General features: G+C 36.5%; 50 protein-coding genes and 1 riboswitch (1 of these 51 running past the window's edge). Of the genes, 13 read left to right on the forward strand and 37 right to left on the reverse strand.

Translation table 11 applies throughout. The features are described 5' to 3' along the window. Positions 1-742: 742 nt before the first annotated feature. The 3 genes from cysS to folE all read right to left on the reverse strand — a co-directional run bounded on the left by cysS (position 743) and on the right by folE (position 3,438). The gene (cysS, locus tag DBR39_RS07970; RefSeq protein ID WP_124532089.1) at positions 743-2,209 is read right to left on the reverse strand and encodes a cysteine--tRNA ligase; all 1,467 of its coding nucleotides are present in this window, start codon (positions 2,207-2,209) and stop codon (positions 743-745) included. A 125-nt stretch (positions 2,210-2,334) separates the two neighbouring features. After that, positions 2,335-2,766 (reverse strand): DinB family protein, encoded by a 432-nt coding sequence (locus tag DBR39_RS07975; RefSeq protein ID WP_124532091.1) that lies wholly within the window; start codon positions 2,764-2,766, stop codon positions 2,335-2,337. A 3-nt stretch (positions 2,767-2,769) separates the two neighbouring features. Further along, positions 2,770-3,438 (reverse strand): GTP cyclohydrolase I FolE, encoded by a 669-nt coding sequence (gene folE / locus DBR39_RS07980; RefSeq protein WP_034725871.1) that lies wholly within the window; start codon positions 3,436-3,438, stop codon positions 2,770-2,772. Between the two features lie 101 nt (positions 3,439-3,539). Here folE and DBR39_RS07985 point away from each other — a divergent pair, with 101 nt between their 5' ends. Then, positions 3,540-4,691 (forward strand): hypothetical protein, encoded by a 1,152-nt coding sequence (locus DBR39_RS07985; RefSeq protein ID WP_124532093.1) that lies wholly within the window; start codon positions 3,540-3,542, stop codon positions 4,689-4,691. Positions 4,692-4,782: 91 nt separating this feature from the next. After that, positions 4,783-5,466, forward strand: a complete 684-nt coding sequence (locus tag DBR39_RS07990) for a hypothetical protein (protein WP_124532095.1) — start codon at positions 4,783-4,785, stop codon at positions 5,464-5,466. Positions 5,467-5,520: 54 nt separating this feature from the next. Here the strand turns inward: DBR39_RS07990 and metF are convergent, their stop codons facing one another. From metF to DBR39_RS08020, 6 genes are all read right to left on the reverse strand, one after another. Continuing rightward, positions 5,521-6,480, reverse strand: a complete 960-nt coding sequence (gene metF, locus DBR39_RS07995; RefSeq protein WP_124532097.1) for a methylenetetrahydrofolate reductase [NAD(P)H] — start codon at positions 6,478-6,480, stop codon at positions 5,521-5,523. 7 nt (positions 6,481-6,487) lie between these two features. Continuing rightward, the gene (gene metH / locus DBR39_RS08000; RefSeq protein ID WP_124532099.1) at positions 6,488-9,148 is read right to left on the reverse strand and encodes a methionine synthase; all 2,661 of its coding nucleotides are present in this window, start codon (positions 9,146-9,148) and stop codon (positions 6,488-6,490) included. Between the two features lie 96 nt (positions 9,149-9,244). Then, positions 9,245-10,267: a homocysteine S-methyltransferase family protein gene (locus DBR39_RS08005; RefSeq protein WP_124532101.1), complete on the reverse strand. Its 1,023-nt coding sequence runs from the start codon at positions 10,265-10,267 to the stop codon at positions 9,245-9,247. Positions 10,268-10,302: 35 nt separating this feature from the next. After that, positions 10,303-11,463, reverse strand: coding sequence for an O-succinylhomoserine sulfhydrylase (locus DBR39_RS08010; RefSeq protein WP_109737741.1), 1,161 nt, complete (start codon positions 11,461-11,463; stop codon positions 10,303-10,305). Between the two features lie 112 nt (positions 11,464-11,575). Further along, positions 11,576-13,114, reverse strand: coding sequence for an ACT domain-containing protein (locus DBR39_RS08015; RefSeq protein ID WP_124532103.1), 1,539 nt, complete (start codon positions 13,112-13,114; stop codon positions 11,576-11,578). A 5-nt stretch (positions 13,115-13,119) separates the two neighbouring features. Continuing rightward, the gene (locus DBR39_RS08020; protein ID WP_124532105.1) at positions 13,120-14,058 is read right to left on the reverse strand and encodes an alpha/beta fold hydrolase; all 939 of its coding nucleotides are present in this window, start codon (positions 14,056-14,058) and stop codon (positions 13,120-13,122) included. Between the two features lie 66 nt (positions 14,059-14,124). Further along, positions 14,125-14,231, reverse strand: a riboswitch (SAM riboswitch). A 188-nt stretch (positions 14,232-14,419) separates the two neighbouring features. Between DBR39_RS08020 and DBR39_RS08025 the strand changes: the two genes are divergently transcribed. After that, entirely contained in the window at positions 14,420-17,035 is a 2,616-nt protein-coding gene (locus DBR39_RS08025) for an MGH1-like glycoside hydrolase domain-containing protein (RefSeq protein WP_124532107.1), read from the forward strand. A 70-nt stretch (positions 17,036-17,105) separates the two neighbouring features. Here DBR39_RS08025 and DBR39_RS08030 read toward each other — a convergent pair whose 3' ends face one another. The 8 genes from DBR39_RS08030 to DBR39_RS08065 all read right to left on the reverse strand — a co-directional run bounded on the left by DBR39_RS08030 (position 17,106) and on the right by DBR39_RS08065 (position 24,430). Next, entirely contained in the window at positions 17,106-17,525 is a 420-nt protein-coding gene (locus tag DBR39_RS08030; RefSeq protein ID WP_124532109.1) for an OsmC family protein, read from the reverse strand. A 24-nt stretch (positions 17,526-17,549) separates the two neighbouring features. Continuing rightward, entirely contained in the window at positions 17,550-18,872 is a 1,323-nt protein-coding gene (locus DBR39_RS08035; RefSeq protein WP_124532111.1) for a DUF58 domain-containing protein, read from the reverse strand. An 85-nt stretch (positions 18,873-18,957) separates the two neighbouring features. Beyond that, entirely contained in the window at positions 18,958-19,308 is a 351-nt protein-coding gene (locus DBR39_RS08040) for a four helix bundle protein (protein ID WP_124532112.1), read from the reverse strand. A gap of 84 nt (positions 19,309-19,392) precedes the next feature. After that, positions 19,393-20,424: an AAA family ATPase gene (locus DBR39_RS08045; protein ID WP_103232865.1), complete on the reverse strand. Its 1,032-nt coding sequence runs from the start codon at positions 20,422-20,424 to the stop codon at positions 19,393-19,395. 117 nt (positions 20,425-20,541) lie between these two features. Beyond that, a complete protein-coding gene (locus DBR39_RS08050; protein WP_124532114.1) occupies positions 20,542-21,699 on the reverse strand; it encodes a DUF4350 domain-containing protein in 1,158 nt (385 codons plus the stop codon). Positions 21,700-21,710: 11 nt separating this feature from the next. Continuing rightward, a complete protein-coding gene (locus DBR39_RS08055) occupies positions 21,711-22,502 on the reverse strand; it encodes a DUF4129 domain-containing protein (protein ID WP_124532116.1) in 792 nt (263 codons plus the stop codon). Then, positions 22,495-23,457: a DUF4013 domain-containing protein gene (locus tag DBR39_RS08060; RefSeq protein ID WP_124532118.1), complete on the reverse strand. Its 963-nt coding sequence runs from the start codon at positions 23,455-23,457 to the stop codon at positions 22,495-22,497. The genes DBR39_RS08055 and DBR39_RS08060 overlap by 8 nt, the downstream gene beginning before the upstream one ends. Then, positions 23,441-24,430, reverse strand: a complete 990-nt coding sequence (locus tag DBR39_RS08065) for a stage II sporulation protein M (protein WP_124532120.1) — start codon at positions 24,428-24,430, stop codon at positions 23,441-23,443. The genes DBR39_RS08060 and DBR39_RS08065 overlap by 17 nt, the downstream gene beginning before the upstream one ends. A gap of 28 nt (positions 24,431-24,458) precedes the next feature. Between DBR39_RS08065 and DBR39_RS08070 the strand changes: the two genes are divergently transcribed. After that, positions 24,459-25,208 carry an RDD family protein gene (locus DBR39_RS08070; RefSeq protein ID WP_124532122.1) on the forward strand — a complete coding sequence of 250 codons (750 nt, stop codon included), beginning with the start codon at positions 24,459-24,461 and terminating at the stop codon, positions 25,206-25,208. Positions 25,209-25,356: 148 nt separating this feature from the next. Then, the gene (locus tag DBR39_RS08075) at positions 25,357-25,647 is read left to right on the forward strand and encodes a GNAT family N-acetyltransferase (RefSeq protein ID WP_124532124.1); all 291 of its coding nucleotides are present in this window, start codon (positions 25,357-25,359) and stop codon (positions 25,645-25,647) included. Here the strand turns inward: DBR39_RS08075 and DBR39_RS08080 are convergent. From DBR39_RS08080 to smpB, 5 genes are all read right to left on the reverse strand, one after another. Then, positions 25,636-26,607 carry a glycosyltransferase family protein gene (locus tag DBR39_RS08080; RefSeq protein WP_124532126.1) on the reverse strand — a complete coding sequence of 324 codons (972 nt, stop codon included), beginning with the start codon at positions 26,605-26,607 and terminating at the stop codon, positions 25,636-25,638. The genes DBR39_RS08075 and DBR39_RS08080 overlap by 12 nt on opposite strands. Next, the gene (locus DBR39_RS08085) at positions 26,608-27,432 is read right to left on the reverse strand and encodes a UDP-2,3-diacylglucosamine diphosphatase (protein WP_124532128.1); all 825 of its coding nucleotides are present in this window, start codon (positions 27,430-27,432) and stop codon (positions 26,608-26,610) included. Between the two features lie 57 nt (positions 27,433-27,489). After that, the gene (locus DBR39_RS08090) at positions 27,490-28,230 is read right to left on the reverse strand and encodes a YebC/PmpR family DNA-binding transcriptional regulator (protein ID WP_124532130.1); all 741 of its coding nucleotides are present in this window, start codon (positions 28,228-28,230) and stop codon (positions 27,490-27,492) included. A gap of 95 nt (positions 28,231-28,325) precedes the next feature. After that, positions 28,326-29,840 (reverse strand): OmpA family protein, encoded by a 1,515-nt coding sequence (locus DBR39_RS08095; protein WP_124532132.1) that lies wholly within the window; start codon positions 29,838-29,840, stop codon positions 28,326-28,328. Positions 29,841-29,917: 77 nt separating this feature from the next. Further along, a complete protein-coding gene (smpB, locus tag DBR39_RS08100; RefSeq protein WP_034694839.1) occupies positions 29,918-30,376 on the reverse strand; it encodes an SsrA-binding protein SmpB in 459 nt (152 codons plus the stop codon). Between the two features lie 121 nt (positions 30,377-30,497). Here smpB and DBR39_RS08105 point away from each other — a divergent pair, with 121 nt between their 5' ends. Further along, complete coding sequence (locus DBR39_RS08105) at positions 30,498-32,120, forward strand: ABC-F family ATP-binding cassette domain-containing protein (protein ID WP_124532134.1); 1,623 nt, start codon at positions 30,498-30,500, stop codon at positions 32,118-32,120. Positions 32,121-32,200: 80 nt separating this feature from the next. Here DBR39_RS08105 and DBR39_RS08110 read toward each other — a convergent pair whose 3' ends face one another. Further along, positions 32,201-33,013 (reverse strand): M48 family metalloprotease, encoded by an 813-nt coding sequence (locus DBR39_RS08110; RefSeq protein ID WP_124532136.1) that lies wholly within the window; start codon positions 33,011-33,013, stop codon positions 32,201-32,203. Positions 33,014-33,122: 109 nt separating this feature from the next. Between DBR39_RS08110 and recJ the strand changes: the two genes are divergently transcribed. The 3 genes from recJ (at position 33,123) to DBR39_RS08125 (ending at position 35,880) form a co-directional block, all read left to right on the forward strand. Continuing rightward, positions 33,123-34,835 (forward strand): single-stranded-DNA-specific exonuclease RecJ, encoded by a 1,713-nt coding sequence (gene recJ, locus DBR39_RS08115; protein ID WP_124532137.1) that lies wholly within the window; start codon positions 33,123-33,125, stop codon positions 34,833-34,835. 38 nt (positions 34,836-34,873) lie between these two features. Continuing rightward, positions 34,874-35,458: a nicotinate (nicotinamide) nucleotide adenylyltransferase gene (nadD, locus tag DBR39_RS08120; protein WP_124532138.1), complete on the forward strand. Its 585-nt coding sequence runs from the start codon at positions 34,874-34,876 to the stop codon at positions 35,456-35,458. Between the two features lie 83 nt (positions 35,459-35,541). Further along, a complete protein-coding gene (locus DBR39_RS08125; RefSeq protein WP_103233569.1) occupies positions 35,542-35,880 on the forward strand; it encodes a DUF3817 domain-containing protein in 339 nt (112 codons plus the stop codon). Positions 35,881-35,937: 57 nt separating this feature from the next. On the opposite strand, the gene DBR39_RS08130 is transcribed toward DBR39_RS08125, so the two are convergent. Beyond that, positions 35,938-37,719, reverse strand: coding sequence for a hypothetical protein (locus DBR39_RS08130; RefSeq protein ID WP_124532140.1), 1,782 nt, complete (start codon positions 37,717-37,719; stop codon positions 35,938-35,940). Between the two features lie 325 nt (positions 37,720-38,044). Between DBR39_RS08130 and DBR39_RS08135 the strand changes: the two genes are divergently transcribed. The 3 genes from DBR39_RS08135 (at position 38,045) to DBR39_RS08145 (ending at position 43,543) form a co-directional block, all read left to right on the forward strand. After that, positions 38,045-40,306, forward strand: a complete 2,262-nt coding sequence (locus tag DBR39_RS08135) for an outer membrane beta-barrel family protein (RefSeq protein WP_124532142.1) — start codon at positions 38,045-38,047, stop codon at positions 40,304-40,306. Between the two features lie 46 nt (positions 40,307-40,352). Continuing rightward, positions 40,353-42,602 (forward strand): TonB-dependent receptor domain-containing protein, encoded by a 2,250-nt coding sequence (locus DBR39_RS08140; protein ID WP_124532144.1) that lies wholly within the window; start codon positions 40,353-40,355, stop codon positions 42,600-42,602. Positions 42,603-42,682: 80 nt separating this feature from the next. Further along, a complete protein-coding gene (locus tag DBR39_RS08145; protein WP_124532146.1) occupies positions 42,683-43,543 on the forward strand; it encodes an alpha/beta hydrolase in 861 nt (286 codons plus the stop codon). A 47-nt stretch (positions 43,544-43,590) separates the two neighbouring features. On the opposite strand, the gene DBR39_RS08150 is transcribed toward DBR39_RS08145, so the two are convergent. The 10 genes from DBR39_RS08150 to DBR39_RS08195 all read right to left on the reverse strand — a co-directional run bounded on the left by DBR39_RS08150 (position 43,591) and on the right by DBR39_RS08195 (position 53,658). Beyond that, a complete protein-coding gene (locus tag DBR39_RS08150) occupies positions 43,591-45,345 on the reverse strand; it encodes a discoidin domain-containing protein (protein WP_124532148.1) in 1,755 nt (584 codons plus the stop codon). Positions 45,346-45,373: 28 nt separating this feature from the next. Beyond that, positions 45,374-46,399, reverse strand: coding sequence for a hypothetical protein (locus tag DBR39_RS08155; RefSeq protein WP_124532150.1), 1,026 nt, complete (start codon positions 46,397-46,399; stop codon positions 45,374-45,376). Between the two features lie 8 nt (positions 46,400-46,407). Then, positions 46,408-47,892, reverse strand: a complete 1,485-nt coding sequence (locus DBR39_RS08160) for an NAD(P)-binding protein (RefSeq protein ID WP_228447794.1) — start codon at positions 47,890-47,892, stop codon at positions 46,408-46,410. Between the two features lie 79 nt (positions 47,893-47,971). Continuing rightward, on the reverse strand, positions 47,972-49,486 hold the full coding sequence (locus tag DBR39_RS08165; protein ID WP_109737751.1) for a polyamine aminopropyltransferase: 1,515 nt from the start codon (positions 49,484-49,486) through the stop codon (positions 47,972-47,974). Beyond that, positions 49,479-49,694 carry a DUF350 domain-containing protein gene (locus DBR39_RS08170; protein WP_124532154.1) on the reverse strand — a complete coding sequence of 72 codons (216 nt, stop codon included), beginning with the start codon at positions 49,692-49,694 and terminating at the stop codon, positions 49,479-49,481. The genes DBR39_RS08165 and DBR39_RS08170 overlap by 8 nt, the downstream gene beginning before the upstream one ends. Before the next feature lie 13 nt (positions 49,695-49,707). Then, positions 49,708-49,899 (reverse strand): hypothetical protein, encoded by a 192-nt coding sequence (locus tag DBR39_RS08175; protein ID WP_228447795.1) that lies wholly within the window; start codon positions 49,897-49,899, stop codon positions 49,708-49,710. Further along, the gene (locus tag DBR39_RS08180) at positions 49,892-51,355 is read right to left on the reverse strand and encodes a DUF4178 domain-containing protein (protein WP_124532156.1); all 1,464 of its coding nucleotides are present in this window, start codon (positions 51,353-51,355) and stop codon (positions 49,892-49,894) included. Before DBR39_RS08180 ends, DBR39_RS08175 begins: the two co-directional genes overlap by 8 nt. Before the next feature lie 2 nt (positions 51,356-51,357). Continuing rightward, positions 51,358-51,717: an S-adenosylmethionine decarboxylase family protein gene (locus DBR39_RS08185; protein ID WP_103233310.1), complete on the reverse strand. Its 360-nt coding sequence runs from the start codon at positions 51,715-51,717 to the stop codon at positions 51,358-51,360. Between the two features lie 20 nt (positions 51,718-51,737). Next, a complete protein-coding gene (gene ctlX, locus DBR39_RS08190; RefSeq protein WP_124532158.1) occupies positions 51,738-52,661 on the reverse strand; it encodes a citrulline utilization hydrolase CtlX in 924 nt (307 codons plus the stop codon). A gap of 82 nt (positions 52,662-52,743) precedes the next feature. Beyond that, complete coding sequence (locus DBR39_RS08195; RefSeq protein ID WP_103233312.1) at positions 52,744-53,658, reverse strand: dimethylarginine dimethylaminohydrolase family protein; 915 nt, start codon at positions 53,656-53,658, stop codon at positions 52,744-52,746. A gap of 281 nt (positions 53,659-53,939) precedes the next feature. Between DBR39_RS08195 and DBR39_RS24205 the strand changes: the two genes are divergently transcribed. Next, positions 53,940-54,104, forward strand: coding sequence for a hypothetical protein (locus DBR39_RS24205; protein WP_165790500.1), 165 nt, complete (start codon positions 53,940-53,942; stop codon positions 54,102-54,104). A gap of 35 nt (positions 54,105-54,139) precedes the next feature. On the opposite strand, the gene DBR39_RS08200 is transcribed toward DBR39_RS24205, so the two are convergent. The 3 genes from DBR39_RS08200 to DBR39_RS08210 form a co-directional block, all read right to left on the reverse strand. Then, positions 54,140-56,302 (reverse strand): TonB-dependent receptor domain-containing protein, encoded by a 2,163-nt coding sequence (locus DBR39_RS08200; RefSeq protein ID WP_124532160.1) that lies wholly within the window; start codon positions 56,300-56,302, stop codon positions 54,140-54,142. 80 nt (positions 56,303-56,382) lie between these two features. After that, positions 56,383-57,444: a helix-turn-helix domain-containing protein gene (locus DBR39_RS08205; protein ID WP_124532162.1), complete on the reverse strand. Its 1,062-nt coding sequence runs from the start codon at positions 57,442-57,444 to the stop codon at positions 56,383-56,385. 87 nt (positions 57,445-57,531) lie between these two features. After that, positions 57,532-57,671 carry the end of a winged helix-turn-helix transcriptional regulator gene (locus tag DBR39_RS08210; RefSeq protein ID WP_124532164.1) on the reverse strand. 247 nt of this gene lie beyond the right edge of the window, so the window shows 140 of its 387 coding nt (coding positions 248-387); its start codon lies beyond the right edge, outside the window; the stop codon is at positions 57,532-57,534.

Here is a 57,671-nt window from a genome sequence, read left to right on the forward strand (position 1 = left end):
GGAGAGGACAAGTGGGAGCGTTGGAGCGTCGGAGAGTGTTTTGGGAGGGGTTGAGGATGGGATTAATGTATAATGAGTAATGAGTAATGAGTAATGAGTAATGGGTAATGGGTAATGGAAGGTATACCTATATATAATAGCAGAGGCTTTTCTAAAAACAAATATTCTTTATTTAAGTTTGGGCTAAAGCCAACAAGGACGTTTTCTTTTTATTAAACGGGTTAAAACCCGTTTCTATGGAATTTTTACAGCCTGGATGAAGATCGTGAGTATTTGTTGATAGGATCATCATCACAGATCGCACGGATTTACACAGAGGATGATGGTATAATATAGATAAGAGAGAAAGTTGATCATACAGAATACACCTATTCATAAACTAAAACCTGGAATTGTAACCTCAAAACCGAAAACCCGGAACGCGAACCCCGAAACTATAATTCATAACTCATCATTCATCATTCATAATTAGACCTCCCCTAGCCCTGATAGCAATGGTTACCCCGCAGCTTGCGTTGGAGAGTGGGTGGGTTGGAGGGGCGGAGAGCATTGGAGCGAGGAGTATGAATGGATAGCAGGAATAGCTCCTAAGAATGTTTGAGGGTTTGAGAGTTTGAGGAATTGAGGAATTGAAGAGTTAAGGGACGGTTTGGTCTAGTAGGGGAGGAAAAAAAACATTCCGTAAGAATCCTGAGTATGTGGGAGCCTTACGGAATGGTGATTGTAAAACGAAGTTGTATTTTTAGTTCAGAACGTAGGATGTTCCATCTCTTCCGTCTTTTAATTCTATTCCTTCTGCAAGAAGTTTGTCTCTGATCTGATCTGAAAGATCAAAGTTTTTAGATTTCCTTGCCTGATTTCTAAGCTCGATAAGGACTTTCAAAGTCTGATCTAGCTTTTCATTATTATTTTCTTCTATAGCCTGTAGACCTAAGACATCAAATATAAGGGCATTCAATGTCGTTTTTAAATCTTCCAGGTCTTCTGTAGAGATTGTCTCTTTGTCATCATTCAAGGCAAAGATATATTTCACAGCCTCAAATAGGTGAGCGATCAGTATTGGAGAGTTGAAATCATCTGTTAAAGCTTCATATGCTTTGTTCTTCCACTCTTTCAAGTTGAAGCCAGACTGTTTTGTATCGTCTGGAGTGATAGCATTCAATACTTTCACCGCTTCCATCAACCTAATAAATCCTTTTTCACTGGCAATCATGGCATCGTTTGAAATATCCAAAACACTTCTGTAATGTGCCTGCAAGAAACAGAAACGCACAATTGTCGGATGGAAAGGTTTTTCAAAGAAGTCATTATCACCCGTAACCAGCTGCATCGGAAGAATGTAGTTTCCTGTAGACTTACTCATACGCTGTGAGTTCATTGTCAGCATATTAGCATGCATCCAGTAGTTTACCGGTGCCGCGTCATTGCAAGCTTTCCCCTGTGCAATTTCACATTCGTGGTGAGGGAATTTAAGGTCCATCCCTCCTCCATGGATGTCAAATGTTTCTCCTAAATATTTCGTACTCATCGCTGTACACTCAAGGTGCCATCCCGGGAATCCTTCTCCCCAAGGAGAATTCCATCTCATGATGTGAGCCGGCGATGCTTTTTTCCACAATGCAAAGTCCTGTGGATTTTTCTTTTCACCTTGGCCATCAAGATCTCTGGTATTGGCAAAAAGCTCTTCTATATTACGTTTTGAAAGTTCACCATAGTTCAATCCTCTCCTATTGTATTCTAATACATCAAAGTATACCGAACCATTGCTTTCGTAAGCGAAGCCTCTTTCAATCAGTTTTTGAGTCAGTTCGATTTGTTCAACGATATGACCGGTAGCTGTAGGTTCAATATTGGGAGGCAAAAGGTTGAACATCTCCAGTACTTTATGGAAATCTACTGTATATTTTTGTACAATTTCCATAGGCTCCAGCTTTTCAAGTCTGGTTTGTTTTACGAATCTGTCATTCTCTACATTTCCATCATCGGTAAGGTGGCCTGCATCGGTGATATTTCTTACATATCTTACTTTATACCCCAAATGCATTAGGGTGCGGTAAATAAAATCGAAGGAAAGGAAAGTTCTTACATTTCCCAAATGCACATTGCTGTACACTGTAGGTCCGCAGACATACATTCCGATATTTCCTTCTAAAATAGGTTTGAATATTTCTTTTTCCGCTGTAAGGGAGTTATATATTTTTAATTGCATTTATTTTTAAGTTAAAAGATTTAATAGTTTTAAAGATTCAAAAATTAGTTAAAAAATAGTTCTGTCACAACAAATAATTGTTGCGATGAAAATTTTATCGGAAACTTTTTTAAATTTTATCATAATTAAATCGCTTTTAAATGATGCTGCAAATGGTCTACATAATCATTGATAATGAATTCCAGTGTAAAAACCCGAGGCTCCGTTTTGGTAGTATCGCAGGTTCTTTGTAAGGCTTCATCCGGGATATTTTCAACTATATGAACAATCTGATAGTTCAGCAACTTCCACAGATCAATAAGATCTGCAGTCGGAACATTCTGGTAGTCCTGAGCTTTTACCCAAAAATTCTGATCGTATACAATATTTTCGTTCTCTTTATATTGTGTCACAACAAATCTACGGATATTTGTAAAAGCGCTGTCACAAAGATGGCCAATAATTTCTTTTTTAGACCATTTTTCCGATGAAATTCTATATGACCATTCTTCTTCAGGGATATTTTGAAATCTCTGAAGTTCGGTATCAATAATATTCTTAAGAATTTGGTAGTTCATTGTCTAATAATCCAGTTTCGCATGGCTTCCTACATAATGTAAGAATTCTTGTCTTGTAATAGGATTTGTTCTGAAAATACCACTTAATTCTGCAGTAATTGTAGAACTTGCCGTATCTTTAATTCCACGGCAGTTTACACAAAGATGCTTTGCATCAATGATACATGCTACGTCTTTTGTTCCCAATGCCTCTTTTAAAGCATCTACGATCTGCATGGTAAGCCTTTCCTGAACCTGTGGTCTTTTCGCATAATAATCAACAATCCTGTTAATTTTTGAAAGACCGATCACTTCCCCATTGGAAATATAAGCAACATGTGCTCTTCCTATGATAGGTAAGAAGTGGTGTTCACAAAAAGAATATACGGTAATATCTTTTTCCACCAGCATCTGGCGGTATTTATATTTATTGGAGAAAGTGGAAATTCCTGGCTTATTTTCCGGAAGAAGTCCTCCAAAAATCTCGTTCACATACATTTTGGCAACACGTTTTGGAGAATCTTTCAGAGAATCATCTGTCATGTCCATTCCTAATGTTTCCATAATCTCGCCAAAAAGCTCAGTAATTTTTTCTATTTTTTCCTGTGGCGATTTATCAAAAGCATCTTTCCTTATAGGCGTATGTTCTTTTCCAGTGAAAATATCATCGTCGTTATCAGTAAAATCAACCATTTTTATTTAATTTGCAGCAAAAATACGGATAATATCTATTTATCTATTTCAAAAAAGATGAAAAACATTATCTTTTATAGCCATTTCTGATTAAAAAGCCTATGATTATTGTCGAAGAAGTACAAAACCAACTCCATAAAAGGGAATTTCTTGAATTCCCGGCAAAAATTTATCAACACGACAAAAATTACATCCGACCTTTAGATAAGTATATTGAAGAGATTTTCGATCCTGAAAAGAATAAATTCTTTAAAAATGGGGAATGCAAAAGATTTCTGTTTAAAAAGAATGATAAGACGGTTGGTAAAGTAGCCGTTTTTATCAATAGCCTTTATGAACAAAAGCAACCTACCGGAGGAATTGGTTTTTTCGACTGCGTCAATGATCAGGAAACCGCCAATTTTATTTTTGATCATTGTAAAAACTGGCTTCAGGAAAAAGGAATGGAAGCGATGGACGGTCCTATTAATTTTGGAGAGCGGGACAAATTCTGGGGACTTTTAATTGAAGGTTTTATTGAACCTTTGTTTGGAATGAATTACAACCTTCCCTATTACAAAGATCTTTTTGAAAATTATGGATTCCAGATTTATTTTGAACAGCTTTGTTTTACCAGACCTGTTTTTGCAGAAGTTTCAAGAATTTTCACGATTGCTCATGAAAAGAACAGAAGAAATCCTGCTATTTCGGCCCGGCCTATGAAAAAGAATAATCTGGCCAAGTTTGCCAAAGATTTTACTGAAGTTTATAATAAGGCATGGGCTTGCCATGGAGAAGGAAAACATCTGGAAGAAGCTAAGGTTCTGAAAATGTTCAATACGATGAAACCTATTATCAATGAGCATATTTCCTGGTTTGTATATGAAAATGAAAACCCTATTGCTATGTGGATCAATATTCCGGATCTCAACCAGTGGTTTAAATATTTGAATGGAAGATTCGGCATTTTTGAAAAGCTTAAATTTTTGTTTTTAAAACGATTCAAAAAGAATGAGAAAATGGTCGGGCTTGTCTTCGGTGTTGTTCCGGAATGGCAGAAGAAAGGGATTGATGGGTATATGATCTGGGAAGGAACCCAGCATTTGAGAAAACATACGGATTTCAAGATTACAGAACTGCAGTGGATTGGCGATTTTAATCCTAAAATGATCAAGATTGCAGAAACTCTGGATACCACTGTTACCCGGAAGCTGGCTACCTACCGGTATTTGTTTGACAGGAATAAAGAGTTTGAGAGACACCAGGATTTATAATTAAAGAACAATTCTTTCTTTTCACTTATTTTAATGGAATATTTGTACTTTTGAAAGTAATTTTTTAATAAACTAAATAAAACCATATACAATGAGAAAAATCATTATCAGTATCTTATTAGTATCCTTCATTCCTCTTTCTGCACAGCAGATGACGACATTGAGTTATGACGGATCACGATTACTGAATCACACCTTTTATCAGAATGGAGATTCAAACAGTAAGGGAATCAGTTATGATGATATACAAGGGAGTCCTTACTATGACAAAGCATTTTCACCCGCTAAATTTATTGTTGCTGACAGAGCTGAAACTGCTGTAGCACGTTATAATACATATTTTGATGAAGTTGAGTTCAAGAAGGATGAAGAAACGTATTCTTTAGTTCCGGACAGCCCTTTTACCAGAATTGAATTTACCAGAACAAAAGAAACATTGGTAAAGCTTGACACCGGAGATGATCTAAAAGGATATTTCTTTGAATTGGTTAATGGTAAAAATACACTTTATAAAAAAGTAAAAACAGAGTTTAAAAATGCTTTTACTGCCAGAAATTCATACGAAACGGATAGACCGGCAAGCTTTAATGCAACGGATCCTGTTTATTATATTAAGACAGAGTCAGGATATATTAAAAAACCAAAGAAAATAAAAGAGATTGCGGATGCTTTCCCGGCGAAAAAAGATGATATTGAAAAATTTGCAAAATCTAACAATATTAAAATAAATAAAGAAGCAGACCTCATCAAACTGGTTAAGTTCTTAAATCAATAAAAAAATAAACCCCTGTGAAAATTCACAGGGGTTCCTTCATTTTTGGTACTTTTATTAGAATAGCTCACCGGCTATTTTTTTGATATTATCACTTTTCCCCATCGAGTAAAAGTGCAGAACAGGAACTCCAAAATCCAAAAGTTCTTTACATTGGGCAATCGCCCATTCTATTCCGATCTGCTTCACCGCTTCATTATTTTTTGCATTTTCCACTGCATTGATCAGTTCTTCGGGAAGGTCTATTTTGAATACCTGTGGCAGGATTTTCAAATGTTTTTTCGTAGCAATTGGCTTAATTCCTGGAATAATAGGAACTGTGATTCCCATTTCTCTTGCTTTCTGAACGAATTCTATGTACTTTTTATTGTCATAAAACATTTGGGTAACGATATAATCTGCTCCTGCATCTACTTTCTGTTTCAGCCACTTCAGATCATAATTCATGGAAGGGGCTTCCATATGTTTCTCCGGGTATCCGGCAACACCGATGCAGAATTTATTAAGTTCGTCACAAATCTGCTCTTCGTTATGAAGATATTTTCCTCTTCCCAGGTTATTAATCTGATTCACAAGATCCATTGCGCTTGCGTGGCCGCCTTGAGTAGGTTCAAAATACTGATGTCCTTTCATGGCATCACCTCTTAAAGCCATTACATTGTCTATCCCTAGGTACATACAGTCTACCAAAAGATATTCTGTTTCTTCTTTCGTGAACCCTCCGCAAAGCAAATGTGGAACAGTATCTACATTGTATTTATGTTGAATGGCAGCACAGATTCCCAATGTTCCGGGACGCATTCTTGTAATACGACGTTCCATGAGACCATTTCCTTTGTCTAAATAGATATATTCTTCTCTGGATGTGGTAACGTCAATGAAGGGCGGCTTGAATTCCATCAACGGATCTATATTGGTGTACAAGTCTTCAATCCCGATTCCTTTCTGCGGCGGAACAACTTCTAAGGAGAACAACGTTTTTCCATTTGCTTTTTTAATGTGTTCTGTTATCTTCATTTTAATTTTAATCTGCTAAATTTGGTGACAACCATTTTCTCGCTTCCTGGAGACTACAACCTCTTCTGGCGGCGTAATCTTTAAGCTGGTCTTCTGTAATTTTTCCTAATCCGAAATATTTGGCATGCGGACTTCCGAAATAATATCCGGAAACAGATGCTGTTGGAAACATGGCAAGGCTTTCTGTAAGGAAAACGCCCGTATTCTCTTCTACTTTTAAAAGATCCCAGATTGTTTTCTTCTCCAGGTGGTCAGGGCAAGCCGGATATCCTGGTGCCGGACGTACTCCTTTGTATTTTTCCGCAATTAAATCTTCATTGCTTAAGCTTTCCTGATTGGCATATCCCCAATATTCTGTTCTGACTTTTTTATGTAAAAATTCTGCATAGGCTTCTGCAAAACGGTCTGCCAGTGCTTTTACCATGATAGAATTGTAGTCATCATTAGCCTTTTCATATTCATGGGACAATTCATCGGTACCAAAACCTGTTGTTACACAGAATGCTCCCACGTAATCGGTTTTCCCTGAGCTTTGAGGAGCAATAAAATCGCTTAAAGCCAGATATTCTTTTCCTTTTGATCTTTGAGCCTGCTGTCTTAAGGTTAGAAACTTAGCCTGTTCTTTATTATTTTCATCAAAAATCAAGATATCATCAGACTCATTGGAATTCGCTTTAAAGATTCCGAAGATGGCTTTTGCTGTCAACAGTTTCTCATCCAGAATTCTCTTTAGAATAACCTGAGCATCCTTGAATAATTCTTTAGCCTGAGCACCTACGACCTCATCTTCTAAGATATTTGGATATTTTCCGTGTAAATCCCAGCTTCTGAAAAACGGTGACCAGTCGATGAAAGGAAGAAGCTCCCGCAGATCCTGATTTTCGATTACTTTTATTCCTGTAGTATTCGGAGTGAAAATGTCTTCATTTTTCCAATCAATTTTAAAATGGTTTTCTCTTGCTTCTTCAATGGAAACATAATCTTTATCCACCTGTCTGTTCAGGAACTTTTCTCTGAAATCGGAATAGTCATTCTTTAAATCCGAAACATATTCTTTATTTCTGTCACCTAATAATGAGCTTACGACATTTACAGCTCTTGAAGCATCATTCACATGAACGACAGCATTTTTATATTTTAAATCGATTTTCACTGCGGTATGTGCCTTTGAAGTGGTAGCTCCTCCGATCAATAAAGGAAAATCTAAATTTTGTCTTTCCAATTCAGATGCGATATATACCATTTCATCTAAACTTGGTGTGATCAATCCGCTTAATCCAATAACGTCTACTTTTTCTGCAATAGCCGTCTGGATGATCTTTTCAGCCGGAACCATCACTCCAAGGTCAACAATTTCGTAATTGTTGCAACCCAGAACGACGCTTACAATATTTTTACCGATATCATGAACATCTCCTTTTACAGTGGCCATTAAGATTTTTCCATTAGCCGGTCTTGCCCCGTCTTTTTCAGCTTCGATATAAGGCTGCAGATAAGCCACAGCTTTTTTCATTACTCTTGCAGACTTTACAACCTGCGGAAGGAACATTTTTCCGCTTCCGAATAGATCTCCTACAACCCCCATTCCTGTCATCAGGTTAATTTCTATAACATGAAGCGGCCTTTCAGCTAATTGTCTTGCTTCTTCTACATCTTCTTCAATAAAACGGTCGATACCTTTTACCAATGCATAGGTAATTCTTTCCTGTAACGGATTGTTTCTCCACTCTAAGTCTTCGGTCTTTTCTTTTTTGACCGATTTGTGTTTTTCCGAATAGTCAAGGAGTCTTTCTGTAGCATCTTCTCTTTTATCAAGTATTACGTCTTCTACAAGCCCTAGTAATTCCTTATTGATTTCATCATAAACCTCCAGCATCGCCGGGTTTACAATACCAATGTTCATCCCTGCCTGAATAGCGTGGTAAAGGAATACGGAATGCATAGCTTCTCTCACGGTATCATTTCCACGGAAAGAGAAGGAAACATTGCTCACTCCCCCACTCACAGATGCATAGGGAAGATTTTGTCTTACCCAGCGTGTAGCTTCAATAAAGTCGATGGCATTTCTTCTGTGCTCATCCATTCCCGTTGCTACCGGAAAGATATTTAAGTCGAAAATGATGTCTTCTGCAGGAAAGCCAAGCTGGTTTACCAAGATATCATAAGAACGTTTTGAAATTTCAATTCTTCGTTCAAAACTGTCAGCCTGTCCTACCTCATCAAATGCCATGACAATGACTGCTGCTCCATATCTTTTTATAGCTTTGGCATGTTTGATAAATTCTTCCTCACCTTCTTTTAAACTAATAGAATTCACCACACATTTTCCCTGAGCTACCTGAAGACCTGCTTCCAGGATTTCCCATTTGGAAGAGTCTACCATGATTGGGATTCTTGCGATATCCGGTTCGGAGGCAATTAAGTTCAGGAATTTGACCATGGATGCTTTACCATCAATCAATCCATCATCGAAGTTGACATCCAGAATCTGGGCACCTCCTTCTACCTGATGGCGGGCAATATCTAATGCTTCAGAGAATTTCTCCTCCTTAATCAGTCTTAAAAACTTTTTGGAACCGGCAACATTAGTCCTTTCACCAACATTGATGAAATTACTCTCCGGTGTTATGATAAGAGGCTCGAGGCCTGATAATCTTAAATACTTCATTTTATTTTTCTAAAATATAGTAGGCATTATGGTATTCTGCCTCAATCAATTCCTGTGCTTGCTTAAAAGCTGTAATCACTGGAAATTTCCTGCATGCTAAATAATGTTCTTTAGCAAATTCCCCGCTTTCCTTGGCGGATATTGCTCGACAAGGTCAGCGATCGCTTTAATATGTTCGGGAGTCGTACCGCAGCATCCCCCGATAATATTGATCAATCCTTTTTCAACATATTCTTTGATCTGTCTGGCCATATCTTCAGGAGTTTCATCATATTTTCCGAAAGCATTTGGTAAACCGGCATTCGGATAAGCTGAAACATAGAATTCTGAATTGTGAGCCAGAGTTTCAAGATAAGGAGTCAGCTGATCTGCTCCCAATGCACAGTTGAAACCTACGCTTAATAAATTCAGGTGGGAAACTGAGATCAGAAAAGCTTCTGCCGTCTGCCCGCTCAATGTTCTTCCTGAAGCATCTGTAATGGTTCCTGAAACCATGATCGGAATTTTTATTCCTCTTTCGTCCTGCAGTTCATCAATAGCAAACAAAGCTGCTTTCGCATTCAGTGTATCAAAGATGGTTTCTACCAAAAGGATATCTGAACCTCCATCCAGCAAAGCTTCACATTGCTGCTTATAAGCGACTCTCAATTCTTCAAAAGTAATGGCTCTGTATCCGGGATCGTTAACATCCGGGCTTAAGCTTGCCGTCCTGTTGGTAGGTCCGATAGATCCAGCTACGAATCTCGGCTTATCAGGATTTTGTGCAGTGTACTCGTCACAGGCTTTTCTGGCAATCTTTGCAGACTCATAGTTCAGATCATATACCAGATCTTCCATGTGATAATCTGCCATAGCAATCGTAGTTCCTGAAAATGTATTGGTTTCAATAATGTCAGCTCCGGCTTCCAGATATTTCTTGTGAACTTCTTCAATGGCTTGGGGCTGTGTAAGAGAAAGCAGGTCATTATTTCCTTTTACAGGATGCTCCCAGTCTTTGAAACGCTCTCCACGGTAATCTTCTTCTTCAAACTTGTATCTCTGAAGCATCGTCCCCATGGCACCGTCAAGAATTAAGATTCTTTCAGATAAAGCTTTATATAATTGTTCTGAATTTTTCATTTTTAAATGTTTTGGCTACAACCTGTTCTATTGAATTAATCCAAAGCCTGTTTCAGATCTGCAATGATATCTTCTACATTTTCCAATCCTACAGAGCAACGAACCAGTCCTGCTGTAATTCCTACTTCATTTCTTTCCTCGTCTGACAGTTTGGAGTGTGTAGTGGATGCCGGATGAGTAACGATCGTTCTTGTATCACCCAAGTTGGCAGACAATGAACACATTTGTATCTTATCTAAAAAATTTCTTCCGCCTTCAATTCCGCCTTTTATTTCAAATGCTACAATATTTCCGCCAAGCTTCATCTGTTTTTTTGCTATTTCATAACTTGGATGGGATTTCAGGAATGGATATTTTACTAAGTCTACGTTGGGATGGTTTTCTAAAAATTCGGCTACCTTCAGGGCATTCTCACAGTGCTTTTCTACACGAATTGCCAATGTTTCCAGGCTTTTTGATAGCACCCAGGCATTAAAAGGAGACAATGCAGGTCCTGTATTTCTTGCGAAAAGATAAATTTCTCTGATCAGGTCTTCTTTTCCTACTGCTATTCCCCCTAGTACTCTTCCCTGTCCGTCAATCAATTTCGTTGCTGAATGTACAACAACATCTGCACCATATTTGATCGGCTGCTGAAGATAAGGCGTTGCAAAACAGTTATCTACAATGAAAATAAGATTATGCTTTTTGGCGATCTGTCCAAAAAACTCAAGATCCAGAATTTCAATCGCTGGATTGGTAGGAGTTTCAAGGTATAAAATCTTTGTATTGGGTTGAATATATTTTTCAACATTCTGAGCATCTTCCGCTTTGAAATAAGAAGTTTCAATATTCCATTTCGGAAAATACTTGGTAAATAAAGTATGTGTAGATCCGAATACAGACTGACAGCTTACAATATGATCTCCGGCATTCAAGAGTGCAGCAAATGTAGAATAGATGGCTGCCATTCCTGTTGCAAAAGCATACCCAGCTTCTGCACCTTCCATCTTAGCGATCTTATCGGTAAACTCTGTCACATTCGGATTAGAGAAACGGCTGTATAGATTTTTAGGTTTTTCTTCTGCAAAGCTTGCTCTCATATCTTCTGCATCCTGAAATATAAAACTTGAGGTAAGATATAATGGCGTGGAATGTTCATCAAACTGAGATCTTTCAGTCTGGGTTCTTATTGCTGATGTTTCAAAATTTTCCATATAGTTTTAATTGGTCAATTTCACAGTGTAGCCATCAGATTCTTCGCTATGCTCAGAAGGACAATTGCCGTTATGGTTACACTGCCAAATTGGTAGATTGTTACATTAAATATTATTTAGTTTCACTTACTCTTAAAATATCTCCGAATACTCCCCTAGCTGTTACTTGGGCTCCGGCTCCGGCTCCCATGATCACGATTGGATTTTCTCCATAGCTTTCTGTATAAATTTCAAAGATAGAATCGGAACCTTTTAACTGTCCTAATGCTGAAGTAGCAGGAACTGAAATCAATTTCACATCCAATTCACCTTTATCTTTCTGCAAGTCACCATGTAAATCACCCACATATCTCAACACATGACCAGGCTCCTGATTTTCTTTAATTTTCTGGTATTCTTCATCCAGTTCATCCAATCTTGAAAGAAATTCTGATTTTGAAACTTCAAGTAAGCTTTCCGGAACAAGGTTTTGGATATTAATATCACCGAATTCATTGATCAGGTCTAGCTCTCTTGCTAAAATCAATAGTTTTCTTGCGACATCATTTCCGGATAAGTCTTCTCTCGGATCCGGTTCTGTATACCCTTTTTCCAAAGCTTCATTGATGATGGTTGAAAATTTATCGTCTCTCAAAGAAAAATTATTGAATACATAGCTCAGTGTTCCTGAGAATACTCCTTTGATTCTTGTGATATTTTCTCCTGAAAGGTGTAATAACTTGATGGTATCAATTAATGGTAAACCAGCTCCAACATTGGTTTCATAAAGGTAACGTCTGTTGTTTTTGCTCAACGTATATCTTAGTTTTCTGTACTCCTCAATTGGAAGGGTATTGAAAATTTTGTTGGAAGAAACCAGATCAAATCCGTTTTCTGCTAAAGCATGGTAGTTCTTCACAAAATCCTTACTCGCTGTGTTATCTACAACAATCAGGTTCTCCAGTTGATTTTCATTAGAGAAATTAATAAGCTCTTCTACATTCGACGGATGTTCTGCTGTCAAAACCTCATCACCCCAATTGGCATCGAATCCTTTTTTGTTGAAGGCAATTTTCTTTGAATTGGCTACTGCAACTACTTTAAGGTCTATTTTTTTACGCTTCTTAATTTCTTCTGCAGATTCCAAGACCTGCTGTATTAATGTCTTTCCTACATTTCCGTGACCAATGATTGCCAGATGAACCGTCTTTGGTTTTTTGAAAATTTCAGATTCTATGATGTTTTTTGTTTTTTCATCCTGTGAAGAAGTCACTACGATATTGACTCTGTTTTCTCCGGCTACCTGATTCAGCAATAATGGGAAAACATTGTTTCTTGCCAGTTCGGCAAAGACTTTATTGAAATCTTCTGCTACAAAACCGATCACAGAAACATTATTGATACTATAGATCTGAGAAACTTTTCCAGATTTTCTTTCTGCTTCGAACTCATCAATAAGACAAGCGACTGCTTTTTCTGCATCAATTTCCTGCACCAAAATAGAAATTCCGTTTTCTATGGCCTGTTGTGAGATTACTCCTACACTGATACGCGCTAAAGTGAGCGCTTTAAAAATTCTACCGTCAATCCCGATTTCGCCCAGGAAATCTTCTCCTTCAAATTTGATGATTGATCTGTTCTTCAAAAATTTTATTTCGTTAGCATTTTTCATTACTTCTATAAAATGTTTTTTATGATATTATTTAATTGTTGATATTCCATTAGGAAGGCGTCATGCCCGTGTATAGATTGGATCTCGTGATAAGAAACATTCTTATTTTTCTCTTTTAAGTTTTCAAAACACATTCGGATTTCAGAAGCCGGAAAGAATAAGTCTGTATCTACGGAGATCATGTGCATTCGTGCTTCGATCTTCTCCAGTGCTTTTTCATCAGCATTGATATTCATCAAGAGATGATTCATCAGTTTGTACGCTTTTAAACTAAATCTCTCGTTTAACGCATTACCATGATAAACCAGCCAGTCTTCTGATTCCAGGCGTTGTTTGTCCTGATTATATTGGTTTTGAAATCTATCGTTGAGTGATTGTGGAGTTCTATAACAGAGCATCGCATGAATTCTTGCTTTCTGTAATGGTTCATCTTTATCATTCAATAAAAATTTTTGAACCAGACATTGAGCATGAAGCCAGTCGTGTGTTCTGTAATCACAGGCTATGGGAATAAATATTTCTGCAAGATCCGGCTGCTTAGCAAGCATTTCCCATGCAATTCCCCCTCCAAGAGAGCCTCCAATAATGGCATATATATTTTTGATATGTAAAGCTTCAAGCCCTTTCAGAAATATCGCTGCGATATCTGAAGGCGTGAAGTCTTCATAGTCTTCAATTAAAAAATTGTCATAACCGTTTCCGGGTATATTGAAACACAGAACAGTATATTGATCGGTATCAACAAGCTGATTTTCTCCCACCAATTGTTTCCACCAGCCTTTTTCTCCCGATACATTTGAGTTTCCGGTAAGAGCATGGTTGATTAGAATGATGGGTGCTGTAAACAGATCTTTCCCAAAAAGCTGATAGCTTAATGAGATATGATATTCCTTTTGGGAATACGTTTGATACGAAAGATTAATATAGTTTAGTTCTGTTTTCAATTCTATTATATTTTAATACAAATACAATTGAAAATGCCACAGGAAATGGCTGAAAAGAACTTCAGTAAGTTATCTGTCCAAAATAAATTGGTAGAACGTAGCACCTTCTTTGCTTGCGCAAAGGGTTGCTAAGGTTTCATAGGGTCTAATCCCTCAACCTTTCTTGATAACATTTTCAATATTTAAATGAACGAATGGTGCAAAGGTAGTTCTTTTCTTTTAATTTCAAAAAAAAATTATTTTAATATTTAAAACAGCCCTTAAATACAAGTATTTCAAGGCTATATTAATAATTATTCAGATGAAAAAAATTGGAATTACTTCTCAAAAAAACTAACTTCGTATTGAAAAATGATGAAATATGACCGTTGAAAAAGAAAGATTACAAGATACTAAATGGAAAAACTGGGGACCTTATGTAAGCAACCGCCAGTGGGGAAATGTACGTGAAGATTACAGCCCGAATGGGAATGCATGGAATTTTACCAATCATCATAATGCCGAGAGCTATGCTTACCGCTGGGGAGAGGAAGGAATTGCTGGGATTTCTGATGTAAAGCAGCTTTTCTGTTTTGCTTTTTCGTTCTGGAACAGGAAAGATAAAATGGTAAAAGAACGATTCTTTGGGTTGAGCAATCCTCAGGGAAATCATGGTGAAGACATCAAAGAAATCTTTTATTATCTGGACAATACGCCTACCCACAGCTATATGAAGATGGTGTATAAATATCCAATTAATGAATTTCCTTACGATGATCTTGTTACAGAAAACGGAAAACGCAGCAAAAAGGAACCGGAGTACGAGATTTTTGACACCGGAATTTTTGATAATGACGAGTATTTCGATATTTTCATTGAATACTGTAAAGCCGATCACAACGATATTCTAGCCAGAGTCACCGTTTGTAATCGAAGCCAGCATGAGGCTCCTATTCTGGTAGCTCCTACGGTATGGTTCAGAAATAACTGGAAATGGGGATACAATACTTATAAAGGAGAGATCAATGCTTCTCATGACGGAAGTATTAATATTGGTCATGACAGTATATCGATCAAAAAACTGTATTCCCGAAATACAAATGCACAAAGTGTATTTTGTGATAACGAAACGAATACTTCCAAACTTTACGGAGCTCCCAAAGCAGAGAATGCTTATTTCAAAGATGGAATCAATGATTTCATTATTCATCAGGGAGATACGGTAAATCCTGAAAAAAGAGGAACAAAAGCTTCTTTTCTGATTGATGAACTTATCGGTGCAGGAGAATCAAAAGTCTTTGAATTCAGGTTGTGTCCTGACGAAACGGATGAACCTTTTAACAGTTTCGATCATATTTTCAATACCCGACAAACTGAGGCTGAAGAGTTTTATAACGACATTCAGAATGATACTGTAAATGAAGATGAAAGAAATGTTCAGAGACAGGCTTTTGCCGGGCTTCTCTGGAACAAACAGTTCTATCATTACAATATAGGAAAATGGCTGAAAGGTGATCCTAATTTTGAAGCGCCAAGAAATTTCAATGAGTATGTAAGAAATACAGAATGGAATCATCTCCACAACAAGGATATTATTTCTATGCCTGACAAATGGGAGTATCCATGGTATGCCACATGGGATCTGGCATTTCACTGTGTTCCTTTTTCAATCATCGATGCAGAATTTGCCAAGGGACAGCTTTTACTGTTGACCAAAGAATGGTATATGCATCCTAACGGACAGCTTCCTGCTTATGAATGGAACATGAGCGATGTGAACCCGCCTGTACATGCGTGGTCATGCTTCCGTGTTTTTAAGATAGATGAAAAAAATAATGGCAAGCCGGATCTGCTATTCTTAGAGAAAGTTTTCCAGAAGTTGTTGCTAAATTTTACATGGTGGGTTAACAGAAAGGATAAAAACGGTAAAAATATTTTTGGAGGTGGCTTCCTTGGCCTTGATAACATTGGAGCTTTCGACCGGAATATGGAATTAAAAGATGGTCAGCATCTCGAGCAGGCAGACGGAACAAGCTGGATGGCGATGTATGCATTGAATATGATGCGTATTGCGATGGAACTTGCCCAATATTATCAGGTGTATGAAGATATGGCGATCAAGTTTTTCGAGCATTATCTTTATATCGCCGAGGCTATGGAAAATCTGGGTGAAGGAACGAAAGGGTTGTGGAATGAAGAAGACGGATTTTTCTATGATGTATTGCAGCTTGGAAACGGAGACAGTGTTTCTTTGAAATTAAGAAGTATTGTAGGCTTAATTCCTTTATTCGCAGTAGAAATTGTTGATCACAGGCTGTTGGAAAAGATGCCCAATTTCAAAACCAGAATGGAATGGATTCTGAAAAATAAACCGGAACTCACCAAGCTTGTTTCTCATTGGGATGAAGAGGGGCAGGGCAGAAAGCATCTGATGAGTATTTTACGTAAAAACAGGTTAACGAAAGTTCTTACCAGAATGCTTGATGAAAAAGAGTTTCTAAGTTCTTACGGAATCCGTGCGATGTCTAAAGTGTATGAAGAAAATCCTTTTGTGTTCTCTGTGCATGGAGCCGAAAATATGGTATACTATACTCCTGCAGAAAGCGACAGCCGAATGTTTGGAGGAAACAGCAACTGGCGCGGACCGATCTGGTTTCCTATTAATTTCCTGATTGTAGAAAGCCTGCAGCGTTTCCATTATTATTATGGAAATAGTCTGAAAGTAGAGCTTCCAACGGGAAGCGGAGATAAAAGAAACCTTGATGAAGTGGCCCAAAACATCAGCAAAAGACTTTGTTCTATATTTTTAAAGGATGAACATGGGCAGCGTGCTTTCAATGGAGGCAATCCGAAGTTCAATTATGATGAACATTTCAGAGATTATATTACCTTCTTTGAATATTTTCATGGAGATAACGGGCGCGGTGTAGGTGCTTCTCATCAGACAGGATGGACTGCTACTGTAGCGAAACTAATAAAACCAAGACTTACCTTTTAATCAGTAATAGGTAATAAGTAATAAAAAAGCCGGATGAGTCATCCGGCTTTTTCTATTTTTAAATAAGAGATTAAATTTTTTCTCCGTTCACATAGACTTCGTATCCGATTTCTACATTCGGTTCTAACGTTTTTGATACAGAACAGTATTTTTCAAAAGAAAGTTCTGCAGCCTTCAGTGCTTTCTTAGGATCAATTTCTCCTTCTAAAAGGAACTTAACTTTAATGGATTTAAAAGGTTTTGCATCCTCTACCTGTACTCTCTCTCCTTCTACCTCTGCCTGAAAACTCTTGATGTCCTGACGCTGCTTCTTCAAAATAGAAACTACATCAATTCCGCTGCAGCCTGCCACAGCCATCAGTACACTTTCCATTGGAGAAACTCCTTTTGCTCCAGGCTGGGAAGTATTATCCAAAAGGATAGAATTTCCCTGAGCATTTGTACATTCAAATAAAAAATCGTCGTTTATTCTGTTAAGTGTTATCTTCATTGTTGCTTATTGCTTGATACAAAGTTATAAAATTCCTCTCGCTTTTATCTCCAAATATTTATTGATAACATCGATATTCAAATTTTCCGGAAGCGTATATACGGTATAAATTCCATATTTGCGGAGTTCCTGAATGATCAGTTTCTTTTCAAATTCAAATTTTTCAGCAACGATCTCGTCATATATTCCCTGCATATTCTCAGGATTTTTATTGATCAACGTCTGCAGTTCTGAATTTTTGAAAAATACCACTACCAGTAAATGGTTTTTAGCAATTCCCCGAAGATATTTCAACTGACGGTTGAGTCCGTCTAATGTTTCAAAGTTCGTAAAAAGTAAAATTAAACTTCTTTGGTTGATGGAATATTTTACATCCTGATACAAACGATTGAAGTCACTTTCGAAGAAATCTGTTTTAATATTATAAAGTGCTTCAGATATTTTTTTCAATTGTCCGGATTTGTTATCAGCGGCAATTTTATTTTCTGCTTTTTTGGAAAAAGTCATCATCCCGGCTCTATCTCCTTTTCTCAAAATAATATGAGACAATGCCATCGTTGCATTGATGGAATAATCCAGTAGACTGAGTCCGTTGAAAGGCATTTTCATGGTTCTTCCTTTATCAATCAGCATAAAGATACGCTGTGATTTTTCATCCTGAAACTGGTTTACCATCAGACGGTTCGTCTTAGACGTTGCTTTCCAGTTGATCGTTCTGATATCATCTCCGGGTACATATTCTTTGATCTGCTCAAATTCCATGGTGTGTCCCAGCTTTCTGACTCTTTTGATTCCTCCCAATAAAAATTCACTTTGAATCGCCATCAATTCATATTTTCTGAGATGAATAAAAGATGAATAAGCAGGCAGCATAGCATCTTTCTGGAAAGTAAACCTCTTCGAGATCAACCCAAGCGGTGAAGATGCATAAATATTCAACCCTCCGAAATGATATTCGCCTCTCTCTTTAGGTTCTAATGAATATTGAAAGAAAGTATTCGCTCCGGAAGCAATCTTCTTTTCAATCAAAAAATCTCTTTTCTGAAACTGGAACGGAATTTCATCAATAATTTTAGTGTCTATTGGAAAGCTGTAATTATTTCTAATATCAATTTTCACAAAGTTCTCATCTCCGTTGGACAGTTTTTCCGGCAATATCCTTTGAACCTGTAATGCATTTTTTTGGTTAAAAAGCAACAGAAAATCTACCATTGCCGCCAGAAAACAGATCAAAAGTGCAATATGGGCTGCCCACATCAGCACCGGAAAGAAAAATGCCAGGACATACAGAATCCCCACTCCGATGAGTGTAAAAAAGAAACGTGTATTGATGTATAAGTTTTTCATTGGTTAGGTTGCAGATTATAGGTTGCAGGTTATAGATTGCAGGTTATAGGGATTAGGTGAATGCATAATAGGTCTCACATTCATATTATTGTAAGGAGTTAATGAGTCCGTTCAACATTTTGGATATTTCTATAATCTTTCCATTTAATTTTAAATACTCATTTTCATTTAAAAATTTAAGATTTTTTGAGATAATTAATTGTGTTTCTACTTCTGCACAACTGCCTCTTGATATTTTTAAAAATTGCAGATAATCAGGTTTACTTCTTCTTGAGTTTCCTTCAGCAATATTGGATGGTATAGAAACGGCAGCTCTTCTGATTTGTGATATTAATCCATAGATCTCATCCTTAGGAAAAGATTCTGTAGTTTTGTAAATTTCAGTAACAAAATCAATAGACTTCTGCCAAACTATAAGCTCTTTAAAATTTGCCATATGTAATATTTTGTACTTTAATTAAATTAGGTACTCCATCAACTGCTACCTGCCACCTATTATCTACTCCCTATTAACTACTCTCTATCTCGGTATTTCTATTCCTTCTAAAATCTGACGGATAATTTCATCTGCGGTAAGACCTTCCATTTCTCTTTCGGGAGATACAATTACTCTGTGTCTTAAAACAGCGTAGCTTGCTTCTTTAATGTCTTCAGGAGTCACAAAATCTCTACCTCTTAGCGCTGCAAAAGCTTTTGATGCGGTAAGAAGTGCCAGTGAAGCTCTTGGTGAAGCTCCCAGATATAAGAATTGGTTTTCTCTGGTATTGATGATAATTTTAGCAATGTATTCCATCAGCTGAGCTTCCACAATGATTTCTTTTACCAGATGCTGATAGCTTTTCAGCTGTTCTGCCGTGATGACACGGTTTACCCCTTCTGTTTTATCTTCTTTTTTGCTTTCATGCTGATTTCTAATGATCGCAATTTCCTGTTCAAGATTAGGATACCCTACATTGATTTTGAATAAAAATCTGTCCAGCTGGGCTTCCGGAAGTCTGTAGGTTCCCTCATGTTCTATGGGGTTTTGGGTAGCTATCACAAGGAAAGGTTCTTCCAAAACATACCGTGTTCCGTCCATGGTGATCTGTCTTTCTTCCATGACTTCAAATAATGCAGACTGGGTTTTTGCCGGCGATCTGTTGATCTCATCAATCAATATGAAGTTGGAAAAGATAGGTCCTTTTTTAAATTCAAATTCTGAGTTTTTCACATTGAAGATAGATGTTCCAAGGATATCAGAAGGCATCAGATCCGGCGTAAACTGGATTCTGCTGAAACCTACGTCAATTGTCTTAGCCAGTAATTTTGCTGTAATGGTTTTGGCTACTCCGGGAACTCCTTCAATAAGAACGTGCCCGTTTGAAAGTAATGCTGCCAAAAGATGTTCTATCATCTTCTCCTGCCCTACAATTACTTTTCCTATCTCAGATTTTACTTTCTCTAAACTCGTACGAAGTTCTATCATATCGATTCTCGACTGAAACTGTTCTTCCTGTTTATTAAGGTTTATAGAACTTTGGTTTTCTATATTCTGGTTATCAAGATTTTCCATAATAAAATGTAATTTACCAATCTAACACTGTATCAATCTAACAATTATATTCTTCTTTGTAATAGTCGTTATGATCATTGGTCAGCTGTCATATTGTTATATTATTATATAGTTATATTATTTAAGTATTTCATCAAGGAGTTTATTGATCCTTGCAAGATCTTCCTTCATTACGCTGGCGTAAGGATCCTGAGCTTTTTTGATAAGCGCTATCGCTTCATCAATCATTTCCATCGTTTTACCGGTTTTCAGATGTAGTTTTTTTGCAAATTCTTCATCCAGATTCTGGGTATCTATCAACAGATCCATTCTCACTTTATTCAGAAAATACTGCGCTTTCTTCGCCATCATATCATGAAAATCACCTTCCTGAAGATAAAGATTTCCAATGCTTTTTACAAAATCAAGAGAAGTATTTCTTAACGGCTCTTCTACAGGCACTATTCTCTGTTTTCTCTTTGCATTAAAGAAAATGAAAAGAATGAGTCCTCCCAAAAACACCCACCATGCATACTTTAAAGCCGGATTCGACAATACAAATCTCATAAAGAAACGTGACGTTGTACTTTTGCTGGCGACAAACCAAAGCGTTTCCCTATCCTGAAGATATGAAAATACATCCTGTGCATATTTTATATTCCCAGGTTTAAGAAGATAATAATTGGTGAGAAAAAGAGGTTCTGTATGAGCATAGATATACCCTTTTCCAAATTTCACCTTGATAAAGTTGGCCTGATCTGTATTCTTTTTTTCTACAGTCTTCCCCAGCACTTCAACGTTGGGTTTTATAAATGAGAATCCTCTGCCTGATGGAAATTTGTCCAGTTTAACAAAATCATTTTGGTATTTTTTGTCGGTAAGTTTCAGGACGTTTTCCTCTTCAAAAGAGATTTCCGAATCATAATATCCAATACTGTCTGAGATTTCTTTGGGCATACGGCTTGCCATCAAAAATGCATCTGAACCCTCAGATACCTGAGTCAGGATTTTTTTCCACGACTCTCCGTCAAGGTTATTTTCGATAACAACAATATTGTGAGCTCCTTTTTTATGCTGGCTGTAGTATTCATAAGGAACCTGCTCAATCTTTTTCAGATTATTTTTAAAAAGATATTTCGCTTCATTATTAAAAACAAACAGCCCAAACGGCGACTTTTCATTGATATCAAAATTCTTGCGCCAGTCTGTTGTTTCTTTTTTGTTAACTTCAAGCAATGCCAAAACAATCATCACAATGATGAAAATTACAGCATATGTTTTGAAAGTTTTATTCATGGTTATTGTTATTAAGGTTTAAAGGCCTGATACTGATTTTTAAATTTCTGATAACTCTGCTCTTCAATATTAAACTCTCCATACCAGACATAATCGAAAATATAAGACAGATTAGAGAAATCACTTTTCAGATGAGGAGCTTTTAACTCGGCGGCATAATCTTTATTTGTTTTTTCCGGATTCCAGTTGATCAGTTTTTTATCGCTCAGCTTTTTAAGGATAAACAAGAATTGATAACGAACTGCTGAACGGTAATCTCTGGCATTTTCAAATTTTGCAATACTGTCAGGAAAATTTATTTCATGGATATTCTCATGCAATTCTTCTACATTGATGTTTAGTTTCTTATTCTTTTTACCAAAAATAAAATTACCATCTTTCCCCATGATATATTTAATGATAAAATAAAGCAGAAAACCTACCAGAATAATGGCAAACAGCCGGATAAGAACTCCCGTAAATTCTGCAGACTTAGTCAATGCTGTTTCTCCAAAAATCCCCTGTATAATCTGATTGAGTTTTCGCATCAGTTTTTGCCAGAAAGATTCTCTTGGCTTTGATACAGAATAATCGAACTCATTTCCTTTATATCTTGATGGAATATTTTCTTTGAATGTTTTAGGATAAGCAGTATTTTCTGATACCGGGTTTTTCATCAGAACAGAATCTGCACGCAGCATGTTTCTATAATGCCCGGTTGTATATAATGAATCTACCAGATCATCAGCAGTAGGATTATCGTCCTGAGCATAAACCAACCCAAGAGAGAAAAAAAACAGTAAGAAAAAAAGAATTCTATTCATTGATTCCAATAGTATCTATTTCTGCAAGTTCTACTTTCTGATGAAGATCTGTTCTACTGTCATAATACATCAGCCCTGCATTCACATACATCAGGTTTGAAAGGAAAAATGAAAGCAGCATTGAAATCCCATAGAATACAAGAAACACAATTCCTAAAGTACCTGTAAAAGGATTTTGTTCAAAATTCCCGTCTGGTGTTGACGTAAGAAGCGATCCATAAAAGAACATCATTGGAATAAAAGTGAAGATGGATGTTGCGATGTAAATAATAATAAACATGATAAATGCAGCTCCCCAATATTTCCAGTACGGAGACTTCTCACTGCCGTTCGGGTATGAAAACTGTGACCGCAAAGCATAGCTCAAACTTCCCCAAAAACCTCTGTCCGAATTAAAATAATCATACATCAGAAATGTCGTAAAATTAAATATCGTCGGGTAAAGAAGCAGGATCAGAAAGAATCCGATAATAATAAAAATCAGGATATAAGAAAAACCTACAACCACCAAAATTATCGGGGTAACAATAAAAATCATTCCAAGACACAGCTTGGCTATTCTTCCTGCATTGCTCTTAAAATCACTCAGAATTTCATCCGCTTTTATTTTTTCTGCTCCCTGTGCTATTCTTTTTAAATAAAAAACCGGGTACAGATAATTCACAATCATCAGGATCATGAAAAGTAGGAAAGTCAATAACCCTACCGTGATCAGCATCCCTGCATTATCTGAAAAATACTGTTCAAAATAATACGTTTCACCCCCAAGATTGGATCCGAATATCTGGGAAAAAAGTTCCTTATATCCGAAAATCATAACGGCCGTCATTAAGATCAAAAGCAAGCCATTGATCAAAATATAGTTTTTGAAGTAATTCTTTCCGTATAATTTGAAAAAATTAAAACTATCGCTGATAAAGCTCCCGAAGTCTCTCTTTTTATAAAATTGTATCATGGATGTGTTTATTAGTTTTTTTATTGACAATAGATGGATATACAAAATAATAAAATCCTACAATTGCCAGTGAACCGAAAATAATAATCAGGTTCAGAATCAAAGGCATCTTTAATGCATGCCTCGTAACATAACCTTCTATAATCCCTGCACAAATAGTAAAAGGAATGGTGCTTAAAAATATTTTAAATGAATCTTTAAATCCTTTTTTAAAAGAATTAAACCTTGAAAATGTTCTCGGAAATAAAATGGAAGCTCCCAGAATCAATCCGCACATCGCTTCCACTACCATGGCGAAAATTTCAAAAACTCCGTGAAGCCATATTCCTCTCGCACTGTCTTTCAATGCGCCATAATCATAGAAAAAATATTGGAAAGCTCCCAGCATCACACTATTGGAAAGCAGTGCAAACAATGTTCCCACGCCTCCGGCAATCCCATAAATATATAATTTTGCTCCTACCTGAATATTATTGAAAATAATTCCGATTGTACTCCCCCAGGTTGAGCCGCTTTCATACACGGCAACAGCATTTCCTTTCTTGATATTTTCTATCGTTTCATTAACATAGGATTCCCCATTGGGTATTGCAACGGCTAAGAAACTTTTATCATAAATTGCAGAAAGTACCCCTATTGAAGTAAATAAAAAGAAAAAAAGAAAGGCATACATCAGATATCTCCGGTACTGATACATCAGCAATGGAACTTCTGTTTTGAAAAAATAGATCAGCCTGTTCTCCTCTACCCTTTTGGTCTTATAAATCTTCTGAAAAATCTGAGAAGACAAATGGTTCAGGTAAACAGTCGTATTACTTTTGGGGTAATAAGTCTGGGCAAAAGAAAGATCATTGATCAGGTTAATATACAACGAAGACAGGTCATCTGGATTTTTTTTAATTTTCCCTTGAATAACCTGTTCTATTCCCAACCATTTTTCTTTATTTTGTTTAATGAAATAAACTTCTCTCATAATTGTTAAGGCTAAAATAATAAAAAATATGTCTCAAATTGCGATAAATACCTCACAAAATGTAAATATTAATTTTAATATTGCAGGCGTAGGAGAAAGGATGCTTGCCTTCATTATTGATCTTCTGATCAGGATCGCTTATGTGGTGATCATTCTGTATTTATTCTTTAACATTTTTGATTTGGGATATATACTGGATGGCCTTGACGAATGGTCTATAAGAGCTGTATATCTTATCCTTACATTTCCTATTTACATTTATCCTCTGGTATTGGAAAGTTTAATGGAAGGGCAGACTCCGGGTAAAAAGCTGATGAAAATCAAAGTGGTAAAGATTGACGGTTATCAAGCAAGTTTTGCTGATTATATGATCCGCTGGGTTTTCAGAATTGTGGATGTTTCATTCGCCGGAGTGATAGGACTTATCTCTATGATTGTCTCTAAAAATAATCAGCGTTTGGGTGATATGGCCTCAGGAACGGCTGTCATTTCCCTTAAAAACAACATCAATATTTCTCATACGATTTTAGAGAATATCCGCGAAGATTACGTTCCCTCTTTTCCACAGGTCATCGCTTTGAGTGATAATGACATGAGGATCATCAAAGATAATTATACCAAAGCTTTGAAAGCAGACGACCGCCAGATCATCAGCAAACTGTCTGATAAAATCAAGAGTATTCTAAAACTGGAAATAGATTCTACTAAAATGACGGAAAGGCAGTTTATCAATGTTGTTATAAAAGATTACAATTACTATACGGGTAAAGATAATTAGTAAGGGCATCAGCCAATTTTGCTTTGCAAGTGAGTCGTCAATTTAAAAACCTGAAAAAAATTGATAGTGAAGTGGGCTTACCGCTCACATCCATTCGTACCAACAGGTCGGTTTAATTTTTGTATATTTAACTATAAAGTTCTGAATTATGAAATTTGAAAACAATAAATCCGGAAACGGTGGATTTCTTACTCTAAATAACGATACAAAAGAAGTTGGCAGACTTACTTATACCATTTTCCCTGAAGATCATAAATTTATTATTTCTTTTGTATTGGTACACCCTGAATTTGAGGGCAGAGGAATGGGAAAATATTTAGTAGAGGAAGCCATCAAATTTGCCAGACAAAACGACTGGAAAGTATATCCGCACTGTTCTTATGCAAGATCTGTGATGATGAGAATGAATGATGTGGAAGATATATTTTTAAAGAATTAAGACTTCATTCAATAGGATATCTTCAATATCATCCGGATAATCTACCTTAAGATGATGATCAGAAGCTACCCATTGCATAATTTCCTGAAGATTTAAAACCTTAGAATTGGGTATACCCATTTTGTCAAGGGCACATGCATTACATTCCTGTTCATATTGATTATGGATCGGAATCACGAACAATTTTTTATCCATAAACAAAGCTTCTGCAGGAGCTTCAAAACCGGCATTACACAAGATTCCTTCACAGCCTTCAAAGTATTTCAGATACTGGCTTTCATCAATAGGAAATACTTCTACATTCTTTACCTTCACGTGTACTTTACTGTATTTTGAAAATACTTTCCACTCAACAGGAATTTTTCTTAAAACCTTGATGATATTTTCATCTGCAAAACTAGGAAGATAAACAAGGTAATATCCCTGCTTATAAGGATTAAGATTTCTGATTTTTCTTCTGATGACAGGTTTTTTGATCTGTGGATGATAATTTTCAAAATGAAATCCGATTTTCCTTTCACTGGGAACATAGTACTTTAAAATCATCTCTCCCAGAAAATCTTTTTTCTTGGGCTTAGGGGTCTCCGGAAAACTCATTGATGCCTGATGGCTAAGCTCAATCATCGGAAGCTTTTTCAGTTTGGAAGCCCAGCCTGTCAATGGCTCATAATCATTAATGATTAAATCATACTCTGATAGTTCCAATTCTCTGATTATTTTGGCAGCTTCAAGAAATTTATTTTCGGTAAACGTTTTTCGGTATGATAAACCTCCTGTTTTGTTATAAAGAAGGGAAATACCCTTATATTGAAAATTAATGTCAAAATCAGCCTTTAATTGTGACTGGTGCCCGCTGATCAATGTATCAACAGATGCGTGTTTTTTGAGAAGAGGAATAATTTCCTGTGCTCTGGCAACATGACCGTTACCAGTCCCCTGGAATGCATACAAAATCTTCATTTAGGAAAAGTTGGTTACAATTTTCAGAAGAGCAGAATTATCCATCTCCTGGATTTCTTCTACTTCATCATCTTTCAGCAAGTGCTTATGCTCATCATAATAAAAAATTTTCCATTCTTTATCATGGTATTCTAAGGCAGACAGGTTTTCAATCCAGTCACCGGAATTCAAATAAGTGCAGGATCCTTTTTTGTTGACAACCTCACGAATCTGTGGTTGGTGGATATGCCCGCAAACAACATAGTCATACTGATTGTCGATAGCAAGCTCAGAAGCTGTAAGCTCAAAATCTCCGATATATTTCACCGCTTTTTTCACATTGTTCTTGATTTTTTTCGAAAATGAATATTTTTCTTTACCCATTTTTTCTAAGAACCAATTTACAACATTATTGATAACAATTAAGAGATCGTAACCTTTTCCGCCAAGTTTGGCAATCCACTTTGAATGCTGGACGGATGCATCGAAAACATCACCATGAAAAATCCAGGTTTTTTTCTGATCGATATTCAGACAGATTTTATTACAGACTTTAAGTTTTCCGAGTTCAAAATCCGTGAACTTACGGAACATCTCATCATGATTGCCTGTAATGTAATAGACATCTGTATTCTTAGTGGCCAATGAAAGAATCTTTCTGATCACTTTCAAATGAGGTTTAGGGAAGTAAGACTTTTTAAACTGCCAGATATCAATAATATCACCGTTTAAAACTAAAGTTTTGGGCTGGATAGAATTGAGATATCTCAACAATTCTTTAGCCTTACATCCATAAGTTCCCAAATGAACATCCGATATAACAACTAATTCAACGTTTCTTTTCATAGTTTTGTACAAAGAAACTAATTGAAAATTAACTGTATATGAATGCTATATTATTTTTTACAAAGAGTCCATCAGCTCTTCTGTGATTTCCATATTATGGTAAACGTTCTGAACGTCATCGTCTTCCTCGAAACGCTCAAGCATTTTCATATTAGCCTTGAACTGTTCTGCATTCACCTCTTTTGTATTATTTGGAATTCTATGAAGTTCTGCGCTCTTCGCTTCAATTCCAAGCTCATCTAATTTGTGAGATAAAGAACCGAAATCTTCAAAAGCCGTTGTAATCATTACTTCATCTTCATCTTTTTCTACATCTTCTGCTCCTCCGTCAATCATTTCCATTTCAAAGTCATCCCAATCCATTTTGATCTGAGCCAAATCAAGGGTAAAAATTCCTTTTCTGTCAAAGATAAATGCCAGTTCGCCATTCTTACCAAGGTTACCATCAAACTTATTGAAAACAGCTCTTACGTTCGCTACAGTTCTTGTTGTGTTGTTTGTAGTACATTCTACAAAAAAAGCAACACCTCCCTGTCCGTAACCTTCATAAGTGATTTCTTCATAGTTTTCAGCATCAGCACCACTCGCTTTTTTGATTGCTCTTTCTACATTGTCCTTTGGCATATTAGCCCCTTTGGCATTCTGGATACATCTTCTCAGCGCCGGATTAGCTTCTGGATCTGTTCCGCCTGCTTTTACAGCCAATGCGATATCCTTTCCTATTTTAGAGAATGTTTTGGCCATTTTATCCCATCTGGCCATTTTAGAAGCTTTTCTATATTCAAATGCTCTTCCCATTTTAATTTTTAAATTTCCAACAAAATTAATCAAAAGTCAACAAAAAAAAAATACCTCCAAAAAAATTGGAGGTATTCATTATTTAGAAAAATTAATTATTTTTTCTTTTTAGCTGGAGCTTTTTTAGCTGGAGCTTTTTTAGCACCTTTCTTAACAGCTTTTTTAGCTGGTTTAGCTACAGTTAAGTCATTTTTCTTGTAAGTATCCCACTCAGCACCTGAGATCGCTCTTACGATAACTTTTCTGTCTTGTTGTCTTTCAGCATCAGTTGCAGTTGCAGGAATTTTAGCTTCCTGAGAACCGATACCAATAGATTTCAATGTTGCAGGGTTTACACCTCTAGCTTCTAAAGCACCTACTACAGAAGCAGCTCTTTCTTTAGAAAGTTTCAAGTTGTAAGCAGCAGCACCTTTAGCATCTGTCATACCTACTACTACGAAGTTTTCAGATGGAGCATCCTTAATAATCTTAGCAGCGTTATCTAATTTTTCGTTAGACTGAGGTCTGATTGTAGCTTTGTTGAAATCAAATAAGATATCTTTCAACTCATTAGTTACTGTAACATAAGTAGGGTCTTTTGGCTTAGGACATCCGTTGTATTCAGGAAGACCTGGAACAGTAGGACAAGCATCATCTTTATCTAAGATACCGTCACCGTCTGTATCTGGCCAAGGACAACCGTTGTTTTCAGCTGGACCTGCTACTGTAGGACAAGCGTCATCTTTGTCGATTACACCATCACCGTCAGTATCTGGCCAAGGGCATCCGTTGTTTTCAACTGGACCAGCTACTTCTGGACATTGATCGTCTTTATCTGGAACTCCGTCACCGTCAGTATCAGGACATCCTTGGAATTCTGGTAAACCTGGAGTATCTGGACAAAGGTCATCTTTATCTAGGATACCATCCTTATCTCTATCTCTGTTTCCGAATCTGAATAAGATGGAAGCAGAAGCCTGCCAGAAGTTAGCAACTGTAGAGTGGTCACCTGGAGTTGATACGTAATCTCCCTGAACACCAAGACCGAAGTTCTTAGTTACCCAGAAGTTAGCACCAGCACCTGTAGCTACAGCAAAGTGATTAGCTTTACCATTCTCGTTACCATCTTTACCGTTATTAACGTTTTCAATTGGATTACCGTTAGCATCAACAGATGTTCTAGGGAAAGCAAGTGCAGTATAGTCATGTCTTAAGTAGTTAGCACCTACTCTTAAATATGGATCAAACCAAGATTCCTCGTTCCATAAAAGACCTGCAGCGTGAGCCTGGAAACCAAGACCTGTCATTAGGAAAAATTCTTTCCCCATGTTGAATCTTTTGTTTTCAACATTTCCAACAGAAGTTTGCCAGTCAATTACTAAACCTTTACCAATGTTTCTAGCAACTGTTAGCTTAGACAATGGAGGTGTAATAGAAAAATTGTTCACATTGAACATATTTTTCGTCAAATTGTTAGCAGAGAACGTATTACTGAAGTTACTTCTTGCTGCTACGTGGTTTTCAGCATGAGCACCAACTCCGATTAACCACGGATTGTTGGTAGTCTGTGCGAAAACAGTAGAGGCAACAGTAAGCGCCAATGCTGAAATTCCTAATTTTAGATTTTTCATAGAATTAAATGATTAAATAATTGATAATGCAAAATAAATATAATTTTTCTTTATATACAAAGTTTTTCAAATGATTTTTAACTTTTCTTTAATATTCTGTCCAGGTTTCGTTTGTTTTCTCTATCTTTAATCGCCTCTCTTTTATCGAAAAGCTTTTTCCCTCTTCCCAGCGCTATCAGCACCTTTGCTTTACCCCTGTCAGTGATATATAATTTTAAAGGTATAATAGTGTTCCCAGCATCCTTTAACTTTTTTTCAAGTTTTTGCAATTCTTTTTTGTGCAAGAGCAATTTCCGTTCCCTTTTTGTTTTATGATTGTAAAAAGTTCCCAATTTATACTCGTCAATCATCATGTTGATGATGTATAACTCCCCATCAATAAACTGACAGAACGATTCTGTGATAGATGCTTTGGATGAACGTAAAGATTTTATTTCGGTACCCGTCAAAACCATTCCTGCTTCATACTCTTCAAGAATTTCATATTCAAAGCGGGCTCTTTTATTTAATATACTGACTGTTTTCTCAATCTTCATCATTTTAAAATTTCGTTAATGAAATATATAAAAAATACCATACATTTAAAAACTTGACTATTATATTATTACAAAATACCCAAATTCTTTTCGTATTTTTGCGCCAAATTTACAAAACTATATGTTAACAGTATCTAACTTATCTTTACAATTCGGGAAAAGAGTACTTTTTGACGAGGTAAATATTATGTTTACCAAAGGAAACTGCTACGGAATCATCGGAGCAAACGGTGCGGGAAAGTCTACATTCCTTAAAATATTAACAGGAAAGCAGGATCCAACAACAGGAAATGTATCTCTGGAGCCAGGGAAAAGAATGTCAGTTTTGGAGCAGGATCACTTTGCTTTTGATCAGTATACTGTTCTTGAAGCAGTTTTAAGAGGTAACAAAAAATTATTCGAGATAAAAGAGGAAATGGATGCGCTTTATGCGAAAGAAGATTTCTCTGACGAAGACGGAATTAAAGCGGGTGAACTAGGTGTAATCTATGATGAAATGGGTGGATGGAACTCTGAATCTGATGCGCAAACGATGCTTTCAAACGTAAGAATTAAAGACGACATGCATTATCAGATGATGAGCGAACTGGAGAATAAGGACAAAGTAAAGGTTCTTTTGGCTCAGGCGCTTTTCGGAAATCCTGATGTATTGATCTTGGATGAACCTACGAATGACCTTGATATTGATACAATTTCTTGGTTAGAAGATTTCTTGGCTGATTATGAAAATACCGTAATCGTTGTATCTCACGACCGTCACTTCCTTGATACGGTTTGTACGCACATTGGAGATTTAGATTACGCTAAACTTAATCTTTACACAGGTAACTACTCTTTCTGGTATCAGGCTTCTCAATTAGCAACAAGACAAAGAGCTCAAGCTAACAAGAAAGCGGAAGAAAAGAAAAAGGAACTTCAGGATTTCATCGCGAGATTTAGTTCTAACGTTGCAAAAGCTAAACAGGCTACTGCAAGAAAGAAAATGATCGACAAATTAAATATCGATGACATTAAGCCATCTTCAAGAAGATATCCTGCAATTATTTTCGAAATGGAAAGAGAAGTGGGAGATCAGATTTTAGATGTAAAAGGTCTTGAAAAAACAAAAGACGGGGAATTATTATTCTCAAATATCGATCTTAATCTTAAAAAGGGTGATAAAGTAGCTATACTTTCTAAAAACTCTTTGGCGATCACAGAATTTTTTGAAATTCTAGCAGGAAATGTTGAAGCAGACAAAGGAACTGTTGCCTGGGGAGTTACTACGAACCAATCTCACATGCCTTTAGACAATACAAGTTTCTTCCAGGAAGATCTTAGCTTAGTTGATTGGTTAAGACAATTCACTAAAAACGACGAAGAGCGTCACGAAGAATTCATGAGAGGATTCTTAGGAAGAATGCTTTTCTCTGGTGATGAAGCTTTAAAATCTTGTAAAGTACTTTCAGGAGGTGAAAAAATGAGATGTATGTTCAGCAGAATGATGCTTCAGAAAGCAAACGTTCTTTTATTAGATGAGCCTACCAACCACTTAGACCTTGAAAGTATTACTACTTTGAACAACTCATTGTCAAACTTCAAAGGAAATCTTCTATTGGCATCTCATGACCACGAAATGCTTTCAACAGTCTGTAACAGAATCATTGAGTTGACTCCAAACGGAATCATTGACAGAGAGATGACTTACGACGAATACCTTGCTGATAAAAAGGTGAAAGAATTAAGAGAAAAAATGTATTCTTAATCTGAACAACATTAAATCTATATAAAAATACCTCAAAGCAATGCTTTGAGGTATTTTCGTTTAAACAATAAATAAAATAATTATTTCGTCAATTTTGCAGTAGGTAAAGAAACAGTTCCGGGATCTTTCCATAACCCTTCTTTCTCAGCTTTCTTTTTAATAGATTCTGCCCTTTTATTACTGTCAGGGTGAGAATTGAACATTTTCTCAAAATTAGTTTGTGTACTTCCTTCTGAAAGTAAAGCCAATTTTTTGAACGCCGTATAAGCTCCTACTACATCATATTTATTAGCCTTCATAAAGTCGTATGAATAGGTATCTGCTTCTGATTCCTGTTTTTTGCTGTGTGAAGCATCCAAAAATGCATTAGCCATTTTACCTACCTGGCTTTCATTAAGGGTAGCTACAGCGGAAGAAGCTGATGATGCTGCATCTAAGGCAGCTGCTTTAAGATAGGCCGATTTCATCGCATCCTTTGTATCCTGATTTTTAACGTGCCCGATCTCGTGTCCGATAACTGCCAGCAATTCGTTGTCTGTCATAATATCCATCAGAGAAGAGAATACACGCACACTTCCGTCTGCACAAGCGAAAGCATTGATATCTTTTACTTTATAAACTTTATAATTCAAATTCAGACCGTCCTGAGATTTGTGTTTTCCAAACAGCTTGTTCAGTCTCACAGTGTACGGATCTTTAGGTCCTGCTACGGCATTATTTTTATCCATCCAGTCTACTGATTCTTTGGATAATTTAACCGCATCTTCGTTCGTAAATGTTAAAGCTTTTGCACCATTTGAAACCATTCCGGCTGCTTTTCCGAGGTTAATTTTTTGTGCATTGATCGAATACATTGCCCCCAATAACATAAGGCATACAGTAATTTTTTTCATATTTATTAAAAATTTGGAGCACGAAGGTAACCTTTTTTTAACAATTATTAAGTTGAAACTTAGTTCGAGATCATTTCAGAATGCTGTTTTTTTTCCTTATTTTTGTGAAATGAGTCAAAAATGGATTTATAAGCCCGAACCCGATGAGGAAGTTGTGGACGGACTAAGTTCGTCACTTGGTTTTGGTACTTTTGAATCTAAACTTCTCGTTTTAAGAGGAATTGACAACTATCAAAAGGCCAGAGAATTTTTTAAACCGAACCTTAACGATATACACAATCCGTTTTTAATGGCAGATATGCAAAAAGCTGTAGAGCGTATTGCCACTGCGATTGAAAATGGTGAAAAAATACTGGTATATGGTGACTATGATGTGGACGGAACCACAGCGGTTGCTTTGATGTACCTATATCTCAGCAAAATTGTTGAGAAAAAATATTTAGACTATTATATCCCGGACAGAAATTCTGAAGGATATGGAATTTCCACAGAAGGGATTGATTTTGCCAAAGAAAATGGCTTCTCATTAATTATTGCACTGGACTGTGGAATCAAAGCACTCGATATGATCAGCTATGCCAGCAGTCTGGATATTGATTTTATTATCTGTGACCACCACCTTCCGGGTGAAGAAATTCCCAATGCCGTAGCAGTACTTGATCCTAAAAGAAGTGACTGCCGATATCCATTCAAGGAACTTTCCGGATGTGGTGTAGGCTTTAAACTTTGCCAGGGACTTAATACCATTTATAAATTACCGGAAGCGGAATTATTTGAACTGACAGATCTTCTGGCCATTTCAATTGCTGCAGATATTGTTTCTATGACAGGAGAAAACAGAGTATTGGCTAAGATGGGATTAAAAACGCTTAGGAAAACCAGAAATCTGGGATTAAGATTACTGATCCCCGAGGACAAGCTTTCTCATTTTGAAATTTCCAATATTGTTTTTGAAATCGCTCCTAAAATTAATGCTGCCGGACGAATATCTCAAGGTAAAGCAGCAGTGGAACTGATGGTTTCTGATAATCTGAAGCATGCGAATCAGATTGTAAGCGATATCATGGATCTTAATGATGAAAGACGCGAATTGGATATGAATTCTACTCTTTCTGCTCTGAATCAGATTATAGAGTCTCAGCAGGAAAGCAAACATACTACCATTGTTTATCATCCGGAATGGAATAAAGGAGTGATCGGTATTGTAGCTTCGCGGCTTATTGAAACCTATTATAAACCTACATTGGTATTCACAGATGGAAATAATGGTGAAATGGTAGCTTCGGCAAGATCTGTTTCCGATTTTGATGTCCATGAAGCTCTGGATATATGCTCCGAATACTTCCTTAAATTTGGGGGACATCATGCAGCTGCCGGCCTTTCGATGGAGAAGGATAAATTTGAAGCTTTCAAAGAAAAGTTCGAGAGAATTGTCTCTGAAAAAATCAAAGAACATCAAAAAGAGCCTTCCATTACGATTGATACTGAAATCATAATTGACGAAATTAACAGAGAGTTTATCAATTTCCACAGGAAACTGGCTCCCTTCGGTCCTCATAATATGAAACCTATTTTCACATTAACTGATCAGAAGCTTTCAGGGTATGTAAAAACAATGGGAAAAGATAACAATCACCTGAAATTTTATATCAAACAGGAATCTACAGGACGTAATATTGAATGTGTGGGTTTCAAACTTGGACAATTTGTTGAAGATTTTAAAAACAAAAGCTTTGACCTGGCGTTTACCCTGGAAGAAAACCACTGGAAAGGCAACGTGACTCATTATCTTAATATCAAAGATGTAAAATTCAGGGAGTAAGTACTGCTACCTCTTACCTATTATCTGCTGCTTAATAAATGAAAAAAATCGGTTTATTTTTCGGATCATTCAATCCTATTCATATCGGACATCTTATTCTGGCTAATTATATTCTGGAAAACTCTGATATGGAGGAATTATGGTTTGTAGTAAGCCCACAAAATCCTTTTAAAGACAAAAAATCTTTACTGAATGACCACAACAGACTTGATATGGTACAGCTTGCAGTAAAGAACTATCCTAATATGAGAGCTTCCAACGTAGAATTTTCACTTCCGAAGCCTAGTTATACCATTGATACTCTGACGTATCTCCATGAGAAATATCCGGATTATTCTTTTAGCCTGATTATGGGAGAAGATAATCTGAAGAGCCTTCACAAATGGAAAAATTCTGATGTTTTGATCAAGAATCATCATATCATTGTTTATCCCAGAGTATTTGATGGAGAAAAGAAAGATTCCGAATATTTACAGCATGAGAATATTTCTCTGATAAAAGCTCCGGTAATAGAACTTTCTGCGACAGAAATCCGCAATATGATCAGAGACAACAAAAATGTGCGACCTATGTTACCTCCTGAAGTTTTTGAATATTTGGATGGTAGTAATTTTTATAAGTAATTTTGCCACTCAGAAATTAGAGGGTAGAAACCAGAAGGCAGAGAATGACTCTTACCTTTTCCTCTCAACTCATAGCTAAATAAATGAACTTCATCGAACAATTTTTCTCAAAATACCCTCAGGAAAAAATCATCAAATGGTTTAAACAGATTTGTCTTGCAGAAGCCATTTCATGTCTTTTATTGTATTGTGTCGCTATGATCTGGATCCGGTATGATGAGAATATATATTCCATTATTTTCATCAGCGTTATTGGCAGCTTACATGGATTATTTTTTACACTTTATCTTTTGCTCTGCCTTCCTGCAAGAAAAATTTATAATTGGGATGATGAAGATTTTGTTTTTGCATTATTATCTGCATTCTTTCCTTTTGCGACGATTTGGGTAGACAAAAAACTAGCCCGATTTGATAGAGAATAAATCATAAAATACCCTATAAAAAAAGGACCTTTTCGGTCCTTTTAATTTTTAGTGTTATTACATATCCCGCTTCACATGCCCTGTCGCTGTGAAAGTATGACTTCCTGAATTATTGGTGTAAGTTCCATTGACGGTAAAATCAATGTAATCCCCTACTGCTCCAAAAGTGGCTATGTTGATAACCAAATTTCCATTACTTGGTGTAATAACGGCTCCTGAAAGTTCAAATATATAATCTGTAGTAAAATTGGCTGCAACGCCCAACATATTATTTTGAGTCATAGAGAAAAATGGTCCTGCAGGATTCATTGAATTTATTCTCAATTGTTTGGGCACCATATTAGGTGATGTAGGAGTAAGACCTGCCCATTGCGCATTGAATGATCCTACTACATAAACAACAGGCTGATTATCAATTTTATAATTGACAAATTCATTTACAGAATTACAAGCCATGATATCCCCTAAATTTACATTAGTAGATGTGGCCGTGAAAGTAACCTGATTGGTAGTCTGAACATTGACCGCATCAAATCCTTCATAAATAAACTGTGGATTCGCAGTACATGAATAGGTATTAAATGTAAAACCTCCTGTACTGTTTACCGGTACAGACATATATTGGAAATAGTTTGTACTCACTGCAGGCTTTAACATTACATAACCATCAGTAACAATGGCATTGGCACAAGTTTTCAGATTCCCCTGAATAGTATAACTTGTAGATGCAGAAGGATTGACTGTAATATCTGGGATCGTCGTTATGATTCCGGACGGAAAAGGCCCGACATTAGAAGTATAAATGACATTATTACAGACATCATACACTTTTAAGCTAAGGACTTCACCTGCGGGAACAATTCCAGATACCATTCCTGCATTGTCAGTCATTCCGTACGTTTCATATGCCTGGGAGCTTCTCTTTAAAGTTACTTTGATATTAGGTAAAACTTGCCCTGCAGCATTTTTTACCGTTACTTTCATTGTCGCCTGCTCAAACTGTGCATCACAATTCCACCATGAAAAATGACTTACTGTTCCTACATAGGTATTTCCAATCTTTGTTGCAGAGCCCTCCTCCTTCCACATTCCTGTATCTTCATTATAAGACCATAATGGAATGGTGGCTGGTGAATTGGAAGCTTGTGCAGGATCTACAGGAACAGTAATTTCTGCCGTGTGGCCGTTTGCAATCTGAAGGTTTTGTCCGGAACTTCCTGTTAATTGTACATGCAGCATCCCAAAAGTTTCCATCACTCTGGAGTTTCCTCCTAAATTGGTTGCCAAAAATGATCCCGGCATCAATTCATTGAGGTATTGATTGGATGGTGCTAAGTGAAAAACGGCAACGCTCACATTTCCTGAATAAGCATTTCCGTTAGCATCTTTGAAACTACCGTCAAATTTTACTTTCGTTCCGTTTGGCAATGAAACTGTAGAGGCAGCGCCCGAAGTAATGGTAGAAGTGGCTGTGGCAGGAATCATCATAATATTCACTTGATTCATTCCGTTGGTAGGAACCAAAACCCGTGATGCATTTACATAGCCGGACTTTGTCACTTTTATGTGGGCAAAGTTTTCTTTTACAGAAGCATTTTTAAATGTAAAAAAACCTCTAAGATTGGTTGTCACCGTATTTGTTCCAATGGTAACTGTTGCTCCTGAAACCGGAACCCCGTTTGTATCAAGAACTACGCCCTGGAAATTTCTTTGTGCAGTATTCCCAAAATTATAATTAGATGGGGAATTGGATGTCTCGTCACCTATTTCTAAGAAAGATTCATTCTTACATGAAAACATTAATAGAAATAACAAAAATAAAAGGTAAAATTTTTTCATATGGTAATGATTTTTAGTTTTCACTAAATTAATAATAAAATATGAGTCTTTGTATTTTCTCTTATTTTTCATCAACTATTTTTTAAATCTTAATTAATTTCATGCTATCGTGTAACAAATTTATTGCTAAAGTTGTCTTATTATGCAGAAAGGTCAAGCAATCATTATTTTTAAACTGAATTTTTATTAACTGATAATCAATTAATTATATTTTATTTAAAATATTTTTGAGTACTTTGTATTGCATGATACTAAATTTATTATATATCTTTGCAATGTAAAATAACAAACCATACAAGCTATTAAACTAAAAATAATAATAATCATGAAAACTCAAATTCTTATTGCAGCACTATTTTTCGGTGGACTTGTAACTGCCCAGCAGAAAAAAGACAGTTTGAAAGTAAATGCTATTGATGCAGTTAATATCAAGAAGCAGGTTTTCAAAAAACAAGGTGACCGTTTAGTATACGATGTAGCATCTTCATCTATTGCTAAAGGAACCAACACTTTTAATCTTTTAAAACAAACCCCGATGATTTCCAGTATAGATGGAAAAACGCTGAAGATTTTGGGGAAAAATGATGCGGTAATCTACATCAACAACAAGAAATCCAATATGGATTCTGAGGCACTGATTGAAATGCTGAAATCGACTCCATCAGAAGATATACAAAAAATTGAAGTCATTACAGTTCCCGGAAGTGAATTCCAGGTTGAGTCCAAGGAAGGCGTCATTAATATTGTGATGAAGAAAAGCAAAAATAATGGTTATAACGGGACGTTGAAGATGCAGAATGAGCAAGGATATTACAACAATCCAAATGCAGGAGCTTCTTTTAATTTCAGACAAGGTAAATGGTCCGGGAATTCTAATTTCAGAATGGGAAGCTGGACAGACAGACAAAAATATACATTGTCTAACGGAGATTCTACCTTCAGAAATGAATCTTCAGGTTTCAATGATGATCCCAACAAAAATTACGGAGGAGGTTTCAATGTTGATTATGAAATCAATAAAAAACACAGTTTAGGTTTCTCTTACAATATGAGATATAATAAAAGCTTCAATTCTATATTGGATATCACCAATTGGCAGGATGGAGTTTTATCCAACAGAACTGTCAATAATGAGGATGCGCAAACCAGAAATCATTCTTTCAATTTAAATTATGAAATGAAAACCGACTCTCTGGGAAGCAAACTTACATCGAATGTCTCTTATCTGTGGTTCAACAGAAATAAAGAAAGCTTCAATGAAAGTTTCCCTTTAACGAATGATACGATTAATAAATATTCAGCGCTACGTCAGGCTGTACCACAAATCATCAACAACTATGCAGCCAACATCGACTATCTGAAAAAAACGGCTAAAGGAGCAACGTGGTTGATGGGAATCAGCTACAACCATACCAATACAGACAATGATACCAGACAGGATAAGTTGAAAAACGGAGCGTTTGTGATAGATCCTAATCAGACCAACCACTTCATTTATAAGGAAAATATTCTTGGAATTTACCTGAACTATGAAAGAAAGCTGACTGAGAAATTATCCGGAAAAATAGGAGCCCGCTATGAAATGACCAGAAGCACCGGAGATATTGTAGACAAAACAGGATTTGAAAGAAACTACAACAACCTGCTACCCTATCTGAATTTAAATTATGCCATCAATTCAGATCATAATTTGAGTTATACGTTTTCAAGCAGAATCAGAAGACCTAGATTTTGGGAATTGAATCCTTCCAGAACCTACTTTACACCAACCAATTATACGCAGAACAATCCATTTATATTGGCTTCTAAATATTACAATCAGGAGATCAATTATATGTACAAAAATGCATTCTATGCCAATCTGAGTTTTAATATGGTAGAAGATGCTGCCGCTTCAGATCTCCTTCCACTGCAGGGAACTGTAACGGCTCCAAAAAAAGATTCTAAGGGAAACATTATATATGATATCAAAGGAAATACAACCATGGAAACCACAAGATTCCTTAGATACATCAGAACTAACTACGGAAAAAACAGAGAACTTGCTTTAACTCTTGGGATGAACAAATCATGGTTCAAAGACATATGGACAACCAACTATTCTGTGAACTTAGGATATGTTACCTACAGTGGCGGGGTTTGGGAAGACCCTACATCCATGCCGGTTCCGGGAGAAACTGAAGTTGTAGAACCTTATATCATTAATGTTAAAAACTATAATATGTCTGCTACCCTCAACAATATAATCCGCCTTTCATCTAAAAAAGACTGGTTTTTGGGAGTTAATTACTTTTTTGCAAGCCAGACCGCTATGGAAGGAGGTATGATAGGGGCAAGACAGAGCTTTGATTTCAATGTGAAAAAAATTGTAGGCGACTGGACCATTGTAGCTGAAGTAAGTGACTTATTCAATCAAAGCTTTTACAGAGTTAAAGGTGTACAGCCTAACGGAACCTATAATAATATAACCAACTTCAATTATCCAAGGCTTATAAGTATCGGAGTTACTTACAATTTCGGTAATCAGAAACTGAAAAAGGCAAGGGAAATGAAATCAGCGAATGATGCTGTAAAATCAAGAACCTAATCTATCATAATTTATCTCACTACAACCACTCTTAAATAAAACAAAAATGAAACGTATAATTTTGTCAATGGCTATCGTATTCGGTACTTGCGCATTTGCTCAGGAGAAGAAATCTGATACGGCAAAAACTAAAAATATAGAAGGAGTTACGATCACGAAACAGGTTTTCAAAAAGCAAAGTGACCGTTTTGTATATGACGTAGCCGCTTCTCCGGTTGCTAAAGGAAATACCACTTTTGACCTTCTGAAGCAGACTCCGTTATTATCTTCTACTGATGATAAGACCTTGAAAATTGCAGGAAAAAATAATGCCCTGATCTATATCAACGGAAGAAAAACCAATATGGATGCTGAGTCTCTTGCTCAGTTCCTGAAAAATACTCCGGCAGAAAACATTCAGAAAATAGAAGTTATAACGATTCCCGGAAGTGAATATCAGGTAGAATCATCGGATGGGATCATCAACATCGTTTTAAAGAAAAAAATGAGTGACGGTCTCAGCGGAAACATGAGAATGTCTAATACAACCAGTAAATATAACGCAAGCCAGGCCAGTTTTTCAGCTAACTACAGAAAAGATAAGCTGGGAGTGAGCGCCAATCTTAGCGGTGGGGAAAATATTGAGGCACAAACTTATACGTTAAGAAATGGTACCGCAAATACTTCCAATGAATCTACCGGAGATATCAACGACCCCAACAAAAATATCGGCGGTTATCTGAATATTGATTACCAGCTGAATGACAAAAGCAACCTGGCATTATCATGGAATACATGGGCTAATAAAAGCTATAATTCAACAGTAGATTTGTTTAATACCATAAAAAAAACAGGCACACAATATACATGGTCCAAAAACAAAGAAGATGCAAGGTCTTATAACAATTCTTTGAATCTAAATTATGAATTAAAAACAGATTCATTAGGCAGTAAGCTGAATGTAAATGCAGCCTATCTGAATTATAGAAGATTTCAGTTCACAGATAACCAAACCTTCGCTTCAGATATCAACAGAGGGCTGGGAACAAGAACAACACAAGTGCTTCAGGATCTCCCTCAGATCATTAATAACTTCTCCGGAATGGTAGATTATATTCAGAAATTTAAAAATGATCTGACAGTATCAATAGGAGGAAATTATAACAAAACCAAAACAGACAACGATTCTAAAAACATTACTTATTCTTTTGATCCCGTAAAAAATCCGGATCCCAGACCCAATCATTTTATCTATGATGAAAACATCTATGGTGTGTATCTTACCGTTGAAAAGAAGATTTCCGATAAACTTTCCGGAAAAATAGGAGCGAGATACGAGATTACCAACAGCTTGGGAACTTCTGACAATGCACCTACAGAAGCCCTTAAGAGAATTGAAAGAAACTACAAAAACTTTCTTCCTTATCTGAGCGTGAATTATGCGATTAATGATAAAAACAACATTTCGTATTCCTTTTCAAGCAGAATGAGAAGACCAAGTTTCTGGGAACTTAATCCTGTAAGAAATATTCTGACAGATGATAATTATACTCAGAACAACCCATTTGTAAAAGCATCTTCAACGTACAATCAGGAATTAACTTATATGTTTAAAAATTCATATTTCCTGATTCTAAACCATTCTTATATTCAGGATGCTATTACTCAGGTTCCGTTACAGGGATATCCGGTAGCTCCGGATGGTAAAGTGGGCGCCAATCCTGTATTGAGATATATCAGAACCAATTTTGGAAACAAACAGGAAATGTCTGCAATGCTGGGCCTTCAGAAATCATTTTTTAAACAATACTGGACAACCAACTTCAATATTGGAGTTCAACATAACATCAACAACGGAAGTCTTGACATCGACCCTACTACAGGAGACCGATTCAAAAATCAGAAGGGTGAAGATATTGTATACACTAACAAAACAAATTCCACCAGTCTTCTTATCCAGACCAACAACACCATCCGTCTTGATAAAAAGAAAACATGGTTCTTTGGAGTTAATTATTTCTTCGTAGACAAACAGCAGATCGAGCTTGGATTACTAAAAGAGCTAATGAGTTTAGATCTTAGCATCAAGAAAATATGGAACGACTGGACTTTTGCAGTGAATGTAAATGATGTCCTGAATACCAATATTGTTAAAATTGAAGACTTCCAGGACAATGGGAATTACAATTACATCCACCAAAACCGCTACAATAGAAACGTAATGGTAAGCCTTACCTACAATTTCGGAAATCAGAAAGTGAAAAAGGTAAGAGACATCGAAGGCGCATCTGATGCCATCAAAAGTAGAACAAAATAAGAGAAGTATCTTTCTTCATATTCAATTATTCTTACGGTATCCGCTGTTTTTTTACAGCGGATTTTTTATATTTAATCGCTATGAAAAAATGTGTGCATATTATTTTAATCAGCCTCAGTTTGCTTTTTCTATGGACTGGCTGTAAAGAAAACAAGATAAAACTAGGCAACAATATCAACTTTGATAAAGAGGAAAATATTCAGTACGGAAATAGTCCTGAACAGGTGATGGACATTTACATTCCCAATAAAAAAACAATCCAAAAAAGAGATGTTTTCATGATCATCCATGGTGGGGGCTGGCGTAGTGGAAATAAGTCACAGCTGACATTTTTCACTCTTTCTCTGATGCAGAAATTTCCTGATCATATTTTCGTTAATATGAATTACAGACTGGCATCAGCATCCAACTACGGGCTGCCTAATCAAATAAACGATATTAAAGAGGTCTCTGTCTTTTTAGAAAAGAAACTCAAGTATCATCCTAAATTCATATTATTGGGAAACAGTGCCGGAGGACATTTATCCATGTTATATGCCTATCAATTCGATTCTGATAAAAAAGTAAAGGCCGTTATTAATATTGTGGGTCCAAGTGATCTTTCAGATCCGGGTTTCAAAAATTATCAGGAATATTCTTTTGTTCAGGAAAGACTTGTAGATCCTGATATACCAAGACTGGGAATATCACGTATAGATTTTGCCAGCCCTGTAAAATGGATCACAAAAAGCTCCCCTCCTACCTTATCCTACTATGGAAGTACAGACCGCGTTATCCCTTCCTCACAAGAAAAAATCCTAGATTCCATTTTAAATAAAAATCATATCATTCATGAATCTTATCAATTCAATGGTGGACATTTGGATTGGGATAAAAAGCCCAATGATGAATTTCTTATCAATAAAATAGCAGCTTTTCTTAAAAAATCGGACAAAAAATAACACGTCCTGATCATTCAAAACGTGTTATTTTTATTTCTTAATTGCTTTTATTCAGACTTTGCAGGCGCTGTTCTTTCTGAAACTCCATTGGCATTGAAAGCTTCAATCTGGAAATAGTAAGCATCAGTTCTGTCGGCTCCTGTAAAGAAATATTCATTCTTTCCGTATACCATAATGCTTCCGTACATTTTATCGGGAGATTTTCCCCAATAGATCACATAGCCGTCTGCTTCAGAATTCTGCTGCCATTTCATCCAGATACTTCTTCTTTCACCATATTTCTTAGGATCAGCTCTTAAAGGAACAAAACCTTCTACTTTAGCAGGCTCTTTTCCGCCTCCTTTCCCAAATACTCTGAAACCGCTCAATGCAAATTTTCCGGTGGGCATTTTCAGATTTTCCATTTTCAGGAAACGGGCTTTTGCAGGGCTCTCCAATTCTACATAATCGTGAGGAACATCTTTTGTGTTTTTACTTTTATCCACAATTACATTCCACTTCTTTCCATCATTAGATCCATAGATTTTGTATTGGTGCATCTTTCCCAGGGTTTTCCCCATAAATTCGGCATCCTGATCTGCATAATTGATCTGAATGGCATTGATGGTAGAAATCTCACCCAGATCTGTCTGGAACCATTCTCCGGAATTTCCGGTTTTGGCACTCCAGTAAGTTTTAATATCTTCATCTACTGCATAATTGGGCTGGTAACCTCCTAATGTAGAGGAGACCTGAACCGGTTTATTATAATTCAGCAGCATCCATCCTGCAAAAAGACCTTTTGAAAAATCTTTTCCCTGTGCATATTGCGGAAGATAAGTAGGATAATCTCCGTAGGCTGTATTGCAGTACATCACATCGTCTTTATCAAAACCTGCCGGCCAGATTCCAAGTCGTCTTTCAAAATTATTTTTAGTGGAAATAAAGATGGTGGAAACGTGCCACCAGTTTTTATAATTATCTTCAAAAGTAGCTCCGTGCCCTGCTCCTCTGGCAAAACCACCAGGCTTGTATGAAAATGGATTATGCTGCTGATACTCGAAGCCTTCTAAAGGACCTTTGCTCACGTACACTCCGTCAGAATATCCGCTAAACTCTGTTGCCGGAGCACCGTACTGCATATAATATTTTCCGTTATGCTTAGTCATCCAGGCTCCTTCTACGAAAGGCTGAAGAAAAACATTATCATTGTATTCGCCAAAACGTTCCCATCCGTGATCTTCAGGTTTTAATTTAAGAATAGGTTTAACAAAACCTTCAGACTGAAGATTTTTTACTTTCACTTCTGTTCCCAACAGAGGCCATTCATTGCTTGAGCCCCAGTACAGATATAGCTTATTCTTATCTTCATCATAGTGGAATGCCGGATCCCACGCTCCTACTTTCAAAGTATCCACTGCAATTTTCCAGTCGTCTTTGGTAGGATTGGTACTCTTCCAGATGGGAAAATCCTGTTCCCAGGTAGAACCATAAACATACAGCGTATCTTTCATTGCCCAGACTGCCGGAGCATTCAGATCGTGGGTATATTTATTGTCTCTTAGAAATTTCCTTTTTACAAACTTCCAGTCCAGCATATCATCACTGTACCAATAGCCTTCCTGGTTGGTAGAAAAAAGAAACAGTTTATTTTTAAAATTAACAATGACAGGATCTGCTGTAGCACGGTGTTTCCCTTGTTTTGAAAAAACTTCGAAAGGGGTATATCCGTAGTCTATATTAATCGGGTTACAGAAAGTTTTCTGCTGACCGCCCACCATGATTCCCAGAAAAATTGCTAATGATAAAAGATATTGTCTCATTTTCAGATTTTAAACATTCAGGGCAAAGTTAACTAACTTTTTTTGGTTTTCTCCAAATAAAGCCATCCAGAAGATAATGGGTAAGCTGAGGAACGACCAACAGCGGAACCAAAAACTGAAACAGTTTTTCTGAAACCATCACATTCAAAGAAAAATGCTCATTCCAGACCAAAGTTTCCCATAAAAACTCCTCCAGAAAAGCAAAACCCAAAATGACCGCTACAAATAAAAAGACTCCTGAAAAAGATTTAAAAATCTGCATTCTGTTCAGCTGATGATTTTCTTTTTGTTTTATTTCCTGAATATAAATCAATGCGATATAAGGAATTCCATGGGAAACCACATTCAAGAAAGTAAAGAGAAGGTCATTGTTAAAGTATACAATTCCAAAATACCAGGAAAGGAAGGTTCCGGTGATCAATGCTGTTTTAGGAAAATTAATATTTTTTGTTTTGAAAGCTTCGAAAACAGTTTTAACGATCCAAATGATCAGAATTGTAAAATAGGTGACGGTAATCAGAGGAATATAATCCGGAAGGTTTTGAAGCCATTCAAATTCATTGTTGACAAACCAGGTAAAGGCGCGGGGTGTTTTAAACCAGTATAACATAGGATAGATTGTCGCAGAATAAACAGCTACCTCATCTATTTTTTTGCTCCAGTTATTGGGCTCAAATCGGGCATAAAGTCTCATAAACCCGTACTGCTGGCGTATAAAATGAAAAACGGCAACCAAAGCCAGTACCGACCAAAATGTCAGGCTTCCCAATTGAAATAGAACAATACCCAATACCCAGCTTAGAACAGGAATGCCGAGATAAAGCAGTTTATTCTTCTGTATTTCGCCTTTTACAAAATAGGTTTTGAACAGTGTAGAATAGACATGGGCTACGTCTACAAAAACAATCAGGAAAAGCCATGTGTAAAAAGAATAATGGTTTTCCAATCCCTGGATCTGTTTCTGAAAAAGAAAAATAATCAACAGTACCAGAAAAGGCGGTGATAAAATAAACCACCAGTCTGTTTTTGCATTGTGTATCCAAGGCTGTTTCATATTATAATTTATATCATTTGTCCGGCCGTTCTTATTCCCTGATAAAAAGCTTCTTCAAAAATAGATATTCCCGAAAGATCAGAATGGGCGAAGAATATTTTCCCGTCTATAGGTTCTTTTGCTATCCTTGTTGCTTCTCCAAAAATCTGGTTAGGAACCGGCGCAATCATCGCATGTCCTATTTTATGAAACTGCATTTCCAGAATAAAATCTTCTATTAGCGGGTGTGCTTTCTTCAGATCATTCAAAACTAAATTTTTAAGTTCAGCATCTTTCATTGCATACAGCTTTTTTCTTGCTTTTCTGCAGTCTCCGGTTGAAAAACTCTTATAATGGGTAATTACTCTTTCTCCTATAATCTGGTTAAGATTTTGATGCTGATCAAAGATATACCCCAATCCTGAACTTCCATAGATTACATTATCCCAGGCCAGTTCTTCATCTCCTCCGAATTCATTCTTTAAAGTAATCGTTGTTAAAAGCCATGGAACATAATTAAACGATTGGGCTTTCTTATGATTAAAAATTCTCTCGTTCACAAACTGAGGGGATGCAAACAGTACTTTATCCGCAATGATCTTTTTTGTTTTCTTCTGAATATTATCAAAGCTCAATACCTCAACTTGATCATTGAGTGTTACATCAAAGACAAGATTCCCGGGCATATGTTTCCCCTTTGTATATTTTGAGAAATGTTTTGCCAGTCTGGCATTTCCTTCCGGCCAGGTGAATACCTGATCTTTATATTTCGCACTCCAGTTGTTCTTTCTTCCGGCAAAATAATGAATGCCTGCCCATGTAGAAACATAGTCTATGCCTAATCCGAAATCATCTCTGCAGGAGTAATCCAAAAGCCAGAGAAGTTCTTCTGAGTGATAGTTGTTTTCCTTCAGCCAGTCTTTGAAAATGATTTTTTCAAGGTTTAAGACCTCATCTTCCTGGCTTGAATCATGCACCGGAATGGCAAACCAATATTTTCCCCGTGCATCTTTCTTCAGGCGGAACTCATCCATCAGCTTAAAAAAGCGGTTAAGCTCTTGCTGAGTTGCTCTTGAGATCCCTCTCTGAGGAACAATATCATTCTGCCAGGAGTTTTTATAGAACAGTCTTTCCTGTTGTGGAAAAGTCATTTGGTATTCATCAAGAATGGGTTCTCCATTCTCTTCAGTTCCCAGACAGATTCCACATTCTGTCAGAAATTCTATGATTTCTACATTTTCTTTATTGGGTAAGGGTAAATAATGGGCTCCCAACGGAAACTTTGAAAACGAGTTCTGCCCATTGGAAGAATTTCCCCCCAGATGATTTTCCATTTCCAGAAGAAGATAATTGTTTTCATTATGCTGACTGAAAAACCTGCAAGCAGCAAGTCCTGAAATTCCACCGCCCACAATAAGATATTGGGTGTGGATAACTTCTGAAAACTGTGGAAAATCTTTTGCCCACAGCTTATGCCCGAGAACATGATTTGTTCCGGTAATCTTAAGCAACAAAGACTTTACCTTTTTTCCACAATACTGCAAAAAGGGAAGCATAAGGCTACCTAAAAATATAGTTTTAAGAAAATCCTTTCTACTGTACTTTTCCCCACTCTTCATCAAAATAACGAACTAGTATCTGGTTATCCAGACGGTTAACTTCTACGTCTTTCACTTTCATATCTTTATTAAAATAAGACATCTGTGAAAAGTTGTAATCATAGTATTTTAAACCGGGAAGCTTTCTGTAGATTCTGTTGTTGATGGGTTCAAATGAAGCCATAGAGAATCCCCACTCCCCGAAAGACGGAACATAAGTATGATAGGCAGCTGTGAAAGGAAAAATCTGATTGATCGTTTTTTCTATACACCAGAACGATTTCGGCGCAAAATACGGAGAGGTGGTCTGAACCACAATTTTGGTATCAAGAGTCGTCAGTCTCTCCAGTTCTTTATAAAACTGCAGGGAATATAGTTTTCCCAGGCTGTAGTTGGACGGATCAGGAAAGTCTATGATAATGACATCAAACTTTTTCCTGTTCTCTTTTACCCAAATGTAAGCGTCTTTATTGATAACTTCCACTTTAGGATTGGAAAAGGAACTTTGATTCAGCCTGCGCATGGTTTCGTTGGTCTTGAAAAACTGGGTCATTTCACCATCAAGATCCACGAGCGTTATTTTTTTAACGTCTTTGTATTTCAATACTTCTCTTGCTGCAAAGCCGTCTCCTCCTCCCAAAATCAAAACGTTATCAATGTTTTTTGCCATAGACATCGCAGGATGTACCAGGGCCTCATGATAACGGTATTCATCGGTGGATGAAAACTGTAAATTGTTATTCAAATAGAGACGAAATTCATGGGTATTTCTCGTCAACACAATCCTTTGGTAAGGTGAGCTTTTGGTATATACTACATTTTCACCATATAGCTTTTCTTCAGAATAAGATAAAATCGTATCTGAAAAAAAGAAAAGTCCAAGCAAGAAAACAAATGCCGAAATCGACTTTACTCTTAATGAAAATGATTTTGATAATTCTTTTTTAAGGTAATAACAAAGAAATATCGCAATAGAAATATTAATCAGTCCGAAAAAAAGAGGGGTCTTTACAATTCCCAGCTTTGGAATCAAAACCAATGGGAATAGAATAGATGCCAGTAATGCTCCGATATAGTCGAATGCAAAGACATTTGAAACTAAATCTTTAAACTGAACTCTGTCTTTTAAAATGTTCATCAAAAGTGGAATTTCCACCCCAACAAGACATCCGGTAAAAAAGACAAAAAGATAGAGAACGCTTTCAAAATGTGCGAGAGTATTAAACAAAATAAACAGCACAACAGAGCTGATTCCTCCTACGATTCCTACAAGGATTTCGATCTCAATGAATTTATCAATCAGATTTCCTTTGATGAATTTTGCAAAGTAGGAACCCACTCCCATTGAAAAGAGATACACCCCGATAATGAAAGAAAACTGCTTTACAGAGTCTCCTAAAAGATAGCTCGCCAGGGCTCCGGCCACCAATTCATAAATCAATCCACATGTAGCAATGACGAATACTGAAAACAATAAAAGCAGCTCAAGAGGAATCCTCTTCTTATCCATGAATTGCAGCGCTTATAATCATTGAAATTCCGATGATAAATGCTCCAAAGACAATAGCCAAGGCTACGTTTTTGTTCTGAGCGATCTCATGCCATGTTTTCTCCGGTGTAAGCTTTTCAATAATGAAATAGCATACCAGCAGAATTGCGATTCCTAAAAATGAGTAAAGAACCGAGTTTAGTATTGGTAAGAAATTGATGTTGTCCATAGTTTTTATATTTTTATTTGTGATAGTATCTGTAGAATCCTACTCTGGAATGGCTTCTTGTGGTTCCGTCACGGTATGTTTCCGTTTTGGCACAGTCGCAGACCTGATTTCCCTGGTAGGTAAGATATACAAACCATGTCATGAAAAAACTACCAATCAGGCAGAGTATCCAGTTTTGTTTTATATAGTTTAAAATATTAGTCATACGATGTAGAATAAGGTGAGTTTGAACTGTTTTTCCATTTATTCACATTAAAGAAGTACCTCCCTATATAGATAGCCACAAACATAGCGACCATTATGAATAAAATAAATCCAAAATTCCAGAATGAAATGGGAAGCCAGGTTGCCTTGAGCTGTACATAAGTATTGCTTGAAATGGGATCTGTAGTGAGCTTAGGCGCTTCAGCATTAATCAGGGAGTCCAGCTTTTGAGTTCCGAAAGACGCTTTAGTAAGTCTGACTACTTCCGATGTATCTTTTTCCAGTGTCTTTCCGTCTGCAAAGGTTGTGGTTTGAGCCTTAAATAGATCGGTGACCTCTATAGTTCCTGATTTATCCCGGGATATCATCACCTTTGAATCTGGAGACTGAAGGTTGGAAAAGGTAGGTAAAGAACCTTCCTTCTCTGCAGAAATAAGAAAGTGATATTTTCCGGAGCTTACTCCACAAAGATTAAATTCTTCGGACTGACTTCCTTCTGACCAGCTTTCCCCATCTTCATATCCGTGGTATTGTTCGATATCTTTAGAGGTATAGATGATTTCATTGGTTTTTTCATTCACAAGACTTAGCTGGATATTCGCCCAGGAATTATCAACACCTGAAAAAGCACTCACCTTTAAGGGTGCTGAGCCTCCTGAAAGAGCAAAACTCTTGCTCACCATTTCTTTGCCCTGTACATCTGCAAAATTGATGGTCTCCGCAAAAACAGTTTCATTAGTTCTTGAAGTATACACATACAACTGAAGCAGACATATCATCAATGCAGCCGCACAAAAAATATTTATAGTCTGTTTGATATCAAAATAATAAGGCTGAACAATCCCTACTCCTGTATAATGAGGGAGATTGGCTATTTTAAAAGCTCTTTTAACATCATATTTTGAAATGTGAACTCCGTAAAAATACTGGCTTTTCTTGCTGGTCTTCTCCTGAGAGATCATACGGGTTCCGTTGACATATTCTTTGTAGGTAGCAATACTGAAATCCACATGTTCATCAAAAAAACCGGCTGCAGCTTCAATACTGCACTGGGAGTTTTCGTACCAGCGATAAGTTCGTCCGAGATAGGTTGGTAATCTCGAATTTTTACCTTTAAAATCATCGGGATGCATAGAAATCAGGAAAACCCAATGTCCATCACTTTCACTCAGGAAAGCATCATTTCCTTTGCTGTCTTTTAAATAGTATTCGCGCCAGAAAATACTGGAGCCATATTTCTTGACAATGATAGCAACGACCGTATATTCTACACCTTCAATTTTCCCTTTCTGTCCGACGTCCAAGACCACGTTTTCTGTCGGTACTTTCAAATGCTTGATTTGTTTGTTTCCGGCTACATCAATGAGATGATAGCAGGTTTGGCAAACATATTCTTCAATAGGAAAACTGAGATCTAATTTATTTTCTGATTCGCATGCTGGGCAGACATAATGCATTTTTATCTGTAAATTTTGTGTTTTTGAATGGTATTAGCTTTAAAATACTGAACCACTTCATCTGCGATCTGCTCTACTTTTGTGGTATTATCCTGGGTATAATTACATAGGAAAACATCAAAAGTAAGCTGCTTAAATTCCGGCCACGTGTGGATACAAAGGTGCGACTCTTTAAGGATCACTGCCGAAGTAAAACTCTCATTTTCAAAAACATGATTGGTTACTCCTACAATTTCTACATCTTTAGTTTTCAAAATTTCTTCCGTAAACGTCAGAAAACCTTTGCTGTCTAATAACAAATCTTCTGACTCTGTTTCCAAAGTCAGAAGAATATGTAAACCTTTACTTGATAATGGGTTCAATTAATTTTTTCGTAAATATATTATTTTTTTGGAAGAAAAACCTCAGCAAGCATACATCTTGCGCTTCCTCCTCCATTTACTTCAATGGTATTGAGGTCTGAATAGATAATTTTGCAGTATTTTTCAATAGCTGCAACCTGTTCTGTTGTTAAAGACTGGTAAGCAGTCTGGCTCATCACCAGGAATTTCTCTCCGTCTTTGTTCTGAACCTGAAGCATATTTCCTGCAAACTGCTGCATCTGGTCTTCTGAAATCTCAATAATTTCTTTTCCGGAACCTTTAATGGTTTCAATTACCTTTTCTCTTTCCAATTCATCATCGATACAGTCAAGGCAGATTACTACAAACTGATCAGCCACACACATCATTACGTTGGTATGATAAATAGGAAGTCTTTCCGTTCCTACCGTCTGGAATGAATGGAAAACAACCGGAGTGAAGCCATATTTTGTACAGAATTCTCTGAACAGTTTTTCATCTAATCTTAAAGACACAGAACCGTAAGCAATTTTATTGTCATGATCAAAAATCATACTTCCCGTTCCTTCCAGGAAGTGCCCCTGTGTTTCAGAAAAAGACCAGTCATCAATTTCAGCGACTTTAAAGCCCTGATCCTGGATGCTTTCAATAATATCTTCTCTTCTTTCCACTCTTCTGTTGGATGCGAACATCGGGTATAAAACCACTTTTCCGTCTTTATGGAAACTTACCCAGTTATTCGGGAAAATAGAATCCGGCGTATGAGGATCCAATGTATCTTTTATCGTGATTACATTGATTCCTTTTCCTCTCAGTTTTCCAACAAAGGTATTGAACTCAGCCAAAGCTTTGAACTGAATATCAGAACCTGTCTGTTCCACCTGGAAGTAATTGTTTTTCGCTGTTTCAGCGTTGTAACCGAATGCAATCGGCTCTATCATTAATACTGTATCTGTTGTTTGCATTTTTTTTGATTAAAAGATTGAAAATTAAAAGATTGAAAGAGTACACTCTCCCACTCTCAAACCCTAAGACTCTCCCACTCAATTATTCTCTTACAAGCGGCATGGTAGAGCATCTCAACAAACCACCCATTTTGGAGATTTCTCTGTAAGGAATTTCTTCAACGGTCATTCCCCATTCGTTTCTCAAATGGTTGTTCATTCTTGTGAATGCTTTGTCAGAAACTACTATATCAGGAGAAATAGAGAAAATATTAGGGACCATTTCAAACATTTCTTCATCATTGATATGGAAACAGTTTTCTTCTCCGAAAATATCGATGATTAAACGGTAGTCGCTTTCATCTACGAATCCGTTTTTATAGATAATACATTTGTCTTCTCCTACCGGATTGAATGTACAGTCCAAATGCAGAATACCTTCAAACGGAATTTTATCGTTTTTCTTCAGTTCCAGGTCAATGATTCTTTTCTTTGGAAAATATTCTTTTAATATTTCAATGGCATACTCATTGGTTCTTGCCGTCTTATAGTTTCTGTAATCTTCGCTGAAACAGGTTCCGATGAAAATAAAATCATCCCATACGATAACATCCCCTCCTTCAATATGGGCTGTTTCCGGAAGATTGATAATTTTTCTCCATGCTACTTTTTCAAAAACATTTTTGTATGCGCCCTGCTCATCTGCTCTGTCTGCGATCACATTGGAAATGATCATTTTATCATCAATTACAAAGGCTACATCTCTTGAAAAAACCTGATTGTAATCTTTAATGATACTTGGACGCAGTACTTCAACGTCATACTTTTTTAAAACCGCTTCAAAAGCGTTCATTTCATTAATAATATCCTGTTCTTTAGGATAAATATTATGTTCGATTGAGTAATATGACTTTGCGTCATAACTTTCCTCTAGTGTGGGAACCGGTCCCAGTGAATTAGGCTGGCCTAGAACTACTGACTTCAGCCTACCCGTTTCATTTTTAATGTTTAGTCTCATAAAGATTTATGCAATACTACAAATATAAGTAAAGGTCTCTACCTATAAAACTTTTGGATTATTTTATGCATTAAATTTGAATGTGTCCAAAATTGTTTTTTACTATTTTTTAACAAAAAAGGAAAAGTATTATTTCAAAAACCTCTACAACCTACTATATTTCATCTACATAAGTATTAAAAAACATATTATTTTTATTATTTAAATTCATATCTTAGTGATATAGTTTTCGCGAAATTATAGATCATAAAACTTAACTATTAACACCAAAAATCAAAGTCATGAACAAGAACAATCCAGTGCTGAAAAACGCACAAAAATTAGGAAGAGAGCAACAAAAATCCGTTATGGGAGGAGCACCAATCTCTACAGCCAGAAGATGCTGTGAATGGGATGATACAGGAAAATGTTATATCTGGACATGTGACAGATGCCAATGTCCTTAATACAAATGAAAGCCTGCTTTTTCAAGCAGGTTTTCTTATCTCGCTCTGTTTTCTTCTTCTGTTTTCTGGGTTTCTTTTACCTGATATTTTGTACTTCCTATGCTGTAAATGAGCGAAAATACCAGCCGGCTGCTATCCCACCAGTGTGTAAGGCGGTTATCCATGATCTTTTTGTGCCGGAATTCCAGTTGTTGTTCATATGAATCCAGGAGATTATTAAACCCGATTTTAGTGTTCAGTTTATTATCAAACCAAGACTTCTGAACTGATACATCTATGGTATATCTTGGTTTAATGATGTAAAGACTGTTACCTGTTTTGGACTCATAATTGGCAAAAATATTCACCGTGTATCCTTTTGGAAGTGAAAATACCTGATTGATTCTTATTCCATAATTATAAATGTTCAATGCAAAAACCTCATCCAGATAAGGCATGAATTCATAATTGTAATTTCCTGTGAACTGGCTGGTGATATTCCACCATTTTGTAATTCTGACCGGAAAACTGGTTTCAAAAACAGCGAAATTCCGATACGGAAGATTGGTTCCCAAATATTGCAGTACGTTCGTTTCCGGATTGTAAATGGGATAACGTGTCATGAAATCTTTTTCTTTTCCGACCGTAAAGCTTGTAACCCAGTTTTTATAACGATAGGTAGCTTTGATCTGACTGGTAAATGAAGGCCGTAAATAGGGATTTCCGATCCAGTAATTGAGAGGACTGAAATAAAACCTGAACGGATTAAGCTGCGAGAAAGCCGGTCTTGTTATCTTCCTGCTATAGGAGAGAGAAAGTTCACTGGACTTATTAAAAGTATAGCTTGTACTAAATGACGGAAGCCATTCCAGATAGTTTCTTGAAACAACAGAATCTAAAGTAACCGCATTGGAAACACTGTTTGTATTTTCAAATCTTAACCCGGCATTGATCTGCAGATTTCCTATTTTCTGTCTGTACGAGAGATACCCTGCCCATATTTTTTCTTTATATGAAAATACATTACTTCGCGTAGGGTCAAAAACAAACTGATTTCCGACAGACAATGTATCGTACCTGATATTATTATGGGTGTCGGAATTACTGTACTTGATTCCTGCCTCGATGTCTATATTATTTATTTTTTGGGAAGCATCTATCTGAGTGGTATAGATATTAATTTTGTTAAGCAGATCAGACTTCCAATAAGACAAAAGATTAGCTGTAGCCTGATCTTTATTGATAAAATCATCATCCTGCTTATTTTTAACGGCAAGATAATTTCCTAAAAAACTGAGTTTAAATCCTTTATTTTGGAAAGAATAATCGGCTGTTATTCCATAATTATCCTGCAAATAATTTGTAGGATTTTCACTCACAGTATGAAACACCAGTTGTGTTTCATTTTTATCAGTAGCATAAAGTGATCCGCTACGTGTACGGTCATTTTCCCGGAAGTTACTTCTTAGACTGATCCCGACTCTGTTGTTATCATTCAGCCTGAAATCTGCTCCTGCCTGAATATTATAGACTTTTCCGAAATCCTCCTGATAGGTATTGGTACGCATAACATTGGTATTCACTAACCGTTGCAACGCTTGATATCGATAGGTTGAAATTCCTTCATTATAACCGGCCTGCAGATTGTAGGTTGCCTTTCCTGTATGATAAGATAGGTTGAGTGCATTTTCCCGGTAGTTGAATTTATTAGTATACACATTCCCGCTATAGTTTGCTTTCCAGCCAAGGTTGGTGTTCTTTTTTAATTTAATATCAATAATTCCTTTAAATTCTGCATCATATTTTGAAGAAGGATTGGTATTTACTTCTACAGATTCTACCATTTCGGGTGATAAAGACCGTAAGTATGCCTGTATCTCCTGATTACTCATGACAACAGGCTTGCCATCAATAAAAATGGCAGGAGTAATTCTTCCCCCAATAAAAATTCCGTCTTCCTGGTCTACTGTAACACCGGGTGTTTTTCTCAGAACATCGAGAAGATGGGTAGAGGTTTTAAAGTCATTATTTCCGGCAACAGCCATTACCACATTTCCATCATTCAGTTTCATCTTTCTTGGAGCTGACTGGATAACAACTTCTGAAATATTGGTTGTGGAGGACTCTGTTTTTGTCAGAGAATCTGAGGTTACTTTCTGTGCTTTTCCATAAAATGAGAGAAGCAAGAACAGTATCAAAAACCATAATTTGATCATCATAAATATTAAATTTTATGACATCAAAAGTATCGGGTTGCCGTAAAAAAAGGGTTTTGAAATTAAAATTCCGCAGTACTGAATTATAAATCCAAACTCTGAAGCCTAGGCTCAGTAAGGGTTTTTGATTGTTTGTACAAAAGCGGTGTTGTATTTTTTATCTTCTTAAAAGTAGAAAAGAAAGTTGATTTGGAATTAAATCCTACTTCATACCCAATCTCCTCAATTTTCAAATAGGATCCATTTTCAATTTTTTCACAGGCTTCACTGATCCTGTATTCGTTGATATAAGTAGAAAAACTTTTATCCAAATTATCATTCAATAGTTGGGAAAGCTGATGGGCAGACATATTCATCCTGGAAGCCAGATCGCTCAGTTTAAGATTCGGATTTCGATAAAGTTCTTCAGCACTCATCAGCCTCTGTAATCTGGATACAAAATTATCGGCCTGTTCTTCTGAAATCTTTTTATTGGAATATCTTCCGGCTTCTTTTACCGGGAGCTGTTGATGTTTTTTATTGAATAAGATCAAAAAGTTGGCATACAGCACAAATGAAAATACAAGACTCCCTCCCGCACAGTATATCTGTATCCAACCTGTAGAAATCAGCTGATATGTCAAAAAGATAATCACATTACTGATCAGCACCGGAAGAACAAATTTGTTTGGGTTTGTATGGTTCTGTTTAACCAAAATATAATACTGATACACCGTAAGAAATATAAATACAGACCAGGCGGTATAAATGAAACTTCCAAAATAGTGATCCCATGTAACAGGAAACACCAAATATAATAACCCGACTGCTCCTAAAATAATCGTTAGTATCCCAAACCACTTCTGACAGCTCTTCCAATCAAATTGGTCCTGCTGAAAGGAAGATTTCACATAGTAATATAAGGCAGGGCCTGTAAAAAACAGGGCCGACAATCCCAAATGCGGGATAATTCTTGGTAAATCAGGATAAAAGTAGATGCATACAGAAATTCCTACTCTTGTACTCAGCATTAAAAGAAGAAGTCCAAGGAAGAAGTCTGGCAGGTATTTCAGTTTTTTAACAAACAGCAGATAAATTCCCAGCAGGAATCCATTGAAAGCTCCTACCGCACTAAAGAAAAATAACAGCTGCTGTCCTAAAGTCATTGTATATTAATTTTTTACAGTAGTAAATTTAATCAAATTATTGTATCCGGTTTTCTATAATTTTTTGTAAAATAGTAAAAATTGCCCTTAAGGCTGCTCAACATTATTCTCTGATCCGTTTTCCAACCTTTTTAAAATCAATCTTCGTAAACGTTCTTCGTGATCATCCCCCCATTTTCCCAGTGCAGCAATCACAGGAATGAGTGTCTGCCCAAACTCTGTAAGCC

It is taken from the genome of Chryseobacterium sp. KBW03 (assembly GCF_003852415.1).
GTDB lineage: Bacteria > Bacteroidota > Bacteroidia > Flavobacteriales > Weeksellaceae > Chryseobacterium > Chryseobacterium viscerum.

Bases quoted from the DNA above. Each gene is read 5' to 3' on its own strand.
- cysS (WP_124532089.1), bottom strand. From the start codon at position 2,209: ATGCAATTAAAAATATATAACTCCCTTACAGCGGAAAAAGAAATATTC.
- DBR39_RS07975 (WP_124532091.1), bottom strand. From the start codon at position 2,766: ATGAACTACCAAATTCTTAAGAATATTATTGATACCGAACTTCAGAGA.
- folE (WP_034725871.1), bottom strand. From the start codon at position 3,438: ATGGTTGATTTTACTGATAACGACGATGATATTTTCACTGGAAAAGAA.
- DBR39_RS07985 (WP_124532093.1), top strand. From the start codon at position 3,540: ATGATTATTGTCGAAGAAGTACAAAACCAACTCCATAAAAGGGAATTT.
- DBR39_RS07990 (WP_124532095.1), top strand. From the start codon at position 4,783: ATGAGAAAAATCATTATCAGTATCTTATTAGTATCCTTCATTCCTCTT.
- metF (WP_124532097.1), bottom strand. From the start codon at position 6,480: ATGAAGATAACAGAACACATTAAAAAAGCAAATGGAAAAACGTTGTTC.
- metH (WP_124532099.1), bottom strand. From the start codon at position 9,148: ATGAAGTATTTAAGATTATCAGGCCTCGAGCCTCTTATCATAACACCG.
- DBR39_RS08005 (WP_124532101.1), bottom strand. From the start codon at position 10,267: ATGAAAAATTCAGAACAATTATATAAAGCTTTATCTGAAAGAATCTTA.
- DBR39_RS08010 (WP_109737741.1), bottom strand. From the start codon at position 11,463: ATGGAAAATTTTGAAACATCAGCAATAAGAACCCAGACTGAAAGATCT.
- DBR39_RS08015 (WP_124532103.1), bottom strand. From the start codon at position 13,114: ATGAAAAATGCTAACGAAATAAAATTTTTGAAGAACAGATCAATCATC.
- DBR39_RS08025 (WP_124532107.1), top strand. From the start codon at position 14,420: ATGACCGTTGAAAAAGAAAGATTACAAGATACTAAATGGAAAAACTGG.
- DBR39_RS08030 (WP_124532109.1), bottom strand. From the start codon at position 17,525: ATGAAGATAACACTTAACAGAATAAACGACGATTTTTTATTTGAATGT.
- DBR39_RS08035 (WP_124532111.1), bottom strand. From the start codon at position 18,872: ATGAAAAACTTATACATCAATACACGTTTCTTTTTTACACTCATCGGA.
- DBR39_RS08040 (WP_124532112.1), bottom strand. From the start codon at position 19,308: ATGGCAAATTTTAAAGAGCTTATAGTTTGGCAGAAGTCTATTGATTTT.
- DBR39_RS08045 (WP_103232865.1), bottom strand. From the start codon at position 20,424: ATGGAAAATCTTGATAACCAGAATATAGAAAACCAAAGTTCTATAAAC.
- DBR39_RS08050 (WP_124532114.1), bottom strand. From the start codon at position 21,699: ATGAATAAAACTTTCAAAACATATGCTGTAATTTTCATCATTGTGATG.
- DBR39_RS08055 (WP_124532116.1), bottom strand. From the start codon at position 22,502: ATGAATAGAATTCTTTTTTTCTTACTGTTTTTTTTCTCTCTTGGGTTG.
- DBR39_RS08060 (WP_124532118.1), bottom strand. From the start codon at position 23,457: ATGATACAATTTTATAAAAAGAGAGACTTCGGGAGCTTTATCAGCGAT.
- DBR39_RS08065 (WP_124532120.1), bottom strand. From the start codon at position 24,430: ATGAGAGAAGTTTATTTCATTAAACAAAATAAAGAAAAATGGTTGGGA.
- DBR39_RS08070 (WP_124532122.1), top strand. From the start codon at position 24,459: ATGTCTCAAATTGCGATAAATACCTCACAAAATGTAAATATTAATTTT.
- DBR39_RS08075 (WP_124532124.1), top strand. From the start codon at position 25,357: ATGAAATTTGAAAACAATAAATCCGGAAACGGTGGATTTCTTACTCTA.
- DBR39_RS08080 (WP_124532126.1), bottom strand. From the start codon at position 26,607: ATGAAGATTTTGTATGCATTCCAGGGGACTGGTAACGGTCATGTTGCC.
- DBR39_RS08085 (WP_124532128.1), bottom strand. From the start codon at position 27,432: ATGAAAAGAAACGTTGAATTAGTTGTTATATCGGATGTTCATTTGGGA.
- DBR39_RS08090 (WP_124532130.1), bottom strand. From the start codon at position 28,230: ATGGGAAGAGCATTTGAATATAGAAAAGCTTCTAAAATGGCCAGATGG.
- DBR39_RS08095 (WP_124532132.1), bottom strand. From the start codon at position 29,840: ATGAAAAATCTAAAATTAGGAATTTCAGCATTGGCGCTTACTGTTGCC.
- smpB (WP_034694839.1), bottom strand. From the start codon at position 30,376: ATGAAGATTGAGAAAACAGTCAGTATATTAAATAAAAGAGCCCGCTTT.
- DBR39_RS08105 (WP_124532134.1), top strand. From the start codon at position 30,498: ATGTTAACAGTATCTAACTTATCTTTACAATTCGGGAAAAGAGTACTT.
- DBR39_RS08110 (WP_124532136.1), bottom strand. From the start codon at position 33,013: ATGAAAAAAATTACTGTATGCCTTATGTTATTGGGGGCAATGTATTCG.
- recJ (WP_124532137.1), top strand. From the start codon at position 33,123: ATGAGTCAAAAATGGATTTATAAGCCCGAACCCGATGAGGAAGTTGTG.
- nadD (WP_124532138.1), top strand. From the start codon at position 34,874: ATGAAAAAAATCGGTTTATTTTTCGGATCATTCAATCCTATTCATATC.
- DBR39_RS08125 (WP_103233569.1), top strand. From the start codon at position 35,542: ATGAACTTCATCGAACAATTTTTCTCAAAATACCCTCAGGAAAAAATC.
- DBR39_RS08130 (WP_124532140.1), bottom strand. From the start codon at position 37,719: ATGAAAAAATTTTACCTTTTATTTTTGTTATTTCTATTAATGTTTTCA.
- DBR39_RS08135 (WP_124532142.1), top strand. From the start codon at position 38,045: ATGAAAACTCAAATTCTTATTGCAGCACTATTTTTCGGTGGACTTGTA.
- DBR39_RS08140 (WP_124532144.1), top strand. From the start codon at position 40,353: ATGAAACGTATAATTTTGTCAATGGCTATCGTATTCGGTACTTGCGCA.
- DBR39_RS08145 (WP_124532146.1), top strand. From the start codon at position 42,683: ATGAAAAAATGTGTGCATATTATTTTAATCAGCCTCAGTTTGCTTTTT.
- DBR39_RS08150 (WP_124532148.1), bottom strand. From the start codon at position 45,345: ATGAGACAATATCTTTTATCATTAGCAATTTTTCTGGGAATCATGGTG.
- DBR39_RS08155 (WP_124532150.1), bottom strand. From the start codon at position 46,399: ATGAAACAGCCTTGGATACACAATGCAAAAACAGACTGGTGGTTTATT.
- DBR39_RS08165 (WP_109737751.1), bottom strand. From the start codon at position 49,486: ATGGATAAGAAGAGGATTCCTCTTGAGCTGCTTTTATTGTTTTCAGTA.
- DBR39_RS08170 (WP_124532154.1), bottom strand. From the start codon at position 49,694: ATGGACAACATCAATTTCTTACCAATACTAAACTCGGTTCTTTACTCA.
- DBR39_RS08175 (WP_228447795.1), bottom strand. From the start codon at position 49,899: ATGACTAATATTTTAAACTATATAAAACAAAACTGGATACTCTGCCTG.
- DBR39_RS08180 (WP_124532156.1), bottom strand. From the start codon at position 51,355: ATGCATTATGTCTGCCCAGCATGCGAATCAGAAAATAAATTAGATCTC.
- ctlX (WP_124532158.1), bottom strand. From the start codon at position 52,661: ATGCAAACAACAGATACAGTATTAATGATAGAGCCGATTGCATTCGGT.
- DBR39_RS08195 (WP_103233312.1), bottom strand. From the start codon at position 53,658: ATGAGACTAAACATTAAAAATGAAACGGGTAGGCTGAAGTCAGTAGTT.
- DBR39_RS24205 (WP_165790500.1), top strand. From the start codon at position 53,940: ATGAACAAGAACAATCCAGTGCTGAAAAACGCACAAAAATTAGGAAGA.
- DBR39_RS08200 (WP_124532160.1), bottom strand. From the start codon at position 56,302: ATGATGATCAAATTATGGTTTTTGATACTGTTCTTGCTTCTCTCATTT.
- DBR39_RS08205 (WP_124532162.1), bottom strand. From the start codon at position 57,444: ATGACTTTAGGACAGCAGCTGTTATTTTTCTTTAGTGCGGTAGGAGCT.